The following is a 57,340-nucleotide window of genomic DNA, read 5'->3' as shown; positions in this document are numbered from 1 at the left end:
GGCATCAAGAACCTGTTCAACAGTGATATTTTCCTGGCCAGTGACGTGACCAGCGAAAAGTATGAAAACGTTGCGGAAATTTAGGGGCCGAGAGAATGGATATGACTTCTTTGATGTTGATTGCCATGGTGGGGCTGCTGTTGTTTGGCTTCCCCATGATGGTGCCCATGATGGTGGCGACGCTGATCGGCTTTTATGTGGAGTTTGGCGGTTTCGGTAACTCCCAGTTCATGATCCAGCAGATGTTTGCCGGAATCCGGCCAGCTTCGCTGATCGCCGTTCCCATGTTCATCCTGGCCGCGGATATCATGACCAAAGGACGCTCGGCCACCAAGCTCATCGATATGGTGATGGCCTATATCGGTCACTACAAGGGCGGGCTGGCAGTGAGTACCGCCGCGGCCTGCACCATGTTTGGCGCCGTCTCCGGCTCTACCCAGGCCACGGTGGTGGCGGTGGGCTCGCCACTGCACCCGAAGCTGCTTCAGAATGGCTACAAGGACTCGTTTTCCCTGTCGCTGATCATCAGTGCCAGTGGTATCGCCCTGCTGATCCCGCCCAGTATCGGCATGATCATCTATGGCGGCATCGCCCAGACATCCATTTCCGAGCTGTTTATTGCCGGCATCGTGCCCGGTTTGCTTATCCTGATGCTGTTTTCGCTATATTCGGTGTTTTTTGCCATTGATCAAAAGGTGCCGACCGTGCCCAGGGCCAGCCTGGCCGAACGGCTCAGGGTGACCCGTGACGCCGTCTGGCCCCTGGGGTTCCCCATCATAGTGGTGTTTGGTATCTACGGTGGCCTCTTCAGCCCAACCGAAGCCGCCTCCATGTGCGTGCTCTATGCCCTGCTGCTTGAGGTGGTCATTTTCCGGGAGCTGAAACCCCGGGATGTGCTGGACATTGCCAAGTCTACCGGGCTGATTACCGCCGTGGTGTTTATTCTGGTGGCGGCGGGCAGTGCTTTTTCCTGGGTGATCTCCTTCGCCCAGATACCTCAGGCGATCATGGCCGGACTGGGCTTGAATGAAACCAACGAGTTCGGTCTGCTGCTGGCCATCTCCATTGCCTTCTTCGTGGGATGCATGTTCGTGGACTCCATTGTCGTCATCCTGATCCTGGTGCCCATTTTTCTGCCCGAGATCGATCGCCTCGAGCTGGACAAGGTACTGGTGGGCATCATCATTACCCTGCAGGTGGCCATCGGCGCGGTGACCCCGCCGTTTGGCTGTAATATTTTTACCGCCGTGGCGGTATTTCGCCGGCGTTATGTGGATGTGGTGCGCGGCTCCCTGCCTTTCGTCTTGATCCTGGTGCTGGTAGCGGGTGGCCTTATCCTGTTCCCGCAGATGGCCCTCTTTCTGCGCGATCTGGCGTTCCCCAGGTAGCCACCGGCAGCCGTGGTTGCCGGCGGGGCCGCTGACAACGCGTCATCTCTGTCGTCACTTCCGGAGACAAAAAACGGGCCGTTCGGCCCGTTTTTGCATGTTAGGCAGCAATCCTGTTTATTTCACTGCCACCGGCTCGGCCAGGGCGGCCTCTTCCCGCTGCCATTGTTCTTTTTCCGCGGCCGAGGCTTTGGGGGAGAACCAGCCCAGGTGGGCGTAGGCCATGCCAATGAGCGGCGACAGCCAGCAGGCAAAGGCCAGGGGAATGTACAGCAGGTTTTCGGTATGGCCCTCGGCAATGCCCAGCCCCAGGGCGGTGATCACCACGGCGCCGCCGGCGTTCCAGGGAATGAGCGGCGAAATCAGGGTACCGCCCTCTTCACAGGCGCGGGACAGGTTCAGCGGCGAGTAGCCCCTGGCCTTGTAGGCGGGGGCATACATGCGTCCGGGCAGGGCAATGGACAGATAGGGGTCGCCGCCCACCACGTTGGTCATGGCCGAAGTGGCAATGGCGGAAGACTGCAGGGCGCCAAAGCTGTGGGTACGACCGAGAATTTTCTCCATGATGGCTTCCAGGCAGCCGGTGCGCTCCAGTACACCACCAAAGGCCAGCGCCACCAGCATCAGGGTAATTACCCAGGTCATGCTCTGAATGCCGCCGCGATTGAGCAAGGCGTCAATTTCGCGCACGCCCGTGTCTATCTGGTAGCCGCTGAACATGAATTCAAAGGCCTGTTGCAGGCCCACCCCCTGGGTCAGCATGGCGGTGGCCAGACCCAGCAGGGCGCCGGCAAACAGGGTGGGCAGGGCCGGCATTTTCTTCAGCGCCAGACCTATGGTCACCACCAGTGGCAGCAGCAGGGTCCAGGACAGGTCAAAGTGCTGATCCAGGCCGCTGATGATGTTCTCGATGCGGGCGAAGTCCACTGTCTGATCGCCGATAAAGCCAAATCCCGCCACCAGGTAAATGGCCAGGGAGATGAGCATGGCGGGTACTGTGGTGGGCAGCATGTTGCGAATGTGATCGAACAGATCCACCCCGGTCACGGCGGGGGCCAGGTTGGTGGTGTCCGACAGCGGTGACATCTTGTCGCCGAAGAAGGCGCCCGAAACCACGGCGCCGGCGGTCCAGTACATGGGAATGTCAAAGCCGTTGCCAATGCCCATCAGCGCCAGACCGACGGTGCCGGTGGTGCCCCAGGACGTGCCGAGCGACACCGACACCACGGCGCAGATCAGTACGCAGGCGGCCAGAAACAGTTCCGGAGAAATCAGGCTGAGGCCCAGCTTGATCAGGTAGGGCACGGTGCCGCTGGCAATCCAGATGCCGACGATCATGCCCACGATGATCAATATGCCCACCGACTGCAGGCCGAGACGCACCACGTGCATGATGCCCTCTTCCATGTCGTGCCAGCGGAAGCCGCGCAGCCAGCCGATCAGGGCGGTGATGGCCACGCCCATGGCGAGGGGAACATGGGGGGTGAAATTGCCGAAGTAAAACAGCTGCACGCCCAGCACCACAAAGGTGAGGGCGATGGGCAGGCAGGCCAGCCAGAAGCCGGGCTTTTGAGGGGCTTTTGTTGTCATGGTTCTCTCCTTGAGCCAGTGCCGGCCCGGCAACGGCCGGGCGGCATACAGATAACGGCTTCAGGCTAAGGGGAGAATGTATGACGTCGTTGTGCCAATTGTAAAAAGTTGTAAACGGTTTGTCTCAGTTATTGCCTTCCAGCCGCCGGCACAGCAGGGTCAGTTCCTCCCGGGCCTGCTCTGCCGCCCGCTCCACGCTGCTGAGCAGGGCAGGCACCAGAAATCCCTGGCCTTCGGCCGCCCGCTCCAGCTCGCCCAGCACTTCGGCCAGCCGGGGCTGATCCAGCATGCCGGCGGTGCCGCCCAGGCGGTGGGCCAGCCGGGCCAGCTCGTGGTGATCGTCGTCTGCCGCGGCGCGCTGCAGCTCCGCCACTTTGTCGGCCAGCTCGGTGGCAAAGCTTCTGGTCATGGCCAGAAGCCGGCCGCGCCCCAGCACCTGTAAATGCTCCTGCAGCAGAGGCTGATCCAGCGTCAGCGGCTGTTGCAGTTTAATGCCCAGCGCCTGAGCCAGGGCCTGGGTGAGCCGGGGCCACTGCACCGGCTTGGCCACCACCGCCTTCAGGCCGGCGTCCAGGTAGCGACGAATGTCTTCCGGGGTCACGCTGGCGGTGAGGGCAATAATGGGCGTGTCCTGATTCAGCCCGGTAAGCTGTTCGCGAATTAACCGGCTGGTTTCCAGGCCGTCCATGCCGGGCAGGTGCATGTCCATCAGTATCACGTCAAAGGCCTGCTGGCGCGCTATCTCCAGTGCCTGCTCGCCGCTTTCGGCCTGGCTCACCACATGGTGATGCTGCTCCAGCAGGGCGGTGAGAATGCCCCGGTTAATGGCCACGTCTTCCACCAGCAGCAGGCTGAGGCTGGGCAGGGCGGTGACCTCGGTCTGTCGCTCCTGCACCGGCGCCTGTACCGGGGTCAGCGGCAGGGTAAAGGTAAAACGGCTGCCCCGGCCGGGGGCGCTTTCCAGGGTGAGGGTGCCGCCCATGGCTTCGATCAGCCGGCGGGAGATGGCCAGCCCCAGACCGGTGCCGCCATAGCGGCGGCTGATGCTTTCGTCGGCCTGGGTGAAGCGGTCAAAAATGCGATCCTGCTGCTCGCTGGCAATGCCGATGCCGTTGTCTTCCACCACAAACTGCCAGCCGTTGCCTGCCGGCCGTACCGCCAGCCGTACCTGACCACCTTCGTCGGTAAACTTGATGGCGTTGGACAGCAGATTAATCAGCACCTGCCGCACCCGGCCGGCATGGCCCGAGAGCCAGGGCAGGGTTTCCGGCGTATTCAGCCGCAGCCGTATCTGCTTGGCGCCGGCATAGCCCTGCATCATGGCAATGGTGCTTTCCAGCAGTTCGTTCAGGGCAAAGGGCGCCGGCTCTTCCGGCAGCGGGCCCTGCTCCAGGGCGGCATAGTCGAGCACATCGTTGAGCAGCATCAGCAGATGATCCGCCGAGTGCTGCAGGGTGTCGATCAGGCCTTTTTCCGGGCGGTTCTCCATGGCGGGCTTGAGCAGGGTCAGGGTGCCGAGAATACCGTTCATGGGGGTGCGCAGCTCGTGGGTCATGTTGGCGATAAAGCGGGATTTGGCGCTGTCGGCGGCTTCCGCTTCTTCCTTGGCCTGGCGCAGATTCTGGGTACGTTTGTTCACCAGCGCCTCGAGTTTTTCCTTGTCGTGCTGCAGCTCGCTCTGGCGGCGTTCCACCGACTGGCGCATGGTGTTGATGGCGCCCACCAGGGTGTCGAGTTCATCGGGAATATCACTTGGTGTGCGGGCCAGGCCCAGCGGAGCGGCACCGGGCTGGCCTTCGCCAATCTGCGCCACGTAGCGGGCCATGCGCTCGAGATGGCGGGTTACCCGGCGCTGAAACAACAGCATCAGGCTGAAGGCGATCAGCAGCACGGTGAGCGACTGACCCAGCAGAATGCTGCGGGCCCGGTTCATCAGCTGCTGGCGAATGCTTTTCCGGCTGAAGGCCACTTCCAGCCGCCCTACCTGCTGTGGCCCCAGGGCGCGGCTGGGGTAGACGAGCTCAAAGCTGTGCCGGTTTACGCCATCGCGTTCCGGTCCCTTGCTCAGGGTAAGCGGCTCCGCCAGGCCGTCGCCGGTGACGGTCAGGCTGGCCATATGGGGCATGTCGAGCATGCTTTTCAGCTGCAGCCTGGCCTGGGGAAGATTCAGATCCCACAGGCTCTGGGAAAGACCATCCAGATAACTGTGTTCAATCAGCATCAGGCGTTCGTCCATTTCCCGGTTGATTTTGCGATGATCCAGCCACAGCTGCAGGGCGGTGGACGCCAGGGTAAAGATCAGGCTGACGCCGATGATCAGCAGAAACAGACGAAAACTCAACGGGTGCTGCCGGCGATAACGGGGCAGCAGGGTCAGCAGGGCATTCATTCAGGGGGCGTCCAGGTAATGGCGTTCAAAAGAGGGAGTGATCTGTTCAATGTAGTGCTCGTCGACCAGAGTCTGCAGCCGGGCCGACAGCGCCGGCAGCAGCGGCTCCAGCACCGAGCCCTTGGGAATGGCCAGATGATAGTGCTCCAGGGTCAGCAGCTCGGGCAGGGGCAGTAACTGCCCGGTGAGCCCGAGTTTTTGCGCCTGCAGCTTGCCGGTGGCAAGTCCTATGGGCATATAGTCGATACGCCCCAGGGCCAGCTTGCGGAAGTTCTGCCGGCCGGTGGCCACCCGCTCCACATGAGGGTGGCCGGCGACGAGGTGGTCGAACTCATCGCCAAAGCTGTCACCAAGCAGCAGCCCCAGGGTTTTGTCGGTCAGGTTCCAGGGGGTACGACTGCCATTGCCGAAATGGGTAAACAGCACGACCGGATCGGCCACAATGGGGGTGGTGCTGAAGACAAAGTGCCGATCCCGTTCTTTTGTTTTGTAGGCGGCCACCACCAGATCCACCTTGCCCTGGCGGGCTGCCATCTGGCAGCGCTCCCAGTTGCCGAATACCCGCATATCCACCCGGTAGCCGTGTTCGGCCAGCAGCTTGCGCGCCAGATGGGGGGTGATGCCGGTGAGCTCGCCGTTCTGCTCCCAGGACAGGGGTGGGGACACCGGATGGCCGCAGGCGGTGACGGTACGGGGCACGGCAAGGGCCGACGGAGACAACAGCGTCAGCAGCAGTAACGTTATCCGCAACATGGCACCGCCCTGGGAGTAAATACATAACCGGCGCCATGCACCGTAAGAATAATGCGGGGGCTGGCCGGATCGTCCTTCAGCTTGCGCCGCAGCCGGCCCACCAGCACATCCACGGTGCGGTCGTTGGGCGCCCATTCCCGGTTCTTGATACGATCCAGCAGCTGGTCCCGGGACAGGGTCTGGCCGGCATGATGGATAAAGGCGCACAGCAGCTGGTATTCGCCGTGAGTGAGGGGGGTGGCTTCGTCCTGCTCGCTGAGCAGCAGACGGCGGTCGAGATCGACCCGCCACTGATCAAAGCGGCGCAGGTTGGCGGTGGTGGCTGGCTGGCGGGGAGCGGCGGCGCGCACCCGGCGGGCCAGGTTCTTGGTCCGGGCCAGCAGCTCGCGGGGGTTAAAGGGCTTGGACACATATTCATCGGCGCCGCATTCAAGACCGATGATGCGCTCAATTTCGTCCTGGCGGCTGGTCACCAGAATAATGCCGGTGTCTGCCTGAGCGCGGATTTCCCGGGTCAGGGTGAGGCCGTCCTTGCCCGGCAGGCGTATGTCGAGCAGGACCAGATCCACGGGCTCGGCCTGCAGCCGTTGCTCGGCTTCTTCGGCGCTGGCGGCGCAGTGCACTTTATATTGCTCCTGGCGAAAGTAGTCGGCCAGGCAGTCCCGGGTGATGTCGTCGTCTTCCACTATCAGAATGCTGATATCCATATCATGCTCGTGTTGTCGATAATTTCTGTTCGATGGTCAAAAGTCAGCGGGCGGCGGTGCCGGTACGCCGCAACTGCCGCGCCTGGCTGGGAGATACTCCGAAAAAGTCCTTGAAGCAATGGCTGAAATGGGTGGAGCTGGCAAAGCCGCAGGCCACCGCAATGTTGGCAATGCTGGCGTCGCTCTGCAACAGCAGACGGCGGGCCTGGGTAATGCGCAATTCCAGGTAATAACGGGACGGGGTGGTCTGCAGGTGGGTCTGAAACAGCCGCTCCACCCGACGCCGCGACAGGTTGACATAACCGGCCAGCTCTTCAATGCCCAGGGGCTCTTCAATGTTGCTGTTCATCAGCCGCAGCAGATCCCGCAGCGCCCCGGGCAGGGTGGGATCGTTTTCCGCCAGGGCGAGCCGGGTTTCGCTGCTGTCGGCAAGCCGGTCGCTGCTCAGAATTTCGCGAATGGCGCGCACCGTGTCGGGGCCGTGCAGCCGCTCTATCATCATCAGCATCATTTCCAGGGCGCTGCTGGGGCCGGCGCAGGTCAGGGTGCGGGCATCCACCACCATGGCCTGACTGGACACTTCCACCGCGGGAAAGCGCTCCCGGGCATAGCTGTGGTTGTCCGGATGAATGGCACAGCACAGCCCGTCCAGGGCGCCGGCGTGGGCCAGGGCCACGGCGCCGTTCCACAGTCCGGCCAGCACCTTTTCCTTGCGGTTGGCCAGTCTCAGTTTGCGGGTCAGCAGCAGCTGCTCGGACAGATCGCAGCGAAAGCCGCCGCACACCACCACCACATCGAGGGCTTCGTCCCCTTCCAGCGGCAGCACATCCAGGGTGTGATTGGCGGAGATGTCGATGGCCAGATCGCTGCGCACCGTAGTGCTGTTCAGGCCGTAACTGGTGATGGTGAACAGGGGCGTGGACTGCACCAGATTGGCGGTGACCAGGGCGTCGACGGCGGCGGTAAAGGCCATCATGGAAAAGTGGGGCAGCAGTACAAAGCCCACCCTTACCGGCGCATTGCCGGCGGTGCGGGCGGGCAGAAAGGCGCTGTTGGCATCACGCAGCCGGTGGCTGAAGTGACGTTTTTCACTGACTTGAGACATGTTTGTGCGTAATGAAGGCGCCGTGGTGGGCGGCGTTGGTTTATGTAACGGCATGTTAACCGGAGTTTACCCCGCCGGCACGGGGTTTGCACCTTTTGCTCTGTGTACAACCTTGCTGACAAGAACGGATCCAGATCACGAATGTTGCTGAAATGTGATTTTTTGTCGCAAATACGCAGCATTGGGCCGCAACCAGTCATCTGCGTGCACTTCCCCGGCAGTAGTATGCCGTCAAAGCACAACCGGCAGGCCCAGAGCGGCGCCGAATGGATGAACAGACACCGGGCAGCGACCGGTGCGAGCAAGGAGGTTACGGAATGTTCAGCAAGCACACCCGCATTCAGGATATCGATCCGGCCCTGTGGTCGGCGATGGAAGAAGAGGCCAGCCGTCAGGAGCAGCACATTGAACTGATTGCCTCGGAAAACTACACCAGCCCGGCGGTAATGGAAGCGCAGGGCTCGGTACTCACCAACAAATATGCGGAAGGCTACCCGGGCAAGCGCTATTACGGCGGCTGCGAAGCGGTAGACAAGGTGGAGCAGCTGGCCATTGATCGTGCCAAGGAGCTGTTCGGCGCCGATTACGCCAACGTGCAGCCCCACTCCGGCTCCCAGGCCAACGCCGCCGTCTACATGGCCCTGTGCGCCCCCGGCGACACCGTGCTGGGCATGAGCCTGGCCCACGGCGGTCACCTGACCCACGGCGCCAAGGTGAGCTTCTCCGGCAAGATCTATAACGCCGTGCAGTACGGCCTGAACGACACCACCGGCGAGGTGGACTACGACCAGGTCGAGCAGCTGGCGCTGGAGCACAAGCCGAAAATGATCGTGGCCGGTTTCTCCGCCTACTCCCAGATCATGGACTGGGCCCGGTTCCGCGCCATCGCCGACAAGGTGGGAGCGTATCTGTTCGTGGACATGGCCCACGTGGCCGGCCTGGTGGCTGCCGGTGTTTATCCCAACCCGGTGCCCTTTGCCGACGTGGTCACCACCACCACCCACAAGACCCTGCGTGGCCCCCGTGGCGGCCTGATCCTGGCGAAAGCCAATCCGGAGCTGGAAAAGAAACTCAACGCCGCCGTGTTCCCCGGTGGCCAGGGTGGCCCACTGATGCACGCCATTGCCGCCAAGGCCGTGGCCTTTGCCGAGGCGCTCAAGCCCGAGTTCCGCGACTATCAGAAAGCCGTGGTGGAAAACGCCCAGGCCATGGTGGAAGTGTTTCAGAGCCGCGGTTTTGATGTGGTTTCAAACGGTACCGAGAACCATCTGTTCCTGCTGGATCTCTCTGCCCGGGGCATTACCGGCAAGGACGCAGACAGAGTTCTGGGCGAGGCCAACATTACCGTCAACAAGAATGCGGTGCCCAATGACCCGCAGCCGCCTTTTGTGACTTCGGGCCTGCGCATCGGTACCCCGGCGGTAACCAGCCGTGGCTTCAGGGCCGAGCACTGCCGCCAGCTGGCGGGCTGGATCTGCGACATTCTGGAGCACATGGACGACCCCGAGGTGATCATCTCGGTCAAGGACCAGGTAGCCAGCCTTTGCAGCTATTTCCCGGTGTATCGCTAAGCCGCCAAAGGAAGACGCCGACGCCGGGGTGCGCCCCGGCTCGCAGCAATCAACGGACACGGATTTCAATCAACAGGTGACCACAATGCAGAAATATTCAGGATTCGGGCTGCTCAAGCATGCCCTGACCCACCACGAGAACTGGCAGAAAGTGTGGCGCAACCCCACGCCCAAGCACGAAGGCTATGACGTGATCATCGTGGGCGGCGGCGGCCACGGCCTGGCCACGGCCTACTACCTGGCCAAGGAGCACGGCATCACCAACGTGGCGGTGATCGAAAAGGGCTACCTGGGTGGCGGCAACACCGCCCGTAACACCACCATCGTACGTTCCAACTACCTGTGGGACGAAGCCGCTCACCTCTATGAGCACTCCATGAAGCTGTGGGAAGGTCTGGCCCAGGATCTGAACTACAACCTGATGTTCAGCCAGCGCGGTGTACTCAACCTGGGTCACACCCTGCAGGACATGCGCGATATCGAGCGCCGGGTCAACGCCAACCGCCTGAACGGCATCGACAGTGAAGTGCTCTACACCAAGGACGTGCAGGATCTGGTGCCCATTCTGGACTGCTCCAAGAATGCCCGTTATCCGGTGCTGGGTGCGTCCTGGCAGCCCCGCGGCGGCACCGCCCGTCACGACGCCGTGGCCTGGGGCTTTGCCCGCGCCGCCGACGCCATGGGTGTGCACCTCATTCAGCAGACCGAAGTGACCGGCATTCGCCGTGAAAACGGCGCCGTCACCGGCGTAGAGACTACCCGCGGCTTTATCAAGGCGCCCAAGGTGGCCTGCGTCACCGCCGGCAACTCCGGCGTGATGGCCAACATGGTGGGCATGAAGCTGCCGCTGGAATCCCACCCGCTGCAGGCCATGGTATCCGAGCCGGTGAAGCCGATTCTCGACACTGTGGTCATGTCCAACCACGTACACGGCTATGTATCCCAGTCCGACAAGGGTGACCTGGTGATCGGCGCCGGTATCGACAGCTACCTGGGCTACGGCCAGCGCGGCTCCTTCCCGGTGGTGGAGCACACCATGGCGGCGATTGTGGAAATGTTCCCCATCTTCAGCCGGGTGCGCCTGAACCGGACCTGGGGCGGTATTGTGGACACCTGTCCGGATGCCTGTCCGATTATTTCCAAGACCCACATCAAGGGCCTGTATTTCAACTGCGGCTGGGGCACTGGCGGCTTCAAGGCCACCCCGGGCTCGGGCAACGTGTTCGCCCACACCATTGCCAAGGACGATCCGCATCCCCTGGCCAAACCGTTTAACGTGGACCGCTTTACCACCGGTCACCTGATCGACGAGCACGGCGCAGCCGGCGTTGCCCACTAAAGGAGAGAGACAATGTTTTACATTTATTGTCCGCACTGCGGCGAACACCGGGAAGAAGAAGAGTTCAACTACGGCGGCGAGGCGCACATTGCCCGTCCCGCCGATCCCAATGCGCTGAGCGACCAGGAATGGGCCGAGTACCTGTTCCTGCGCAAGAATCCCCGTGGCCTGCATCACGAGATGTGGTACCACGCCGCCGGTTGCCGCAAGTTCTTCAACGCGACCCGGCACACAGTGACTTATGAATTCAAGGAAACCTACAAGGTGGGCGAACAGCCGAAGCAAGGAGGCCAGTCATGAGCCAGCAGAACCGCATTCAGGGCAAGGGCCGGGTAGACGCCGGCAAGCCGCTCAACTTTATTTTCAACGGCAAGCGCTATGAAGGCCTGGCCGGTGACACCATTGCCTCGGCCCTGCTGGCCAACGGTGTGGACGTGGTAGGCCGTTCGTTCAAGTATTCCCGTCCCCGCGGCATCATGGCCGCCGGCGCCGACGAGCCGAACTGCATTCTGCAGGTGGGCTCTTCTGAAGCCACCATGATTCCGAACATTCGCGGTACCCAGGCCGAGCTGTACGACGGCCTGACCGCTGCCAGCACCAACGGCTGGCCGAATGTCGACAAGGACATCATGGGTGTGATGGGCAAGCTCGGCGGCAGCATGATGCCCCCCGGCTTCTACTACAAAACCTTTATGTACCCGCAGTCCATGTGGCCCAAGTACGAGCACCTGATCCGCAAGGCCGCCGGCCTGGGTCGCGTGCCCAGAGAGCGGGATCCGGATACCTATGACAAGCTCAACCATCACTGCGATGTGCTGGTGGTGGGTGGCGGTGCCGCCGGTCTGACCGCGGCCCTGGCGGCCGGTCGCCGTGGCGCCCGCGTTATTCTGGTGGACGAGCAGAACGAGTTCGGTGGTCACCTGCTGCACAGCACGCAGCCCATCAACGGTCAGGCCCCGGCTGCCTGGGTGGAAGCGGCGGTAAAAGAGCTGGAAAACCTGCCCGACGTGACCCTGCTGCCGCGCAGCACGGCGACCGGTTACTACGATCAGAACTTTGTGTCCGTGATGGAGCGTCGCACCGATCATCTGGGCGAGCGCATCACCGGCAAGACCCGTCAGCGTATTCACCGCATTCGTGCCGGTCGCGTGGTGCTGGCCACCGGCGCCCAGGAGCGTCCGCTGGTGTTCGCCAACAACGATCTGCCCGGCTGCTTTGTGGCCAGCGCCCTGTCCACCTATGTGAACCGCTACGGCGTGGCTCCGGGCAACAGCCTGGTGCTGATGACCTGCAACGATTACGGCTATCAGGCTGCCATCGACTGGCTGGAAGCCGGCCGCGATGTGGTGGCGGTAGTCGACAGCCGTTCCAACCCCAGCGGCGAACGCTACCAGCAACTCAAGGCCCGTGGCGTGAAGATCTACACCGGTCATGGCCTGATCGAAGCCACCGGCAAGAAGCGGGTGAACGGCGCCAAAGTGGCTCCCATCACCAGCGACGGCAGCCGTGTGACCGGCGACGCCGTGTCCCTGAACTGTGACACCATCGCCACTTCCGGTGGCTGGAGCCCGGTGGTTCACCTGACCGCCCACACCGGCTCCCGTCCGGTGTGGAACGCCGATGTCATTGGCTTTGTGCCCGGCGAAACCGTGCAGAAGCAGCTGCTGGCCGGCGGCGTGCAGGGTACCTATGGTCTGTCTGCCGTGCTCAACGAAGGCCTGAAGGCCGGCCGGGAAGCCGCCGAGGCCACCGGTTACGGTGAGCTTTCTGCCAATGTGGTGGATGCCGACGTCAAGACCACGGATCCGCGCGAAGATCAGGCTCAGGCCCTGTTCCTGGTGCCTCACAGCCGTGCCACCAGCCGTGCGCCCAAGCAGTTCGTCGACTACCAGAACGACGTCACCGCCGCCGGCATCGAGCTGGCCGTGCGTGAAGGCTTTGAGTCCATCGAGCACATCAAGCGTTACACCGCCATGGGCTTTGGTACCGATCAGGGCAAGCTGGGCAACATCAACGGCATGGCCATTGCCGCCAATGCCATGGGCAAGAGCATTCCGGAAACCGGCACCACCATTTTCCGTCCGAACTACACCCCGATCACCATGGGCGCCTTTGCCGGTCGTGACGCGGGTCACCTGTTCGACCCGGCCCGCTTCAGCGCCATGCATGCCTGGCACGTGAAAAACGGCGCCGAATTTGAAGACGTGGGCCAGTGGAAGCGTCCCTGGTACTTCCCCAAGGCGGGCGAAGACATGCATCAGGCGGTGAACCGCGAGTGTGTGGCCACCCGTACCAGCGTGGGTATTCTCGATGCTTCCACCCTGGGCAAGATCGACATTCAGGGCAAGGATGCGCGGGAGTTCCTGCAGCGTATTTACACCAACGCCTGGGCCAAGCTGAACCCCGGTTTCTGCCGCTACGGCCTGATGTGTAAAGAAGACGGCATGGTGTTTGACGATGGTGTGACTTCCTGCATCACCGACGAGCACTTTGTGATGACCACCACCACCGGCGGCGCCGCGGGCGTACTGCAGTGGCTGGAGCTGTGGCACCAGACCGAATGGCCGGAGCTGGAAGTGTATTTCACCTCCGTCACCGATCACTGGGCCACCATGACCGTCTCCGGTCCCAACAGCCGCAAGGTGCTGGAAAAGGTCTGTGAAGACGTGGATCTGAGCCGTGAGGCCTTTCCCTTCATGACCTGGAAGGACGCCACCATTGCTGGCGTGAAGGGCCGCATCTTCCGCATCTCCTTCACCGGTGAGCTGAGCTTTGAGGTGAACGTGCAGGCCAACTACGGCATGCATGTGTGGGAAGCGCTGATGGAAGCGGGTGCCGAGTTCAACATCACCCCTTACGGTACCGAGACCATGCACGTGCTGCGGGCCGAAAAGGGCTTCATCATTGTGGGTCAGGACACCGATGGCTCTGTGACGCCGCAGGATCTGAACATGGACTGGTGTGTGGGCAAGAACAAGCCGTTCCCCTTCATCGGCCAGCGCTCCTGGCGCCGTGAAGACACGGCTCGTACCGACCGCAAGCAGCTGGTGGGCCTGAAGTGCAAGGAAGCCAAGACCGTGATTCCGGAAGGCGCCCAGATTGTGCTGGACCCCAACCATCCGCTGCCGATGCCGATGGTCGGCCATGTGTCGTCCAGCTACTACAGTGCCAACCTGGGCCACAACATCGCCATGGGCGTGGTCAAGGATGGTCTGAACCGAATGGGCGAAACCGTGTATTGCCCGCTGGCGGACGGCCGGGTGCTGGAAGCCGAAATTACCAGCCCGATTTTCTATGATCCCAAAGGAGAGCGTCAGCATGTCTAACAACACCGCCAAACTGACTGAAGTAGAACGCCAGGTGCGGGTGGAATCCCCGCTGTATCACGCCAACCTGGAAGCGCTGGCCAGACAGGATCAGCAGGGTGAAGTGGTGCTGCGCGAAAAGGCCTTTATGGGTCACCTGGTGCTGCGCGGCAACGCCGGTAACGAGCTGTTCGCCAAAACCGTGGAAAAGGTACTGGGCGTGGCGTTGCCCACCCAGGCCTGCAGCTCGGTGGAAAGCGACAAGGCGCTGGTGCAATGGCTGTCGCCCGACGAGTGGCTGATCATCACCGAAGGGGGTCAGGAAGGCCCGCTGCAGCAGGCGCTGCGCGAGCAACTGACCGGCCACTACGCCATCACCGATGTGAGCGGCGGCCAGACCATCATTGAACTGTCCGGTCCCAAGGCGGAAATGGTCATTCGCAAGTCGTGCCCCTATGACGTGCACCTGTCCAACTTCCCCACCGGCAAGTGTGTGGGCACGGTATTCGCCAAGAGTTCGGCGCTGCTGCGCCGCACCGGTGCCGAGAGCTTTGAGCTGGTGATCCGTCGCAGCTTTGCCGACTACCTGTGGCTGTGGCTGCAGGATGCCAGTCAGGAATACGGCCTGGTCATCGGCAAGTAAACAGGCCCTGGATTCCCGCCTGCGCGGGAATGACGGCGAGAGGGCAGGCCCCTGTCAGGCCAAGTCACCCCCGCGAAGGCGGGGGTCCATATTGGAAGGCCCGGTTCACGCCGGGCCTGATTGCAAGGAACACGCATCGCCATGGGAGGCAGAGCATGAACCAGCACGATACCCTTATCCTCACCGCCAGCTGTGAAAGCCGGCTGGGCACCGTGGATGCGGTGACCGGCTACCTGTATGAACAGGGCTGTTATGTGGCGGACATGCAGACCTTTGATGACGCCCGCGCCGGCCGTTTTTTTATTCGGGTGGAGTTCCGCAAGCCTGAGCAGGGCGAGTTTGATGAAGCGGCGTTTCGCGATGGTTTTGCCTCCCGTGCCGGAAAATTCGGCATGGAGTGGGAGCTGACCGAACGCAGTCACAGACCCAATGTGGTGATCCTGGTCTCCAAGTTTGACCACTGCCTCAACGATCTGCTGTATCGCTACCGCACCGGTCAGCTGGCCATCGAAATTCCGGCGATTATTTCCAACCACCCGGATCTGCAGCGGCTGGCCGACTGGCACCATATTCCCTACTACCACCTGCCGGTGACGCCCGATACCAAGGCGGAGCAGGAGGCGCAGTTGTGGAAGATTGTGCAGGAGTCGGACGCCGAGCTGGTGGTGCTGGCGCGCTACATGCAGGTGCTGAGCCCGGATCTGTGCGACAAGCTGTCCGGCCGCGCCATCAATATTCACCACTCGTTGCTGCCCGGTTTCAAGGGCGCCCAGCCTTATCACCAGGCCTACGCCAAGGGCGTGAAACTGGTGGGAGCCACGGCCCACTACATCAACAACGAGCTGGATGAAGGCCCCATTATCACTCAGGGAGTGCAGGCGGTGGATCACAGCCACTACCCGGAAGATCTGGTGGCCAAGGGCCGCGATATCGAGTGCGTGACCCTGGCCAGGGCCATTCAGTATCACATTGAAAAGCGGGTGTTTATGTACCAGGGCAAGACGGTGGTACTGGGCAGCTGAACACTCATTAAACCATCGAATGCAGACGCATTCGGCATGAACAAGGAGACATCATGTCTAGCAAGATCAAGGCGTTACGCGATGCACAGCCAGAAGTATTACTGGATGCCACCAAGTGGGAAAAACTGTCTGGCGACCCGCATACCGTGAACCTGAACGCTTACAAGTCAGAAGACGGCAGCAAGCTGATGGGTACCTGGATCTGCACCCCGGGAAAATGGGCGGTGAACTACGACAAGTGGGAATATTGCGATTTCCGCGAAGGTTACTGCATTCTCACTCCCGAAGGCGGCGAGCCCATTCACCTGAAAGCGGGCGACATCTTTGTGGTGGAGCCCGGCTTCAAGGGTACCTGGGAAGTGGTGGAAACCGTACGTAAATACTTTGTGTTTGCCTGATTGGGGTTAACACGGTCCTGTTTTTCGGCCTGCCTGGTGCAGGCCTTTTTTAGCTTGATCTCTTCAGCGGTTGGCCACACCTTCTTGAGGCAACCGCAGGTGGGCTGCCATCAGTGTCTTCATTGCTCGAACCACAAAGCGCGGCATCCAGTCGCACCGCGACTCAATATCAAACCGTTCGTTATTGGCATTGCCTTCAGGCGTCACCAGGCGATTGCGGATCAGCTCATCATAGAGCCACTCATCCAGTTGCAGACTGATACCGTAGTCATCAAGCAGCTTGCGGCGCAGCTGATGGGCAATTTTCAGGCCCGCCACATCCAGGTCGCCAAAATAGAGCAGTTGCGCTACCTGTTCGGCCTTAAGCAGCTGTGACACGCACTCTGCCTGACCTGACACCTTGTTACCCGCGCCGTAAATTACCAGAGACCAGCGGGGTTGGTCGCGATTAAGTTGGCACAGGCGGTAATACACATCGGAGTTTTCAACGATAATGGCCGGAAGGTCACGGCGACCTGATGATGTATACGGTAAGGGCGGCGCCCGTCGAGTGGCACCCATGTCAGCCAGCGTCAGCGAGACATGCTTCCAGCCGTTGGGCGGCATGGAATCCAGTGCCTTTTCATCACCAAAGAGCAGCAGCGACCGCTCACGGTGTCCGAGCGTGCCCGGAAACAGCGGCTTGCCGAGCTCGGTTTGACGAAACAGGTATTTATTTAGCTGCAGCAAGCGCTCCTTGACCTGCGGCGTGATCGGCCCCGTAACGCGCTCCGCCAACCAGGGGTGCCAGGCAATGTCTGGCGTCGTCTTCACAGGGGCGACGGCACCTTCATACACAAAGGCGCTAGGCAGACGCAGGCCGCGCCAGTAGGTCTGCCAGCTGGCTTCGCGCTTGGGCTGAGCCCGCCAGTCCCCCTCGAGCAGTTGCGCAATCGCCTGACTTAGCAGACTGGGAGCGTCATGACTCAAAGCTTCTTGGCGATGTGTGCGCAACACCTCGTCCAGTACCGCCCTGGCGTTCACAGTGCGGGCACCCTTGCCGGCCGTAAGACGGTGTTTGTTAGTGGTCGATTCCAGTCGGGATAGCCACGTCATGACGCCACTCATGCCAACCCACCTTACCTGTCCGTCACGGGCTGTGATTTGGCGACCAGGGAGGCCGCCCACAACGCGTGGCGGCCGTTATCAATGGTCACCAGGTCACGCCGCTTCAGCTTCTGAACCTTATTCAGGAAGAGATGGTTATCAAACATCGACTGGGCATTCTCGTCCGAAATACCAGTCAAGTAGATGAGCTGGATATTGTAGGCCTTGGCCATCTGGGTCTGAATTCGCATTAGATCATCGGCATTTGATTTGCCCAGCGGGTTGTCGGCCAGCAAGAATCCCGCGCTCGAAATGCCCGTGTCGTACTCGCGTACCTTGCCGACCGTCACAAACAACAGGAAGGCGGAGGTGAGTCGCTGTCCCCCAGACCCCTCCAGCCGGGTGATAGGGGTCCATTGCGGGCGACTGGCGTTGGTCTTTAACAGGCGCACTTCCAGCGAGCCTTCGTCGAACACCGACTGTACCAGATCGGCCGTCAAAGCGTCCCGGTTGGGGGTGCGGGGCACCTGGCCCTTGGCGATCCAGTATTGCAATCGAGTGCTGGCAAAGCCCTTGAGATCGGTGGTGAGATCATTCAGCCGGTCTGTCATTTTCACAATGGGACGGCCGGGTAGTACGGGGCAGTCGTTCGGGATCCTGACCGACTTGGCACGTTTGAGCAGCTTCATCGCGCCTTCCAGATGAGCGGCCAAGTGGGTCACGGTCAGATCAATCGAGCGCTGGAACTGCTCCAGGCTGTCCTGCACCGCCTCAAACACCTGGGTGATCCCTGTGCCGATACGATCCAGATCGCCCAACACCTCCTGATAGGTCGAGATCGAATCCAGTTGCCGCAAGTATTCCTGGCTGGCGCGAGTGTCGGGATCCTTGGCCGATTCTTCGTTGATCCGTTCGCGGAAGCGTCCCCAGACCGTGGCGACACGCATTACTTGCTGCTTTAAGGTCTCTTGTAACTGGGCGTACCTTTGGCATTGCGTCGCCAGCGTCTCGGCATATTCGGCTATATTCAGGATCTTGGCGGGCAGACCCGCCGCCGAGGTCGGCGTGATTGACTGAATCATGGACTGCGCCCGTTGCGCACTCTGTAGCCGCTCTTTCACGGCCTCAATCTTTTTCGACTGGAGCCTCTGCTGCTCCTGCAGGAGCCTGAGCTGGTGCCTGGTTTCATGAAGCGTGTTGTCGATCTCGATCAGCAACGCCCGGAGCTCCTCGATTCCGGTGGGTTTCTTCTCCCACACAAAGCCTTCGTCCAGTGCTTCTCGCGCCTTCTTGCATTTTTCGGCCAGATTTTGCAGGATGGCCTGCGCCTTAATTTGACGTTGCTGGCATTGCTCCTGCGCCTCCTCTAGGCGCACGATACTGTCGTTAATCAGCGCCAGGTCATTGATGGACGCCGCTTTGACCGCGTCAGGGTACGTCTGGTACGCGAGATGTGCAGACAGGCGGCTCCATGCCGCACGCTGCTCTTTTGCAGCGGTGTCCCGTTGTTGCTTAAGTGCCGTGACCTTCTCCCCCTGGGCGGCCTCAAGCAATTGCTTGTGCGCCTGAGCGGCCGCCTCATGAGCCTCTTTCGGGCTTTGTCCGGCGATACTTTCGGTCGCCGCAATCCCCGAATAGAACGGTTCGTTGCGCAGTCCATCCCACTGGCCGATCTGTATGCTAATGCGGGTTTTCTCGCCGTATTTGTTCTTCGCCGCCTCGTTCAGACGTGCCAGCTCCTCGGTCTGTTGTGCAAGGGCTTCCTCGCTCCGCTGAATCTGCCCGGCCAGTTGATCCAGCCTTATCATCGCGGCGTCGCGTGCCGCCCATTCCGTGGCAACAAAACGGGTCAAGGCATCATGCGCTCTTTCGGCTTGATTGTGCTGCTGTTGGGCGTCTTCAAGCTGCGCTTGGGCCTGGGCTTTTTCGCCGCGCAGTGCCTGCTCGTGCTGCTGCGCCTGCTCCAGTGCAGCATTGGCATTGACCAGTGCCGAGCGGGCCTGAGCGCGCTGTTCAATCAGGCTCTGCCAGTGCCTGCCGTGCTGTTCGTGGTGCAGGTGCCAATCGTTCTTGAAGGACTCCAGGGTATGGAGAGCGCTTTGCGCCACCTCTACGCAGGCCGCTTGTGAGGCCACGGTGTTCTCCAGCTCCTGTAACCGGGCCTCGTAGGCGGCCTGGCTATAGCCGTGCTTGTCTGGGTTTGACAGCACGACCTGTACTGAGTCGGGCGCTATCCCCCGGAGATCACGCGCTTCCTCCAGGCGATAAATGGCAACGGGCACCCCTTTCCAGGATAGCGTCTCGCTGATGGCGCCGACCTGTTCGAACGTTGTGTCATCCAGCGCGACCAGGCTCAGGTAGCGGCCCGGGTTTTGATCGATCACTGCCGCGATACGCGGCGCATCGTCGTGGAAGGCGGAGGCCAGGTAGTGGGGGAAGGCCCAGAGCTTGTCCCGGGCAATGCCTGCGGCGTAGCACGCTTCAAGCGCCTGGTTGATCTGTTTGGTGACCAATTCATGCCCCGTGAGTGTTAATTCTTTCAGCTCGTACTGGGTTTCCAGCAGGCGTTGCTTTATCCCAGACAGCGTTTGGGTGTCTGCCGCCAGCACCTCATCGATCCCCGCTCCGCACTGTGCGCTGTGCCAGTTGGCGTCCTCAAGACCCAGAGCGAGCCGGGTCGATGCGGGAAGCGCCTGATAGCTAGCATTCAGCGCCAGTGCGCTAGCCGCCGCCGTTTGGTGCTTTTGCTCTGCCTGAGTCAGTGCCTGCTGGGCCTGGCTTTGCGCCACCGAGGCTTTCCGCACCACCGGCTGATGCGCTTCCAGCGTTTGCTCGGCTTTACCTGCATTGATCTTGGCTTGCGCCGCAATCTGCGCTGAATTCTGCCAGGCGGATTCCAGTCGGTGCTGGGCCGCCACAGGGGATTCCCCTGTCTGGATCAACCCTTCTCCGCACAGGGCGTCCAGTCGTGATTCGCCGTTGCGTTTGTCTTGCCGGCACTGGTTGCTCTCCGCCTCCAGGCGGCCTAGTTTCTGCTGCAGCTTGCCACAGGAATGCTCCAGGTCGTTGACTTTCTGGCCGATCTGCCCCAGCTCTTCCGTAACCTGAGCCGCCTGCTGGCGATGGTTCCTGATAGCCCGCTCAAGCACGTCCAGTGCCTCGCCAGCGGTGCGCTCGAAGATCACCTGCAGCGGCTTTTCCGTCTCGCTTTGGAACACCTTCAAGTCTTCGTCCGTCTGACGGTAGGTATTCTGGGCCTTCGTATAGGCCTTGTATTCAATGGCGGTGCGTGTGATCTGGATCTGACGCTGATTCGTGTCGGCCTCTTCCTTGAGTGCGGCAGCCTTGGCCTGTTGTTCATTGAGCTGATGCAGGGCGAGATCGTGCTCAAGCAGGGCCTTACGCTTGCCCTGCAGGTCGCGTTGAGACGTTGCCTGGTCAATGGCTTTCTGAAGACTTTCCGCTTGGTCATCGAGCTGCGCCAGCTCTGCCTGCTCTTCCTTAACAAAGGCTGTGAGATCACGCATCGCTTCGCAGAAACCGTCATCCATCTGCCGTTGCTGCGTCTGGGTGCCTTCCAGCTGCCGGGCCGGCTCAAGAAACGCCTGCCAGTTCGCCAGCACTTCTCCCAGGAAGGATTCGTTGCGGCGAATGGCCTCCAGCTCACCCTGGCGTTCGACTTCGTGTGCCACCAGTTCACGCAGCTGCTCCGTGGTGTCCTTGGACATGGTGCAGGCGAAGAAGGCACCGAGGAAATCCTGCTCGGTTTTGTAGTCGATAAACTTGGTCAGTCCGCCTTCTTCGGCGTTGAAGGTGACCATCGTTTTGATGAGGTCAATATTGATCCGCTGCTCCAGCAAAAACGTGCGCCATTCTTTGTTGACCCGGGTTTTGCGCCAGTGCACACCGCTGTCGCCACCCGCTTTAAGGTTGAGCCAGCTGTCAAAGCTGTGCAGGGTGTTGGCGTAGGGACGCAGCGCGGGATTACGCTCGGCGCGCGAGTAGGAAGGCACCTCGTCAAAGGGGGCGTCCAGCAGGGAGTCGGGCGCGTCACAGATAAACAGAACACGGTCTACATCGTCCCCACGGCGCTGGTGGGCATGTCCCAGCAGCAGGGTTTGGCCGGTTTCATTGATCATCTCCACCAGGATGACAGACAGCTCCTGATGGAAGTAATTGCGGTAGTGGTATTCACGCTGGCGACGATTGGCCAGGTACTGAGTAAAGTCGTTGACGGACGGCTCAAAGATCGACAACAGCAGCGCGATGTAGGTGGATTTGCCGCCCCCGTTCACCAGCTGCTGATAGGTGTTGACCACCGTTTGCGCGTTCTTGGCGGGAAGACGGTGTGCTGAGTCAGCAGGCGGTTCGGCTGCTTGAGCGAGGCCGATGTAGTCCAGTGTGAGGTCCTTGTAGAAGGCCTCTGCGTGGCCTGCACCATCCATATAGACCCGTTTAATCAGCCACATTACTAGATCTCCAGCGAGTGTTGAGTTTCAGCGGTTTTGGCCGGGTTGGGTTGCCCTCTGTCCGTTGCGGGATCGATATCCATGACAAAGCGAACTGTTTCTTCGATGCCGGTATAGCGCAGATAGTGTTTGAGCTTCTGGGTTGGATACCAGTCGGATTCTCCCGACAGGCTGCTGTCCTCGGCCAAGAAGCCCTCTGTCTGCAGCAGTTGTATCCAACGCATCGCCATTTCCGTTTGCGAGCGGATACTGGAGACACGACTCACCTTTTCATCATGGATGCGGGGAATGCGTTCCTCCTGCACAAACCGGGCGGCCAGAAGCAGGCCGTCTACCGCATCGTCGCCCTCGACTTTGCGTTGTGCGATCACCTGGTCGGCAACATTGTTGAGCCTGGCCACCACCGAAGCTGCATTGATACCGCTGGTTTGACCGGACTCGACCCGAACCGCATCGGGGTTGGGAAACATGTCAGCCAGTAAGGCGATCAGGGTTAATCCCGCGAACAGACGCTGCTCCTTGCGCTCGTTGCTCATCTGTTCGGCGGTGGTTTCAGGTAGCAGGCGTTTATTTAGCCAGCCCAGGGTAGGGGCATAGGGGCCGCGACCATCGGCAGTCAGCAATACCCCGTACGTCTCGTGGATACCGAGGTAACGCAACTTCATGCCGGCTGCGACGCCGCGGATAATGTCAGCAAACAGGACGTCTCCCTGGAGTTCCAGCGCCTGTTGAATCGGTTCATCCCCCATCTTGTATCCCAGTGAACTCATGATCGCCTGCGTGGCGATCTCGGCGTAGCGCTTAGCCTGTTGATGCGTGTCGTGCATAACTACTCCTCAAAGTCCTCAAAGGGCGGTGTGGGGGCGGTCGTCAGTAGGGTGATATTGTCAGCCCGCCAGAGCGCCGTTTCGATAGGGGCGTCGTCCACATCCACCGCGATGCAGGGATCGCTGTTGGCCGCCAAGCTGCCGATGTGGAGCAAGCAGACCTGTTGCTCCAGTTCGGACAACTCACCATTCGCGTAGGCATCAAACACCTCAGCAAAACTGACGCGGCCTCGAGCTTTCAGGCAGTCGCTAACCCAGTTGCTGCAGTGCCTGAGCACCGACTCGGAAATGCCGCGCAGGGTGGTTTCAATAGCAACGGGCTGTTCGGTTGGATCCTGGATTTCGCGCGGCAACACCTGGTCAAACTGATCGAGGTACAGGTTCAGCACCGCCTCCAGATCGAGCAGGGTGTGCTGGTCGCCCTCTTGGCTTCGGGGAGCCAGCAGGCGTGTAACCAGTTCATCCATGCCCTGTTCGGCGGTCGCTGGGGCAAGGGCCAGCAAGGGCTGGAGTGCCCCTTTTTCCAGCGTTTCCCGAAACAGGGTGTTGTCTCTGGGAAGAATTAGCTTCAGGCGAGCCCGTTCAAAATCCTTGTTCACGTCGTGCAAGCGATCCTGGTAGCCCAGTGTGAAGGCGCTGACCTCGGCAAAAGTCTCCTGCGCTTGGCGCAGCTTGTGCAGTTTGTCGGGGTGCAATGCTGAGCGCCCATCCGCTAGCATTTCGGTAATGGTCGACAGGGTATTCTGAATATGCTCCAGCACTTCCTGAGTCTTATCAAAGGAGTCACTCAATACCGGCCGGATATCGTGCGCATAGGATGCGCTCAAATCACCCGACTGGGCGGCGCGTACTTTCATCCGCATCCCGATCAAGTATTGCTCCAGCTGCCGCTGGGTTGACTGGATCTGGTGCACCGCCTTGTCGATTTCGCCGCGACGAATGGTTTTGAGCGTTCGCCAGGCCAGAATGGCGGCACGCTCTATTGGCGTTTCGTCCAAGCGAAGGGTATAGAACAGCATTCCTTCATCGGTCATCGACCAGAGAATGTCATCGGAGCCGGATACCTGGTCGTGCCGTATCAGGCGAACCACTTGTTCATCGGAATGCGCTCGTGCGGTGAAGTCGTAGTACCGGAGACGGAAAGGATCCTTGATCGCCGTGAAAACCTTGCCCGCGACCTGAGCGTAGTGGGCAGTATCTTGTCCCGGATACGCCTCCTTCAGGTGCTCCACCAGACACCACTCCGCTTCTTTGCGGGTCATGCCCGGTTGGCGCTCGCGGTCGGCGTAGTAAAGCATGGCGTCGAAGAGGGACATGATGGCGGCGAGGGCATCAAAGTCGACGCCGTCAAATGGTTTGCGCTGCAGGGCGCTATAGATCGAGTCCAGCGTTCGCACGACCAGCAAGGCGTGAGACTGAATGGTCAGCTCACGACGTGCCATGGGTTCATTGCGAGCCTGCTCCAGAAACTCTAGCGACATAACGTCCTCCAGCTGACAGACCATCAATGTAGCACTGAGGTTTATTTAAGGAAATTATACTTGCTTATTTTTTAATCTTTGCAATGTTATTTGCTTTGCCGGGAGCGGGTATATACTTGAGCGGGCTATCAGATGAACTCGGATAGCCTGTCTTCCACCAACACAGAACAAAAGTGGGTATGCATTACTCAGCCTTTCTTCAACAGCACCACACGTCTCTCAGTCACGCGCAGTGGTTACGTTTGCGCTACGTGGAGCGTCAATTGCTGTGGGAGCGAAAAATCACTTCGCGCATGATAGCGGAGGAGTTTGGGGTCTCGCCGCAGCAGGCCCGTACCGATGTTCGAGCCTACCAGGAGCTAGCGCCGGGTAACGTGCTCGATCAAGACGGTGGTCGCAAGGGCTATTTTCCCAGTGATACTTTTATACCTGTACTGCTGGGAGATAATGACCTGGTATGGCGTGCGACGGCAGAGTTTCAACCGCCGCACGCGGCTCACGCGCAGGAAATTCCGATCATCCATCGCGCGGTACCGAGCCGCACGCTAGCGGTTTTTTTGTCTGCGATCGAGCGGCAGGGCCAGGTGCAAGCTCGCTATGCGTCAATGGAGCATCCGGAAGGTAAGTCGCGCACACTGACCCCCACGGTCATTATCACCGTCAATGGGCGTCAGCATGTGCGCGCTTATGACTGGGGCAGCTCGGCGTTTAAAGATTTTGTTTTGGCGCGATTCCTGGGCTTGCCGGAACTGATTGCTCCATCGGCAGCCCCACCGCATGAAGATACGGCGTGGGAGATTACGCTCCCTGTGCGTTTTATTGTCAATCCGGCACTCAGCAAGGCGCAACAGGGGGTGATTGAGCGGGACTACCTGCTCGAGCCACGGGAGTTCAGCATTCGCGCGCCGATGATTTTTTATTTGTGCCCTGAGAACAACCTGCCTAAAACCGATGATGAGTATGCACAGGCCATTAATCCCAGCGGTCAAGGCCCCTTTGTCTACCCTGTTCTCGCTGTGCATGCCCAAACAGGCGAGCCCATTCACAAGTACCGCTATGCAGGCGACCCGAAACAGAGTTAACCTTTTGTTCTGTATATGGTTTAAAACCCCGTGTGTTTTCAAGAAAGGCTTGACGTTGGCCATTTCATTGAGAGCCTTATTTCCTGTGCTTGCCGATACCGTGCTCCCTGAGCTTGTTGGCCACGGCGGTATGGGAGATACCCAGCCGTTTGGCCAGCAGCCGGCTGGACGGGTATTCCGGGTACAGCCGGGCCAGCAGCAGGCGCTCAAAGCCTTTTACCGCCTCCTCCAGGGAGCCGTCACAGAGGGCGTCGAGCTCGGGCAGGGCGCTTTGCTCGGGCAGGGACAGGTCGCCCACATCCAGCTCGTCGCCTTCCAGCAGGCTGATGGCCCGGTACAGGCAGTTGCCCAGCTGGCGCACGTTGCCGGGCCAGGGGTAGTGTTGCAGGTACTCCGCCAGCTTTGCCGACAGCCGGGGCTGGGGCCGCTCCAGCTCGGCGGCGTAACGGGTGCACAGCTGCCGGGCCAGGGGCAGAATGTCCTTTTGCCGCTCCCGCAGTGAAGGCACCCGCAGGTTGAGCACATTGAGCCGGTAGAACAGATCCTGGCGAAACTGGCCCTGCTGTACCAGCGCAGCCAGATCCTGCTGGCTGGTGCAGATCACCCGAATATCCACCTTCACTTCCTGCTCGTCCCCCAGCCGTCGGAACACCCCGTCCTGCAGGACGCGCAGCAGTTTGCGCTGCAGCAGCGGCGACATTTCGCCGATTTCGTCCAGCACCAGGGTGCCGCCATTGGCCTGCTCCAGCACACCGCGCTTGCCCTTTTCATTATTGCCAAAGGCGCCGGGCGCATAGCCGAACAGCTCGTTTTCGGCGGCATCGTCGGGAATGGCGGCGCAGTTGAGCAGCATAAAGGGGCCTTCGCCGCGCAGGCTGGCTTTGTGACAGGCGCGGGCCAGCTGCTCCTTGCCGGTGCCGGTTTCCCCCTGAATCAGCAGGGGCGCATCCAGCACCGCCAGCCGGCGGGCTTCCCGCAGCAGTTCGATCATGACCGGGCTATGGGTGGTAAAGTCGTCAAAATGCTTGGACTCCCGGTGGCGCATGGCCTTGAAGTGCTGGCCGATGCGCCAGGCCGACTTGAACACCACCACGGCGCCGGCCAGGCTTCGCTCGCCGGATTCTTCGGTGACCCAGATGGGTAAAAAGTCCGCCAGCCAGGGCTGGCCTTCGATGGTGACCTTTTCGCTGAGGGGGCGGGGCTGGTCCTGCTCCAGCCAGCGGCTGACATGCACGCCCTTGAGGCGGGGGCCCAGAGGCTGTTGCAGCAGCTGCGACTGGGGCTGGTCGAGCAGGGCACAGGCGGCATCGTTGGCCAGGGTGATGCGTCCCTTGATATCCACCGCCACCACGGCGTCGGGCAGTACCCTGAGCAGGGCGGTAATGGCGTTGTGCTCCTGCTCCGAAGGCATGCAGGCGATGGTCTGTACATCGTGCACCCCGGACAGGCGGCGAATGGCCGGCATCAGGTGCTGCAGCTCGGCAAAGTCGAGGGCGGGAAAGTTAAGATAGATAATGCCGCTGGTGTCGATTTCGATGCCACGCAGATCGATACGGTGTTCCACCAGAATGTTCAGCAGCTCCCGGGTCAGGCCCAGGCGGTCTTCACAGTTTACTTTCAGACGCATGATTTACATTGGCAAAAATGCATTGGGTGTAAATAATACCTTACACTCGGGCCGGCAGGCGAATGAAGTTGATATAAAAACGTGACAAATCCGGTTTTTATCCGCGTTGATCGTTTACCTCCGGGCCGGCCTCGTCCATGCTTGGCGCCCTGTGCCGGCAGCCCGGCAACCATGTTAATAAAGTACAGTATTTCAGGTGAAGTAATGAGCGAAGCGGTTTTCAGTACGGTCAAGGCGTCCCAGGTGATCCTCAAGGAGCTGATGGTTCCTTCTTATGCCAATTTCGGCGGCAAGGTACACGGCGGCATTATTTTGTCGCTGATGGACAAGATCGCCTACACCTGTGCCGCCAGTCATGCCAAGGGCTACTGTGTGACCGCCTCGGTGGATTCGGTGGACTTTCTCAACCCGGTGGAAGTGGGCGAGCTGCTCACCCTGTATGCCTCGGTAAACTATGTGGGCAAGAGCTCGATGGAAGTGGGTATCAAGGTGGTATCGGAGGACTTTAAGCAGGGCATCGTCAAGCATACCAACACCTCCTATTTCACCATGGTGGCGCTGGACGAACAGACCCGCAAGCCCACATCCGTCCCCGGTCTGGTGCTGGAAGACGAACAGGAAATTCGCCGCTTTGTCATGGGCAAGCTGCGCAAAAAGCTGCGCCGGGCCCACCAGCAGGAAATTGCCGATCTGCGCCAGGCCCTGAGTCTGGATCAGGAAATGGCCGAGCTGGAAGGAGAAAACTGCCGGCTGGCGCTGTAATGTGACCAGCAAGTACCGCCGGCTGGCGCGCCAGCTGCAGGAGCAGATAGAAGCCGGTGCCTGGCAGCCCGGAGACAGGCTGCCTTCATTGCGGGAAACGGCGCGATGCTCCGGCTTCAGTCTGATGACGGTGCTGAGCGCCTATCAGCTGCTGGAAAGCGAGGGCTGGATACTGGCCCGGCCCCAGTCCGGCTACCGGGTGGCCCCGCGCCAGCACAGCCCGGCCAATCCTGCCCGGCCGGCCCTCCATGCGGCCGAGTCGGTGGATATTAACGCCTTTATCTTCAATGTGCTGCAGACCGGGCAACGGCCCGGCTGCGTGGCTTTTGGCTCGGCCTTTCCCCATGCATCTCTGTTTCCGCAGGAGCAGCTGGCGCGCGCGCTGGGCCGGGTGGCCCGGCGGCTGGATCCGGCCCACCAGCAGGTGTTGCCGCCCGGTTGTGCCGAGCTGCGCCGTGCCCTGGCCCGTCGCTATGCGACCCGGGGCATGGCGGTGTCGCCGGATGAGCTCGTGATCACTTCCGGGGCGCTGGAGGCCCTCAACCTGAGTCTGCAGGCGCTGACCCGGCCGGGGGACTGGGTGGTGGTGGAGGCGCCGGCGTTTTACGGGGCCCTGCAGGCGATTGAACGCCTGCAGCTGAAGGCGCTGGCGGTGCCGGTGGATCCGGAGCGAGGACTGGATCTGGATGCCCTGGCCGAAGCCCTGGGCCGCTATCCGGTCAAGGCCTGCTGGCTGATGAGTCACTGTCAGAATCCGCTCGGGGTCAGTCTCGGCGCTGAGGCGCGCAGCCGGCTGCTGGCGCTGCTCAATGAGCACGGTGTGCCCCTGATCGAGGACGATGTCTACGCTGAGCTCTATCAGGGTGAGCTGGCGCCGGTGCCCCTCAGGGCACAGGATGACGGCGTATTGCACTGCTCGTCCTTTTCCAAGACCCTGGCCACCGGCCTGCGCATTGGCTGGGTGGCGGCGGGCGCCCGGGCTCCGGCGATCCAGCGGTTGCAGCTGATGAGCACCCTGTCTACCAGCGCGCCCATGCAGCTGGCACTGGCCGATTACCTGACCGGCCATCATTACGACCGCCACCTGCATACCCTCAGGTGCGAGCTGGCCCGGCGCAAGCAGCGCTTTTACCAGGCCCTGTGCCAGTATATGCCGGCCGGGGTGCAGGTACATGCCAGCCAGGGAGGTTATTTTCTGTGGCTGAGCCTGCCGGCGGGGCTGGACACCACCGAACTTTACCGCCGTGCCCTGGCCGAAGACATCACTATCGCCCCGGGGCGCATGTTCGCCGCCGGCGATCAGTTCCGTCACTGTTTCCGGCTTAATGTGTCGCTGCCCTGGAACGCCCGCAGCGAGGCGGCGGTGGTGCGCCTTGCGACCCTGGTGCAGGGGTTGCTTGACCCATTCTGAACGGTCACTGTTATGGTTTTCTGAGGATGCCCGACATAACTGTTATGGTTTTTTGGCCCCGACTGTTTATGTAGCCGGGGCTTCCGCCGTGCTCTACTGCGTGCCCAGCCGGCCCGTTGCCGGAATGAACCACAACGCAAGTGAGCCTTATGAACGACACTTCCTCCCGAATCGACGTCAAGGTATGTACCGACGTGTCCCGGCCCCGCGATCAGGGGCACATTTATGTGCGGGCCCAGCAGGGGCGCTGGCAGCGGTTGCGCCGCCGGCTGGGCTGGGGCCTGATGCTGCTGTTTCTGGCCGGCCCCTGGCTGCGTTGGAACGGCACCCAGGCAATATTGCTGGACTGGGAAGCCCAGCGTTTTCACCTGTTTGGCATGACCATCTGGCCCCAGGATCTGACCCTGCTGGCGCTGTTGCTGATGGTGGCCGCCTTTGCCCTGTTCTTTATTACCGCCTGGCTGGGCCGGGTCTGGTGTGGCTATCTGTGCCCGCAAACGGTATGGACCTTCTGGTTTATCTGGGTGGAAGAAAAGCTGGAAGGCAGCGCCAACCGCCGGCGCCGGCGGGATCAGGAGGCCTGGAGTGCCGACCGGCTGTTGCGCAAGGGCGGCAAGCACCTGATCTGGTGGCTGATCAGTCTGTTGAGCGGTTTTACCTTTATTGCCTATTTCACTCCCGCCGCCGAACTGGCCCTGGGGCTGCTGACCCTGTCGGCGGGGGGCTGGCCTGCCTTCTGGGTGGGGCTGTTCGCCCTGTGCACCTATCTGAATGCGGGCTGGATGCGCACCCTGATGTGTACGCACATGTGCCCTTATTCCCGTTTTCAGTCGGCCATGTTCGACGCCGGTACCCTGAGCGCCGCCTATGATGCCGGCCGGGGAGAAAGCCGCGGACCTCGTCCGCGCAAGGCCGACCACCGCGCCCAGGGCCTGGGGGACTGCATCGACTGCAACCTCTGTGTGCAGGTGTGTCCGGCGGGTATCGATATTCGCGACGGTCTGCAGTATGAGTGCATCAACTGCGGCGCCTGCATTGATGCCTGCGATCAGACCATGAGTCACATGGGCTACCCGCAGGGGTTGATCCGTTATGCCAGCGAAAACGAGCTGGCCGGCCGGACGACAGATCGCTCCCGGTGGCGGCTCATGGGCTATGGGGGGATCACGGCGGGGCTGCTGGCGCTGCTGGTGCTGACGGCCGTAACCCGTACGCCCCTGGCACTGGAAGTGGTGCGGGATCGCCACCAGCTGTACCGGGAAGCGCTGGACGGCAGCGTGGAGAATACCTTTACCCTCAAGCTGGCCAACAAGGCCCAGCAGCCGCAACGGGTGACGCTGGCGGTGGAGGGACTGGCCAGTCCGGCGTGGCATGGCCCGCGACAGGTCACGCTGGCGCCGGGGGGAGTGACGGAAGTGCCGATCAGCCTGTCACTGAGCAATCCGGCCCCGGGGGAGAAGGTGCGCCCTGTGGTGTTTGTGGCCACCGGTGAGCGGGGAGAGGTGCGCACCGACAGCCGTTTTCTGGCTCCCTAGACGGTTTTCAGGCGGGGCCGCATGTCGGTGAGGTTGCGGGGAGGGGCCGGTGTCAGGGCCTCTTCCAGCTCGGCGGTCAGTTGCCGGTGCAGTTCGCACAGATCATTCAGGCCCTGAATTGTCTGCTGAGTCTGGCCCGATCGCCGCCATTGGTACAGCCGGGTGGCCAGATCATGCAGCTGCTGATGCAGCCGTGCCAGCGGCGCCAGCCGCTCCTGCTCTTCGGCGGAGCACTGGCGGTACCAGCCACCAAAACGGCACAGCTCGGCACTGAGTTCGGGCCAGGGCTGGTCCGGTTGATACAGGGCGGTACGTATGGCCTCGAGCCAGGCAGCGTGCTCCATGCCCGCATACAGCAGGGGCAGCATGCTTCTGTCCAGTCTGGGCAGGCTGGCCCAGTGGGCGGCCGGTTTCCAGTCTGCGGCCCAGGTGGAAAAATCAGCAGCCGGCATGGGACGGGCAATGCCATACCCCTGCGCCAGCTCGCAGCCAATGCGCAGCAGCATATCGCCATGGGCGATGGTTTCCACCCCTTCGGCAATGACCTTGCGGCCAAAGGCCCGGGCCAGGCTGAGCACACCGTCGAGTATGGTGAGGTCCTCGGGATCCTCGAGTATGTCGCGAACAAAGCTCTGATCCACCTTGACGGTGCCTGCGGGCAGTTGCTTGAGGTAGGTCAGGGAAGAATAGCCGGTGCCGAAGTCATCGAGGGATACACCCAGCCCCAGCGCCCGGCACTGGCGAAGGCGCTCGGAGATTTGCGCCAGATCCCCCAGGGTACTGGTTTCCAGTACCTCCAGCTCCAGCCAGGCCGGATCAACATCCGGGTAATGGCCCAGCAGTTGTTGCAGCTGCTCCACAAAATCGCTCTGACGCAGCTGGCGTGCGCCCAGGTTGACACTGACCGTCAGCCTCAGCCCCTGACTGCGCCACTCGCGTATTTGCTGCAGGGCGGTGTCAATGACCCAGTTGCCCAGTTCAATACTGAGGGCATGCTCTTCGATGGCCGGTAAAAAGTACGAGGGTGGTAACAGGCCCTTGTCGGGGTGTTGCCAGCGGATCAGGGCTTCGGCGCCCACCACCTGACCGGTACGCATGTTCACCTTGGGCTGGTAATAGAGCACAAGCTCACCATTTTGCAGGGCCTGGCGAATATGCTCCAGGCTTTCATGATGGGTGCGCATGTCCCGATCCTGTTCGGCGTCAAACAGATGATAGCGGTTCTTGCCGGCCAGTTTGGCCTGATACATGGCCTGATCGGCCTGGCGCAGCAGCTGATCCGGGTCCAGGTCTTCAGCCTGGGGGTAGAAGGTCACACCCAGGCTGGCGGTGACCTGCAGCCGCAGCCCATCTATGTCTACCGGGCGGGCGGCGGCCTGCAGCAAGCGGTTAAGCAGGGGTTTGCAATGATGCGGGTCCTGCAGATCAAGCAGTATGGCCACAAATTCGTCCCCTCCCATGCGGGCCAGGGTATCCCCTTCCCGAATCACCTCTTTCATGCGGGCTGCAACGGCTATCAGCAGCCGGTCGCCGGCGGCATGACCATGGGTGTCGTTAATGGCCTTGAAGCCGTCGAGATCCAGGTAGGCGACGGCCAGCGATTGCTGGTGCCGGCGGGCCTGGGTCATGGCCTGGTGAATGCGCTCAGACAACAATACCCGGTTGTGCAGTTTGGTCAGCGGATCGAAGTGAGCCAGCTGGCGCAGTTGCTGCTCACTGTTTTTCAGCAGGGTAATATCGGTGCGAATGCCGATAAGACCAATAATTTCCCGCTGCTCGGCATCGTCAAAAATGGGGGTTTTGACATCCATATAAACCGTGCGCCGGCCGTCTTTGCTGATGATCTCCACTTCCTCGGAGCTGGGCTCGCCCGCGAGCACCCGGTTATCGGACTCGCGCAGGCTCTGCGTCGTTTCCTGCGAGAAAAACTGTTCATCCATGCTGCCCATGAGGGTGGCGCTGTTGCAGCCAAACTGTTCCAGGGCAGCCCGGTTGGCGTAAATGTAGCGAAAACGGGTGTCTTTCATGTAAATGAACGACGACACATGATCCAGGGCTTCGCGGAAATGGCGGGCCTGGTTGTTGGCGGCCTTCAGGGCCAGCTCGGCCTGCTTGCGGTAAGAGATATTGGTGGTGACGCCGCACCAGCAGACGGCCCCGCCTGGTTCCCGGAAAGGCTGGGCATCTCCCAGCAGCCAGTGGGTCTGACCATCGATAAAGACGCGAAATTCGTGGCGCCAGGGGCTGAGCGTCTGGGCCGAGTGGTGCATGGAGTTGGCCAGCTCTTCCACGTCATCCGGGTGAATGACATCAAAAATGGGAGCGGCGTTGTTGCGGGCCTGCTCGGGAGTGATGCCGTAAATATGGCGAATGTTGTCGCTGGCATAGGGAAAGCTGGTCTGGCCATTTACCTCGAGACGCATCTCGAAAATCATGCCGGGAATCCGGCTGGCAATGGTTTTGAAGCGGTTTTCCAGCTGGCTGAAGCGGGCTTCACGTTCGCGCATATCTTCGGTGAGCTGGTCGGCCAGTTTTGTGGCCCGGACACGGGTGGTCAGGGCAGAGTACAGCAGTAACACCAGCAACAGGGTCAGTGTCAGGCCGGTGCCCAGGGTTATCAGACTGGGAAGGTAATTGATGCTGGCCGCAGGGCTTTGATGATCAAAAACAAGCAGCCACTGGCGGCCGTTGATATCGATAACCCGTTTCTGTACCAAAGCGGAATCAGCAGCAGGGGTGTCACCATGCTGGTAAAGTCCGGCGGACGCAGAAGGCGTGTTGCCGTCATAAACCTGCAGCGTCAGCCACTGGCCATTGTAATGCTGCCAGTCTGCCATGATTTCATTGAGCAGCTGGTTGACCGGTATGGTGGCAAACACCCAGCCCATTAATTCCGGTTTTCCCCTGGCGGCCTGCCGGTATACGGCATCAAACATCATGGTCGTGGCCGGGTTATCCCGGCCAAATACGGTTTTTCCCGACAGCGTGGTCTTGCCCGTGTTTTGGGCCCGCTCCATGGCGCTGCGCCGGGCCGGATCGGTCAGCAGATCCAGGCCAGGCGAGCTCTGGCCGGTGTTCCCCAGGGATTCCTGATAGAGAATGTATCCGTAGGCATCGCGTTTGCCGGGGGGAATAATAGTGGGGTCGGGGATACCGTTTCTTTTCAGTCTGGCTGTGTGAGCGTGACGCTCCTGCTCGCGGATATAACGGGCAAAGCCCAGTGTTTCCATGCCCTCAGGGCCATCGTCGGCCTTGATGCGGGCAACAAAACGTTGCCAGTCGGTGGGAGTGACCAGACTGGAGGCATCAAACAGGGCGGCACTGCTGCGCATGATGACGGCGTAGCTGTCCAGACGCTCCCGTACCTTGAGCGTCAGTTCATCCGCTGTAGCGGCAAATTCCTGAACAACACGGGCTTCCTCATGCTGTTTCAGTGTCAGGGAGACTGCCGAGGTAAAAGCCAGTCCACCGGCCAGCACAAGCCAGGAAAACAAATGCAGAGTGGTCGTGCTGAATTGTGACATGGCCCTTGCTCTTTAATTTGTTGATTCTTTGCAGAAGATTAGCAAGTTGGAGCGCAAAAAGGGTGGACTCAGGAGAATATTCTTGCCGAAAGAAAAAAGGCCGCTCATAAAACGACCTTTCAGTTTAAAAAATGAACGTATTGTTATGGCGCCGGATTGGGATATTGACGGTGAATATCGGTGATGCCCAGTCTGATTTCCTCACTGAGTTCGATATGAACGCTGTCGAGATTTTCCTTCAGCTGGGTCAGGCTGGTGGCGCCAATCAGGTTGCTGGTGACAAAGGGCCGGGTGTTGACAAAGGCCTGGGCCAGCTGGGTGGGGGTAAGACCGTGCTCCCGGGCCAGGGCCACGTAGGCGCTGGTGGCGGCCCGTGAAGCGGCGCCGTTATAACGCTGAAACCGGTTGTAAATGGTGAGCCGGGCCCCTTCGGGCTGAGCACCGTTTTCATATTTGCCGGTGAGCATGCCAAAGGCCAGGGGCGAGTAGGCCAGCAGGCCAACCTGCTCGCGCAGGGAGAATTCGGACAGGCCGATTTCATGGGTGCGGTTAAGCAGGTTATAGGGATTCTGAATGCCCTGAACGCGGGGGTAGTTGTGGCGCTCGGCTTCCAGCAGAAATTTGTGCACCCCCCAGGGGGTTTCATTGGAAAGACCAATGTGGCGGATTTTACCCGCCTTCACCAGCTCGTCGAGCACCGCCAGGGTCTCGGCAATGGGCACGGTATCGGCATCCTTGTCGTCCAGCTGTTCAAGGCCGAGCTGGCCAAACATGTTGGTGCGGCGGTCGGGCCAGTGCAGCTGGTAGAAGTCGATGTAGTCGGTCTGCAGCCGGCGCAGGCTGTCATCCAGCGCCCTGACGATATTGGCCCGATCCAGCATGGGGTTGCCATCACGAAAATAGGACGGCCGCTTGGGATCGTGGGCCCGGCCCACCACCTTGGTGGCCAGTACCACTCGGTCGCGGCAGCCCCGGGCCGACAGCCAGTTGCCGATCATGGTTTCGGTGGCGCCCTGAGTGTGCTCCCGGGGCGGAATGGGATAGAGCTCGGCGGTGTCGATCAGGTTGACGCCATGATCCAGGGCCATGTCGAGCTGAGCGTGGGCTTCGGCTTCATCATTCTGCTCGCCCCAGGTCATGGTGCCCAGGCCAATCAGGCTGACGTCGATGTCGGTGTTGCCCAGTTTTCGGTATTGCATAGCGCTCCCCGCAGGTTGGTTCTGTTTTTTAAAACAGGATACCAGCAAAGCGTGCGCAAGATCACGGCGACCCCTTCGGGGACCAGGGATTAGGGATTAGGGAATAGTCGAGCGCTGGCCTGCCAGTCCCCAGTCCCCAGTCCCCAGCCCCTGCTTTTAAGCGCCGATAATGCCGCCGTCTTCCCGGGTGATCATCATCACGCTGGAGCGGGGCTTGCTGTTGCCGCCCATGGGGAAGTGGGAGCCGGCCATGTCTTCGCCCGGGTGCTGCACGCCCACAAACAGGGTTTTCTGATCCGGGCTGAAGGCCAGACCGGTGATTTCACAGGCCACGGGGCCGGTAAGAAAACGCCGGATTTCGCCGGTACCGGGGTCGGCACACAGCATCTGGTTGTTGCCCTGGCCGGCAAAGTCGCCCTGATTGGAGTAGTTGCCGTCGGTCTGGATCCACAACCGGCCGCCCTGATCAAAGCCGATACCATCGGGGCTGTTGAACATATTGTCGGCGTGAATATTGGCGGAGCCGGCGTAGAGGTTGTCGGTGTGCACCGTCGGATTACCCGCCAGCACAAACAGGTCCCAGTCAAATTCGCTGGCGGTGTGCTGGCCGCCGGCCGGGCGCCAGCGCAAAATCTGGCCATAGTGGTTTTCGGCGCGGGGGTTGGGGCCGCCCACCGGCTGACCGTCTTTCACGCCGCGGTGCTTGTTGTTGGTGAGAGTGCAGAACACCACAGGCTCGTGAGGGTGAGCGGCCACCCACTCGGGCCTGTCCATGGTGGTGGCACCCACCTGAGTGGCGGCGAGACGGGCGTGGATGAGGATTTCGGCCTGGCTGGCAAAACCGTTTTCGGCGGTGAGGCCGTGCTTGCCGTGGGTCAGCTCAATCCATTCGCCCTTGCCGCTGAGTTCGCCGTCTTTACCTTCATGGAATCTGGCCACATACAGGGTGCCCTCGTCCAGCAGGTGGCGATTGGCGGCCGGGTCAGTCGGGTTGTATTTTCCTTTGCTGACAAAGCGGTACAGGTGCTCGCCGCGCTCGTCGTCACCCAGATACACTACGGCGTGGCCGCTGTTGTCCACTACCAGCTCGGCGTTTTCGTGCTTGAAGCGGCCCAGCGCGGTGCGTTTTACCGGGACTGAGTTCGGATCTTTGGGATCGATTTCCACCACCCAGCCAAAGCGGTTGGGCTCGTTGGGATTTTTGGCCAGATCAAAACGTGAGTCGTGTTGATGCCACTGCCAGCCCGCGTCTTCCCTGCCAATGCCATAACGGGCCTGGGCCGGGGTAATGTCGGCGTTATCCCGGCTGCCGAAATAGCCGTTGAAGTTTTCCTCGCAGGTGAGGTAGGGTAGGTGCCCCAGGGGGTCATGCCGTTGGCACAGTTGTTAAAGGTACCCAGCACTCGCTCGCCCTTGGGGTCGGCGGCGGTTTTCAGCAGGTCGTGCCCCTTGGCCGGACCGCTGATGGCCATGGGGGTACTGGCGTGAATGCGGCGGTTGTATTGGCCGTCTTTTACCAGTTGCCAGCGACCGTTTTGCTTCTCAAGGGTGAGAATGGACACACCGTGGGCGGCCTGGGCACACTTCACATTCTCTGCGCTCATGTGCTTGCCCTGGTGCGGGAACATGTGCTCGTAATTACAGTATTCGTTGTTAATCGCCAGAATGGCGGTGCGGTCGTCGATGGCAAAAAAGCTCATGCCGTCGTTGTTGTCGCCAAACTGGCCGGCCTGAGCGGCGGCGCTGTTGCCCGTTTCGCTGAACTCGGGCACGGTGCCAAACAGGGGATCGCCCCAGGATACCAGCCGCTCCGCCTTGTAGCCGGCGGGGACGGTAAAGGTATCCCTGGTGCTGGCCGGCACGGGCGTAAAGCCCAGCAGCGGGCCGGCCTTGGTGGCGGCGGCCACGGCCCGGGACAGGGGAGAAACGGTAAAAAAGGCGGCGGCGCCCAGGGCGGCGGCACCCCCCAGAAAGCGGCGGCGGCTCAGGCCTTTCTCCACCAGCCGAGTGAATTCGGGAACCTGGTGACGGGGGTTGTTCAGCTCGTCCTGACGTTCAAAGCGACTCATTTTTAATTATCCTTTGCTCACTGCGGTTTGAATTTTGCTGTCTGAATTCTGCTGCGTCATCATGGCAGTTTGATAACAACCATATGACAGGAACAAGACATGAAAACCCATATTGCCGATACCCTGGCGAAAACCATTATTTCCATACAGGCCGTGTTGATCCCGGTGTTGCTGCTGGCCGGCGCCTGGCTGACCCAGCAGGGCGCGGCTGAACAGGGTGAAACCCTGGGGGGACCCTGGTTGTGGCCGGTGCTGGTGCTGATGTGTGTTGCCTGGCTCTGGTTGTGTCACCGGGCCTGGCTGGGGTATTTATCTGCTGAAGGCATGGGCCGGCAGTGGCCGTTCTGGGTGCTGGTGGCGGTGCAGCTGCCGTCTTTTCCTCTGGGCACCCTGATGGGGGCCGGACTTATCTATCTGAAACTGCGCCATCATCCGCGCCACTGATACAAAAAAGGCAGCCGATGGCTGCCTGTTTGCGTCAGAGGAGGTTAATCATCCCAGTCGTCGTCATCCCAGTCACGACGGTGCTTGTGCTTGTAATAATGCTTTCTCTTGCCGTGATAGTGGTGATGCACTTCCCGGTGGCCATCACCGGAGCGGGCGCCCATGGCCGAGCCGGCCGCGCCGCCCACCCCGGCGCCGATCAGCTGACCGCTGTCGCCACCCAGGTTTTTGCCCAGGGCCGCGCCACCCAGGGCGCCCACGGCGCCACCCAGGGCGGCTTCGTTCTTGTTGCCGCGGTTGGCGGTGGCGGCACCACCGGCGGCGCCACCCAGGGCGGCTCCCACCAGGGCGCCGGTGTCGCCACCCATTTGTTTACCGATAAGGGCGCCGGCCGCACCGCCGGCGCCGCCACCGATAATGGTGTTGAGGGTTTCACCGGCCATGGCCGACTGCATACCGAACAGCATCGGCAGCATCAGGATTGTAAGGATCTTTTTAAACATGGCTGTCTCACTCAGCGGTTTGTACTTGCCGGGAAATATACGACCTTTTCAGGAATTGGGAAGAGGGACTCATGAATAAAAAAACAGCACCATTTGAATTTGAAGTTATGGTAACATTCTGTTTTATAACGAATATTTTATTATTTCTGAAAGTCTGGCGACCAAAGCTGACCGACAACTCCTGACCCATGGTCAAGGTTTGGCCACCCATACCAGGGTGCGCAGCGCATTCTGGCCGTAGCGGGCCAGTCGATCAAAGCGCGCCCGTGCAATGGGCAGGTACTGTTTGTCTACCGCGCTTTCTCCTGTCGCTTCGTCGATGTCGGGGTCGTGAATATAAACAAACTCCCGGTCCATGGCGCACACCAGCACCCAGTGAGGGGCCTTGCGGCCGTCCAGATGATAGGTACTGATCAACACCAGCGGCAGCCGGCCTTCGTTCAGCCCCTGCTCCAGCTGCGCCAGGGTAAAGTGCTCATAACGAGGCACTATGTCTGCCCGGGCCAGATTGGCCAGAAACTGCCGGTGTACCCGCTCCAGTACCTGCTTTTTTTCCGGGCTGCGTACGCTGCTGATAAACAGCGGACCGTCCTGATTCAGCACCAGCTCCACCGCAAAGCCGCGCCGGTGGGCCGCCAGCGCCAGGCCGTGAGGGCCGCAGCCACCGTGCCCCTGGGTCATAAAGATGGTGGTGGCCTCACGCCACAGCTGCAGCTCTTCGTCGGGCTCGGTGCGATGCCTGGCATCCAGCGCGGACAGCGCCATCATCAGTGAGGCCGGGCCACAGGTAAACTCGGTGGTCTGGCGGTAATAGGGCACGGCGCGGCTGCCCGCCAGGGGATGGTAATGATGAATGCGTTTCTGGTAACGCAGGGCGCTTTCATGATCTTCATAGTAATCGTGATAGACCCCGAACTGACGGTAGCCCAGGCGCTGGTAAAGGTTCTGGGCGGCAATGTTGTCGGTGCGTACCTCAAGGCGCATAAACACGGCGCCTCGCTCCTGCGCCGCCATTTCGGCGCGCTCAAGCAGGATACGACCCAGCCCCAGACCACGGGCATCGGGTGACACCGCAATGGAATAAATGCGCGCCAGCTGAGTGTTGCGCCGGAACAGCACCAGTATATAGCCGAGTAAAACGTCATTTACTTCGGCAGTCAGTAATACATCCTGAGGGTGTTCAATAAAACGAAGAAAGCTGCGCCGGCTGATCCTGTCCTGATCGAAGCAGCGGGCTTCAAGCTGTAACAAGGCGGTGATATCGGAACGCAGGGCGGAGCGAACAACAGGCGCGGACATCAAGGCACCCGAAAGCAGGAAGAGAGTGCTTCAACATACGATAATTTTGGGTACTCGGCGAGAAAATTTCAGTGTCTCGGGCGGGCTTTATGCGTAATGTGATGCTCAAGGCTCGCTTTTTATTAAACGGATCTCTGCATGACCCAACTCGTTCTGGTAGTGGATGAACTCAGCGCCTGGGCGCCTTATTTTCCCAGTGACAATCTGGTGGACTTTGAGACCTACCTCAAGCAGCCGCCGGTCAAAAACGCGCCCCGCACCCGGGTGATCAATCTGTGCCGCACCGGCAAGTATCTGTCCAACGGCTATTACTGCTCGCTGCTGGCGGAAGCCCGGGGCCAGCATGTCATTCCGTCCGTCTCCACCCTCAACAACCTGCGCAACAAGGGACTGTTTGCCTTTGGCTTTGACGGTGTGTCCGAGGCGCTGGATGCTCACTACGGCGACCTTGAGGCGGGGGCCAAAGTGAAAGTAAAAAGCTGCTTCGGCCAGAGTGCCGTGCCCGGGCTTGAAAGCCTGTGCCGGGAGCTGTTTGAGCGGCTGCCGTGTCCGATCCTTGAGCTGACTTTCAGGCGCCGCAGTCGCTGGGAGCTGACCGGCCTAGCAACGCTGTCGCCCCGGGAGCTGGCAGAGCAGGAAGAAGATCAGTTTGCCGATGCGCTCGACCGTTATTCCCGCATCATCTGGCGCAAGCCCCGCTCTGCCAGGCGTTATCGCTACGATCTGGCTGTGCTGGTGAATCCGGACGAAGCCCTGCCGCCTTCCGATGCGGGTGCGCTCAAGCGCTTTGTACGCGCCGGCGAGCGGGCCGGGGTGAACGTGGAAATGATCACCCGCAAGGATTATCAGCGGCTGGCGGAATACGACGGCCTGTTTATTCGGGAAACCACCGCCATTGACCATCACACCTTTCGGTTTGCCCAGAAGGCAGAACATGAAGGCCTGGTGGTGATCGACTCGCCCACCTCCATTCTGCGCTGTGCCAACAAGATTTTTCTGGCAGAAAGCTTTGCCAAGCATGGCGTGCCGGCACCCAAAACCCTGATGGTGAATCCGAAGCAGAAAGACGCCGCCCACTGGCTTGAAAACGAGCTGGGTTACCCATTGGTGCTGAAAATACCCGACGGTGCCTTTTCCCGGGGCGTATACCGGGTCGCCGACCGGGAGCAGCTGACGGAAACACTGGGCAAATTGCGCAATGCCTCGGCACTGGTACTGGCGCAGGAATACTTTTTTACCGAGTTTGACTGGCGCATCGGTGTGCTCAATCATCAGCCGATTTTCGCCTGCAAGTATTTTATGGTGAAAGGTCACTGGCAGATCTACCGCCATAACGACGGCAAGGAAGCGGATTCCGGCGGCTTTGTGACCCTGCCCACCCACGAGGCCCCCCCCATGGTGATTAACGCCGCACTCAAGGCGGTGAAGCCCATCGGTGACGGTCTTTACGGGGTGGATATCAAGGAAGGCAAGGGCCGGGTGGCGGTGATTGAGGTGAACGACAATCCCAATATTGATCACGGGGTGGAAGACGTGTTTCTCAAGGACCGGCTGTACGACATGGTGATCGAAGATTTTGTGCGCCGGTTTGAAAAGGACAGGGAGGCCGTCGTCGCCAGAAAAGGGCGGCGCGACGGCCGTTAAGACTTACAAAAAGCCGGTTTCGCCCCGCCTGAGCGGATCCGGCTTGGTAGCACCGTCGGCACAGAACTGCATGGAGGCCGAATTCAGGCAATAGCGAAGCCCGGTGGGAGGCGGGCCATCGGGAAACACATGACCCAGATGACCGTCACAGCGGGCGCAGCGGATCTCCACCCGGCGCATGCCGTGGCTCATGTCGGCCAGCTCACGAATGTGGTCCGGATGGTAGGGCGCGTAAAAACTCGGCCAGCCGGAGCCCGACTCGAACTTGCAGGCGGAGGAAAACAGCGGCAGGGCACACAGCCGGCAGACGTAACAACCGTCTTCATGGTTGTCGAGCAGGCCACCGCAAAAGGGGGGCTCCGTGCCTTGGTTGAGTAACACGCGGCGCTCTTCCGGGCCGAGCTCATTGGCCAGGGCCTGAAGCTGGGCCTCGTCCGGCGCAGAAAGATCGTAAGGGCTGGGAGTCTGGGCCATGATCAGATGTCCTTTTTCAACCTGTGTTTGTAATAGTGGTGCACCTTGGCCACCTTGGGCTGGGCCACGGCGGCGATATAGGGTTGATCCGGATTCCGGGCGGCGTAATCCTGATGATAGTCCTCGGCCGGATAGAATATATCCAGTGGCTCCAGGCTGGTCACTATGGGTTGCTTAAAGGCGCCGGCCTGCTCCAGCCGGGCAATGTAGTCTTCCGCCAGCTCGCGCTCCTGCTCATCCTGCCAGAAAATCGCCGAGCGGTACTGGGTTCCGGTATCGTTGCCCTGGCGGTTAAGCTGGGTGGGATCGTGGGCAATACCGAAAAACACCTTCAGCAGGGTGCCCGGACCGATAAGACTGCTGTCATAGATGATCTGAATGGCTTCGGCATGGCGGGTGGTGCCGGTGCACACCGCCTTGTAGTTGGCATCCTGGGCATCGCCACCGGCATAGCCGGAAATCACCTCAATGACGCCATCAAGCTGACGGTAAACGGCCTCGGTGCACCAGAAGCAGCCACCGGCCAGCACCAGGGTCCGCTCGCCGGTATTGCGAAAGGCGCTGTCGTCGATATCGGGAAAATCGCTGGGCAGCAGGCCCAGAACCTCGTTGCTCATGGGGTTCTCCTTATTGATGTGTCGTCTACGTTACCATAGCCAAAAGTCGGGGCAAGGCTCGCTGTTGCCTGACGCCGCATCCTGTTAATCTTGGCACCTTTCTTGTTTTGAGTCCTGAAATACGATGGAACTGGATTTACTGACCCTGGGTCTGCTGGCGCTGGCGGCTCTGCTGGCCGGGTTTATTGATGCGATTGCCGGCGGTGGCGGGCTGATTACCGTGCCGGCCCTGCTGGCCACCGGCATGCCCCCCACCATGGCGCTGGCCACCAACAAGCTGCAGAGCTGTTTCGGCTCTTTCTCGGCCTCGCTTTATTATCTGCGGCGGGGACTGATTGACTGGCGCATCATGAAATGGGCGGTGGCCTGCACCTTTGTGGGGAGCATGCTGGGCACCCTGCTGGTGCAGCGCATTGACGCCTCGGTGCTGGAAAAGGTGCTGCCGTTCCTGCTGGCGGCCTTTGCTCTGTATTTTCTGCTTTCACCCAAAGTTGGCGATGAAGATCGCAGCCGGCGGCTGGGGATCATTCCTTTTGCCCTGGTGGTGGGCACCGGCGTGGGTTTTTATGACGGTTTTTTCGGCCCCGGCACCGGCTCCTTTTTTGCCCTTGGGTTTATCGCCCTGGCCGGCTACAGCATGGGCAAGGCCACGGCTCACACCAAGCTGCTGAATTTCACCTCCAATTTCGCTTCGCTGTTGTTTTTTATTCTGGGTGGTCAGGTGGTGTGGATTGCCGGCCTGGCCATGGCCGCCGGTCAGTTTCTGGGCGCACGGCTCGGCTCCAGGATGGTAGTGACCCGTGGCACACGCATTATTCGTCCCATGCTGGTCACGGTGTCGCTGGTGATGTCGGCGCGCTTGTTGTGGCAGCAATACCCGCAACTGTTCAGCTGGATAAGCTGAGATGAGGGGGGGAGCCACATCACTGAGTCATTTGTTCGGTGCCCAGCAACGGCGCTATCGCCGCTGGCTGCTGGGGCTGGGCCTGATGCTGAGTGCCGCCGTGCTGCTCAGCCTGCAGTCGGGGGCCGTGGGGGTGGGGCTGGAGGTGTTGTGGCAGCCGGTGTCGGCGCTGGAGCAGCAGGTGTTCTGGCAGCTGCGGCTGCCGCGTACCCTGCTGGCGGTGCTGGTGGGAGCCAGTCTGGCCCTGTGCGGCGCCGTGCTGCAGGTGCTGCTGCACAATCCGCTGGCGGAGCCGGGGCTGATTGGCATTTCCAGCGGCGCCAGCCTGGCGGCGGTGCTGACCCTGTCGCTGGCGGGCTGGCTGGGCTGGTCGCTGCCCCACTGGGGGGTGTCGCTGGCGGCCTTTGCCGGGGCTCTGGTGGTGACTGTGCTGCTGATGCTGCTGGCCCGGCGTCGGCTGGGGCAGGGGGCGTTGCTGCTGTTCGGGGTGGCGGTGGGGATTTTTGCCAACGCCATTCTGACCTGGCTGCTGTATCTGGCCGACGATGCCTCGCTGCGCACCTTTCTGTTCTGGATGATGGGCAGCCTGGGCTATGGTCAGCGGCTGTCCTGGGGCTGGTGGCTGCCGGCCATACTGGCGTTACTGTGGCTGGTACGTCAGGGCGGCCGGCTGGACTTGCTGGCGCTGGGTGAGCAACAGGCCCGGCTGCTGGGGCTGAACGCCCACCGGCTGCGACCCAGGCTGGTGCTGGCAGTGTGTCTGCTCACCGCCTTCAGCGTGGCCATGGCCGGGGTGATCGGCTTTGTCGGCCTGGTGGTGCCGCACCTGCTGCGGCTGCTGGCCGGCGGCCGTCAGCGCTTTCTGCTGCCGGCCTCGGCCCTGGCCGGCGCCGCCCTGCTGGTGCTGGCGGACGTGGTGGCGCGGCAGACTCTGGTGACCGGCGAGCTGCCCATCGGCGCGGTGACGTCCACCCTGGGGGCGCCGGTATTTGTCTGGTTACTGGTGAAACGCCATGCTGACGCTTGATGAATTAACCGTAGAGCACAGAGTGGGGCCGGTGAGTGGCCGGCTGGCGGCCGGCCGCCTGACCCTGCTGGTGGGCCCCAACGGCAGTGGCAAGTCCAGCCTGTTGCTGGCGGCGGCCGGGCTGCTGAACGCCGGTGGTCATGTGCGGCTGAATGGCGAACGGCTGGACTTGCTGGATCTGGCGGAGCTGGCGCACTTGCGCGCCATGCTGGTGCAGCACTCTGTGCTGCCGGCCGGGTTAAAAGGCTATGAGCTGCTGGCCCTTGGCGTCAACGGTGAGGTGAGCGAGACCGCCTGCGAGGAGATGGCGCGGTTAAGCGGTTATCTCAAGCTGGACACCCTCTATGCCCGGCCGCTGTCGGCGCTCTCGGGGGGTGAGCAGCAGCGGCTGCTGATCGCCAAAACCCTGTTGCAGGTGTCCCCTGTGCTTAATCCGGAGGCCCGCGTATTGCTGCTGGATGAACCCCTGGCCGGGCTGGACTGGCAGCATCAGCTCGCCACCTTGCGGCTGCTGCGTCACTATGCCGGGCAGGGGCTGACGGTGGTGGCCTCCATTCACGACATTAACCTGGCCGCCCAGTTCGGTGACGATATCTGGTGCCTGCACCAGGGCCGGCTGGTGGCCAGCGGCGGCCCCGATGTACTCACCCCTGAACTGGTAGCCGACGTGTTTGAGGTCAAGGTCAAACTGCTGCAGCAGGACGGCCAGCGGCTGCTGCTGCCGGTATAAATGTTTGAAAGTGAGGGGTAAGGGGTGAGGATATCACTCCTCACTCCTCACTCCTCACTCCTCACTCCTCACTCCTCACAGCCCGGTACAGCCGTTCCAGCACCCGCTCGCTGTCTTTCCAGCTCAGGCAGGCGTCGGTGATGCTTTGTCCGAACACCAGCGGTATGCCGGGCTCCACCTCCTGCCGGCCTGCTTCGATAAAGCTTTCTATCATCACACCGGCAATATGGCGGCTGCCGCTTTCAAGCTGGCGGGCGATGTCCTCGGCTACCTCCAGCTGGCGCTGATGCTGCTTCTGGCTGTTGCCATGGCTTAAATCCACCACCAGCCGGGTGGGCAGGCCGGCGGCCTCAAGCCCGGCAGCGGCGTCAGCAATGCTGTGCTCGTCGTAATTGGGTGCTTTTCCGCCCCGCAAAATCACATGGCCATAAGGGTTGCCATCGGTCTGGTAGATGCTCATTTTGCCGTGTTTGTCCGGCGAGCAGAAAATATGGCCGTGGGCGGCGGCCCGTACCGCGTCCAGGGCAATCTGAATATTGCCGTCGGTGCCGTTTTTAAAGCCCACCGGGCACGACAGCGCCGAGGCCATTTCCCGGTGCACCTGAGACTCTGTGGTGCGCGCGCCTATGGCCCCCCAGCTGATCAGATCGGCCATATACTGGCCGGTCACCATATCTAGAAACTCGGTGGCGGTGGGCAGACCCAGGGCGTTGATATCACTCAGCAGCTTGCGCGCCAGCGCCAGGCCGGTGTTGACGTCATAACTGCCGTCCAGGTGCGGATCGTTAATCAGCCCTTTCCAGCCCACTATGGTGCGGGGCTTTTCAAAATAGGTGCGCATCACAATGCACAGCTTGTCGGCATAGTGGGCTTTAAGCTCGGCCAGCCGTTCGGCATAGGCCAGGGCGGCAGCGGGATCGTGAATGGAGCAGGGGCCGATGATCACCAGCAGCTTGTGACTCTGGCCGGTGAGAATGGCTTCAATTTCGGCGCGGGCGCTGGTGACCGTCTCGGCCATGGTCTCGGTGAGGGGGTAGCGCTCGGCCAGCTGATGGGGAGTGCTCAGGGCCGCCAGTGGTCGGCTTCTCAGTTCGTCTGTGGATGAGGGCATGGTAGGGCCTGCTTTAAAGAATGGCGTGCAGCAGCACAATACCCCTAACATAACCAAAAGCCGTGGCAGGGAAAACCACGGCTTTTGAATTTTATGACTGAATTTAATTTCTGCGTTTAGCTGAAACGCTGGCCGGAGATGGCCGGATGATAGATGGGCTGGATCACATTGCCGGCGGGATCGGTAATATGAAAGCTGCGGGCGCCGTCTCTGTGGTCGTGAGGCTGATCCAGCAGGGTCACGCCCTTGGCCTTGAAGTATTCAAACCACTGGTCCAGCTCTTCCTTGCTATCCACGATAAAGCCGAAGTGGTCCATGCTCTGCACGCCGCTGGCGGGCAGATCGGCGCGGCCCAGAGACAGGTTGTCGTTGCCGCAGGTGAGATACACCAGGTTGTCGCTGGCGCGGTTGAGGATCTCCATGCCCATGATCTCGGTATAGAACTGGACGCACTCCTCCAGGTTGGGCATGGTAAAGGCGATGTGGCGCATGCCGTTAAAACGACCGGGTCTGTCCATTCTGGGCTCCTTGGAAGTTACCTGAATATTTGTGTACTATTTGTTGAAATTACATAAACAATTGGAGTTTACAATGTATTCAATTATTGTCAAAACCAAGCTCAAGCCCGGTACCACTGAAACCTTCCTGGACGCCATGCTGCCCAATGCCGAAGCCTCTGTGCGCGACGAACCCGGTTGCCATACCTTTGATGTGCTGCAGGACCGCGCCGATCCCGAGCTGTTCTGGCTTTATGAAATCTATCAGGACGAAGCCGCCCTGGCTGCTCACAAGGAAACCCCGCACTACAAGGCCAGCCGCGCCGTGGTCAACGAGCTGATCGCCGAGCAGTCGGTGATCCGCGCCGATGTGCTGGCGGTGAACCCGGCCCGTTAATTATATGGACATCATGGCCCGGCTGGCGGAATGGCACATTCGGCCGCCGTTGATTGAACATCCGCCGCTGCGCACCTGTGACGATGCCGACCGCCTGCTGGTGAACCGGCCCGGCACCCGGCTGAAAAACCTGTTTCTGCGGGACAACTACGGCCGCAAACATGCGCTGCTGCTGACTCACCCGAACAAGCAGGTGGATCTCAAGGCGCTGTCGCGCCAGCAGGGCTGGTCGCGGCTGGGCTTTGCCTCGGCCGAGCGGCTGGAACGTTATCTGGGGGTGGCCCCGGGCCATGTATCCGTGCTGGCGCTGGTGAACGACCGGCAGCTGCAGGTGGAATTGTGGCTGGATGAGGAGCTGAAAGACGGCGACGACTTTCACTGCCATCCGCTGCGCAACACCGCCACCGTGCTGATGAGCCGGGCCGATCTGCTCAGGTTTACCGAACAGACCGGCCATGCGCCGCGCTGGCTGCCGGTGCCTTCCCGGTAGTAAACACCGCCGGCCAGGGCGGATCAGGGATGTGGTCCCGGCGTTTCCAGGTACAGAACGGTGGCGGCGGTGCGAGAGCTGACCTGCAGTTTCTTGAGCAGGCTTTTCATATGCACCTTGACGGTGGCTTCCGAGATATTCAGGGTGTCGGCAATCTGGCGGTTGCTGTGACCCCTGGCGACCTCGGCCAGGATCTGCCGTTCCCGCTCCGTCAGCGTTTCCAGCAGGGCCGTTTTCCCGGCATTGTCTGCCAGAAAGGCCTTCACCTGAGCACTGTATGCCTTGCCGCCCTTCATCGCCTGCTTTAGCTGAGCGACCAGCTGTTCCGGCTCGGTATCCTTGAGCAGGTAGCCGTCGGCGCCGGCATTGAGCAGGGCGCGCATATCGCTCCGGCTGTCGGACACGGTCAGTATCACTATGCTGGCGGTGATATGCTCGGCACGCAGGGCGTGCAGGGTATCGAGTCCCGACATGGCTTTCATGTTGAGATCCAGCAGGATCAGATCCGGCTGGTGCTTGCGGGCCAGCGGCAGCGCATCAAAGCCGCTGCTGGCTTCGGCGACGATCTGCAGCTCCGGCTCCAGGCCAAGCAGTTGACCCAGCCCTCGCCGGATCAGGGGATGATCATCCACGATCATGACGTTCCAGGGGGCCATGGCATCTCTCCTTGAGGCTCAAGTGAAAAGTGCAGGGCCACCTCCGAGCCTGCGCCCTGCCGTGTGTGGATGGCGAGCTCACCCTTCAGGTGATGTGCCCGCTCGGCCATAATGGCCAGTCCGTAGTGGTTTGGCTTTTCATCGTCCGGATCAAAGCCCCGGCCATTATCGCTGATCCGTATCTTTACCCGATCGTCATCCTGATGGCAGTGTACCGTGATTTCACTGGCATCGGCATGTTTGATGGCGTTCAGCACCGCTTCACGGATCACTTGCAGCAGGTGCACCTGATCCCGGGCCTCCAGGCCCAGGGAGGGCAGGCGGTTGTCGATGGTCAGGGTAGCATGGGTTTGTGCCATCAGCGGCTGCAGCATTTCGTTCAGGGCGTCACCAAAGCCGGCCTGTCCTATGGTCAGGCGGAATGTTCCGAGCAGCTCCCTGAGCTGGGTATAGGCGCCGGCCAGCCCATGCTCAATGTCGCTGACGACGGTCATGGCCTCTTCGTGGCGGTGGTCACCGAGCGTGCGTTTCAGCAGGGTAATCTGGATCCTGAGGTACGACAGTGACTGTGCCAGTGAGTCGTGCAGCTCGCGGGCGATGGTCGCCCGCTCTTCCATCAGCATCCCTTGCTCCATTTTTTTCCGGGCCTGGTTGTCGTAGATGGCGCGTGCCAGCAGATGAATAACACTCTCGATGCAGCCCGGATCCGGACAGGGCTGCGCCCCTTGCCACCAGAACCGGCCGAGCTCCCGGCCATCCATTACCAGCTGCCGGTGCTGCCAGCCGTGCTTGCCCGGCGTACCGGCAACCAGCTCGGTATCGGGCCCGTTGGGTTCATCAATCACCAGCCTGGCGGCCACCATCCCCTCAATCTCGAGCAGGGTGTTCATCACGGTTGATAACTGCTGCGGTGACAACTGGCCGGCCGAAAGTTGCTGAGCGCAATGATAGAGCACCTTGAGTGAGGCATTGGCCTGGCGCAGGCGGCGTGTTTTCTCATCGATCCTGTGTTCCAGATCCCCATAGAGTTTGTTCAGCTCGGCAGTCATGTTGCCGAAGGTGCCGGCCAGCAGCCCCAGCTCGTTGTTATCTCCGGTATCCGGTCTGATGCCGAAGTGGCCCTGCTGTACCTGCCTGCAGGCGATGACCAGCCGGTTCAGCGGGGCCACTATGCTGCGTCTGGTAAAGCGGATGGTGAGCAGGCCAAGCAGCAGGATAAGGCCGAGCCCGATCCCGCTGGAGATGGCCAGCAGGCGGAGCTTGCTTTCGGTATGCTCCTGCAGTTTGAGCACAAAGTGATCGATATCGTCGACAAAGCCGGAGATATCGTCGAGGAAACCCTGCTGTTCTCCCCGCTGAAGCCGGAGCCGGAGTAACTCCCAGTGCTGCACCAGGCGCTGATAGTGGCGACCGAGCTCCGGCGGGACCGCCCAGTGGCTCAGTGTGGTCATGGGGCCCGAATGCAGCGACTGTTCAAACCGCGCCAGGTGAACAGGCAGCTGTGGCGAACGGGTCTGGATTGCATAAGCCAGCCGGTAGCTTTGCATCCTCAGTGAACCGGAGACATTGATGGTTTCCGCGTCGTCAAGGCTGGAGGCCAGGGTCAGCAGGGCAAAGCTGCTGGTGGTTACCGAGAGCAGCAACATCACCAGCATGGCACGGGCTACCGTGGCGGTAACGGACTTGAACGGCTTGTTTTTCACAGGGTTTTCCTTGTCACCAGCGCTGTTCGTCATGTTCCTGGTGCCGGCCATCGCCCGCAGAGGCGCCGGGGACAATCAGCGTATGCAAATAATGTGAGCATTGTCAGCGTGCTTTTTTGATCCAGAACAATAACCCCCCTTAATTACCCCTTTGTGGGTATTCCAGCAAAAAGAACGGGGCCTACACTGGCCGCATAAACAACACGACGGGGCATGCCGGTGATGCCGATGGTGACCCCGGGCCGGTGAGGCCGTCAGCGGAGTATGCGCCATGTTTGATCCTTCCCGTCGCCGATTACTGACCCGTCACCGGGCCGATGCCCGGCCCCGGTTGCCCTGGGCGGTGGAAGGCAACGCCTTTACGGATGCCTGCAGCCGGTGCAACCGCTGTCTGGAGGCGTGTGAAACCCGGATTATCGTCAGGGGAGACGGCGGCTTTCCCCAGGTCGATTTCCGTCACGGGGAGTGCACCTTCTGTTACCGCTGTGCCGAGGCCTGTCCTGAACCCTTGTTCCGGGACAGAAGCGAGCCGGCCTGGTCGCTGACCGCCCATATTGGCGAAGGCTGCCTGGCCTACCGGAATATCGAGTGCCGGAGCTGTGGTGATGTCTGTGAGCCCCAGGCGCTGCGCTTCCGGCTGCAACCGGGAGGGGTGGCTTTGCCCGAACTGGCCAGGGATCTTTGCAGCGGGTGCGGCGCCTGCGTGTCGCTTTGCCCGGTATCGGCCATCACCATGATCAGCACACAGGAATAGCATACAGGAACAACAAGAGACCTCACCATGGCATTACAGGAAGTACATATTTCAAGCCTGGTTGTTCACGTCAGGCCGGCGCATTTGCCGGCGGTGAAAGACGCCATCGCCCGGTTGCCGAATACGGAGATTTACGGCGAGAGCGAAGCGGGAAAACTCATCGTGGTGCTGGAAACGGAAAACCAGGGCTACGTGACGGACACCATCGACAAAATCAACAACCTGGAGCAGGTGTTAACCACCTTTCTGGTGTATCACCAGATCGAACACCTTGATTCCTAACCCGAGGATGAGCCATGAATATGACCAGACGGGCGTTTGTAAAAGCAAACGCTGCGGCGTCGGCCGCCGCCGTGGCGGGCATTACCCTGCCTGTCACCGCAACCAACCTGATTGTCAGCTCCGATAAAACCGCCATTAAGTGGGACAAGGCGCCATGCCGTTTTTGTGGCACCGGCTGCTCGGTGCTGGTAGGCACGCAGAATGGCCGGGTGGTGGCGACCCAGGGGGATCCGGAAGCCCCGGTGAACAAGGGCCTTAACTGCATCAAGGGCTATTTTCTGTCGAAAATCATGTACGGCAAGGATCGCCTGCAAACACCGCTGCTGCGCATGAAAAACGGCCAATTCGATAAAGACGGGGATTTTCAGCCCATTTCCTGGGATCAGGCCTTTGATATCATGGCCGACAAGTGGAAAGCGGCGCTGAAAAAGCACGGCCCCTCCGGCATCGGCATGTTTGGCTCCGGCCAGTGGACGGTCATGGAAGGTTACGCCGCGGCCAAGATGATGAAGGCCGGATTTCGCTCCAACAACATAGATCCGAATGCCCGTCATTGCATGGCGTCTGCGGTGGGCGGATTTATGCGCACCTTCGGCATTGATGAGCCCATGGGCTGCTACGACGACTTCGAGCAGGCGGATGCCTTTGTGCTGTGGGGCTCCAACATGGCCGAAATGCACCCTGTGCTGTGGACCCGGCTCACCGACCGCCGCCTGAGCCACCCTCATGTCAGGGTCAATGTACTGTCGACCTATTACCACCGCTCCTTTGAGCTGGCGGATAATGGCATGATCTTTGAGCCGCAAACCGATCTGGCCATCGCCAACTTTATCGCCAATTACATTATTCAGAATGATGCGGTGAACTGGGAGTTTGTCAACAAGCATACCCACTTCAAGCGGGCGACCACCGACATCGGCTACGGGCTGCGCGATGAGCACCCGCTGCAGCAAAAAGCGGCCAACGCCAATTCGGGCCAGATGCACCCCATGACATTTGAGGAATACCAGGCCTCGGTGGCGGAATATACCCTGGAAAAAGTGGCGGCCATGTCGGGGGTAGAGGAAGCCAGGTTGCTGGAGATGGCCCGGCTCTACGCCGATCCGGCGGTCAGGGTGATGTCGTTGTGGACCATGGGCATGAACCAGCATACCCGCGGGGTATGGATGAACAGTCTGGTGTACAACATCCACCTGCTGACCGGCAAAATCTCCCAGCCGGGCTGTGGTCCCTTCTCGCTGACCGGCCAGCCTTCAGCCTGCGGCACGGCGCGTGAAGTCGGCACCTTTTCCCACCGCCTGCCCGCCGACATGGTGGTGAACAACCCCAGGCACAGGGCCATTGCCGAAAAAATCTGGCAACTGCCGGAGGGCACCATCCCCTCCGAGCCGGGTTACCACGCGGTGTTGCAGGATCGGATGCTCAAGGACGGCAAGATGAATGCCTACTGGGTGATGTGCAACAACAATATGCAGGCCGGGCCCAATATCAATACCGAACGGCTGCCGGGTTACCGCAATCCGGACAACTTTATTGTCTGCTCGGACCCTTACCCGACGGTCACGGCCCAGGCCGCCGACCTGATCCTGCCTACCGCCATGTGGGTGGAAAAAGAGGGCGCTTACGGCAACGCCGAGCGCCGCACCCAGGTGTGGTATCAGCAGGTGACCGCCCAGGGGGAAGCGAAGTCCGATCTGTGGCAGCTGATGGAATTCAGCAAGCGCTTTCGGGTGGAAGAAGTGTGGGGCGAGGATTTGCTGGCCAGGGCGCCGCAATACCGGGGCAAAACCCTCTATGAGGTGCTGTTTCGCAATGGTCAGGTAGACCGCTACCCCCTGTCTGAAGCCCAGGAGCTGAACGATGATGCCCGGGCCCAGGGCTTCTACGTGCAGAAAGGCCTGTTCGAGGAATATGCCGCCTTTGGCCGTGGCCATGGCCATGATCTCGCTCCCTATGATGTCTACCACCAGGAGCGGGGCTTGCGCTGGCCGGTGGTGAATGGCAAGGAGACCCGCTGGCGTTTTGTGGAAGGCTCCGACCCCTATGTGCCTGCCGGTGCCGGGTACCGCTTCTACGGCCAGCCGGATGGCAAAGCCAATATCATTTTTGCCCCGTTCGAGCCGGCGCCCGAAACCCCGGACAGCGAGTATGATCTGTGGCTGTGCACCGGCCGGGTGCTGGAACACTGGCATAGCGGCACCATGACCCGCCGTGTGCCCGAGCTCTACAAGGCGGTGCCGGATGCTCTCTGTTATATCCATCCAGATGATGCCAGCTCTCGCGGTCTGCGCCGTGGCGACGAGGTGCTGCTGACCTCGCGGCGCGGGGAGGTGCGTTGCCGGGTGGAAACGCGGGGGCGCAACCGGCCGCCTGTGGGGCTGGTGTTCGTGCCTTTCTTTGATGCCCGGATCCTGGTCAACAAGCTGATCCTGGATGCCACGGATCCGCTGTCAAAGCAGACCGATTTCAAGAAGTGCCCGATCAAAATCACCAAGGTGTAAGTCAAGGAGTCAGGAGCGCGCTGGCCGCCAGCGGTCGGCGCGGCTACCGGATGTTACTTAGCAGGCGGAGAAGATTAATGAAACGATTGTTTTTAACGGTCATGGCAATGGGAATGCTGCTCGCCGGCGTCGTGCACAGTGCAGAAGAGCTTCACAATCCGGGCGGTATCGGCGGCGTGGAATCGTTGCGTGGCATCACCGAGCTGGAGACCACACGGGCGGCCGACGGGATGAAGCGTTATCCCCGGGACAGGGGCACGATCGACAGTGATTATGTCTATCAGCCGCCTCTGGTGCCTCATACCATCCGTAACTATGAAGTCTCCCTGAATGCCAACAAGTGTCTGTCTTGCCACGGCTGGAAGAATGCCAACGAAATGGGAGCGACCAAGATCAGTGTGACCCATTACCAGTCGCGGCAGGGGCAGGTACTGTCCGATGTGTCACCGCGCCGCTACTTCTGCCTGCAGTGTCATGTCCCCCAGGCCGATGCCAGCCCCCTGGTTGACAACACCTTCCAGCCGGTTGACGGACTGAGAAAATAACCGCCACGGACAAAGAGAGGCGATAAATGAAGCTGTTAAAAAGATTTTGGCGACGCATGAAGTCGCCAAGCAAGGCGGCGGCCGGCCTGTTGCTCTTTATGGGGTTTATTGGGGGGTTGCTGTTCTGGGGGGGATTCAATACCGGCATGGAGGCCACCAACAGTGAAGCTTTCTGCTCCGGGTGCCATGCGCCTATCGTCAAGGAGATCCGTGAGACCATTCACTATTCCAACCGCTCCGGCGTGCGGGCGATATGCTCGGACTGCCATGTACCCCATAACTGGACCGACAAGATAGTGCGCAAGGTGCAGGCGTCGAAAGAGCTGGTAGCCTTTGCCATGGGCACCATTGATACCGAGGAAAAGTTCAGGGAGCGGCGGGGTTACCTGGCCAACCGGGAATGGCATCGCCTGAAAAACAATGACTCCCAGGAGTGCCGCAACTGTCACAACTTTGAGTACATGGACTTTTCCGAACAGGGGCCGCGCAGTGTCAGGCAGCATTCCACCGCCCTGGCCTCCGGTGAGAAAACCTGTGTGGACTGCCACAAGGGCATAGCGCACCGGTTGCCCGACATGAAGGGCGTCGAGGGCTGGTAATTGCCGGCGGGTCCGAACCAAAGGAGGAAAGAACAATGAGTCAACTTGAGTCGATTATCTGGCATATTCTGGGGTATGCGGCCATGCCCGTGATTATTCTGGCGGGCTTTGTGGCGGTGGCCGCCGTGTCCATTATGCTGTTGTCGCTGGGCAAGGACAGAAACATGGAATAATGTGAAGGGGGCCGGTGCATGTGTGCAGGTCGCTGATCATGGGATCAGGACAACATGTCTGTGATGGCCAGGTGGTTAATTATCCAAACGAAACTTTTTTGCCGGTGTGCGGGGCTGCTGTACGCCGGCTGCCTGCTGTTATTACCGGCACTGGCCCAGGCGGCAGAATACCGCGTCGGCTTTCTGGCCTACCGGGGTGAAGCGCAGGGGCGGGCGGAATGGCAGCCGGTGCTCGATGGTCTGAACCGTGCGCTGCCGGCACATCATTTTGAGGGAAGGTTTCTGACCCAGCAGGAGCTGGATACGGCGCTGGCCGAGGAGCGGCTGGACTTTATGGTCACTCATCCGGCCCATTATGTGCTGAGCCGCCACCAGGGGCTGAACTGGCTCGCTTCCTGGCTGGACCCGCGTTTTGGCTCGGCCCGGGAAAGCGTGGCCGCCACCCTGCTGGTGCGCGCCGGCAGCGGCATTACCAACAGTAATCAGTTGCCCGGACGGCGGGTGGGTGCCGTGCACGAGCAGGCTTTTGGCGGCTACCTGCTGGTGGCGGAGCAGCTGCGCCGCCAGGGAGTGGCGCTCACCAGCCTGGACTTGCAGTTTCGTGGCTATCCGGTGGATGCTCTGGTGTATCTGCTGCGCGATGGCGCGCTGGATGCGGCCATGGTGCCTGCCTGTACTCTGGAGCAAATGGCGCAGGAAGGGCTGGTCAACCCGGCCGACTACCAGGCACTGATGATACAGGCCGAGGCACCCTGCGTGCGCTCCACGCCGCTTTATCCGGGCTGGAGCTTTGCCGCCGTCGACAGCCGGGACGAGAGTTTGCTGCGGGAAATAACCCAGGCCCTGCTGGCCATGAAGCAGAATGGCCGGCCGCTGTGGGGAGCCCCCATTCGGCTGGACGAGGTGGAGCAGCTGCTCAGAGGCTGGCAGCTGAACCGGGAAGAGGTACCCACCTGGCAGACCCTGCGCAGTGTGCTGCTGGGGTACTGGCAGTGGCTGGCGGGGCTGATGCTGGTACTGCTGACCATTGCCCTGCACCATGTGCGGGTAACCCGGCTGTTGCTGAAGCGTACCGACGAACGGGACCGGCTGCATCACCTTATTCAGAGCCGGGAGCAGGAGCTGGCCCGGGCGCGCCAGGCCACCCTGCTGGGAGAAATGGCCACCGGCCTGGCCCATGAGCTCAATCAGCCGCTGTCGGCCATTCAGGCCTATGCCCAGGCCGGCGAGCTGATAACGGCTGAGCAAAACAGCCGTGACGTGTTTAATCATATTGTCAGTGAAACCGAGCGAGGCGCCGACATTATTCGCCGTTTTCGTCAGTGGGCCAGTCAGCCACTGCCGGGGCCCGAAGCCTTTGCACCTGAGGCGCTGTGCCGGGATCTGGCCGGGCGGCTGATCCCCAGAGCCCATGCCGCCGGGGTACGGCTCGAGGTACAGACCGAGCCGGGTACCCTGCTCAGCGTGCAGCCGGCGGTGGAGCAGATATTGTCCAACCTGCTGGGCAACAGCCTGGATGCCTTTGAGCGCCGTGGGCAGGGTGGCCGGTTACAACTGTCTGCCAGACGCGAGGCAGACGGCTGGCGTGTCAGCGTACAGGATAATGCCGGCGGGGTATCAACCGTGGTGATTGAAGCCCTGGGCCACACCCTGCCCGCCAGTCGTATTCACGGCATGGGCATTGGCCTGATGGTCAGCTACCGGCTGGCCCGGCGGCTGGGAGGAAGCCTGACCCTGACCAATGTGAAAAATGGCACCCTGGCTGAACTGTTTTTGCCCGAGGAGCAATAATGCATATTTACCTGCTGGATGATGATCCCAAGGTACTGGCCGCCAACGGTTTTTTATTAAAAGCCATGGGCCATGAAAGCACCGGCTGGTCCGAGCCGGGGCACTTTCTGGATGAACTCGACGATAACACCGAAGCGGTATTGTTGCTGGATCTGGCCATGCCGGGAAAGGACGGGCTGGAGGTGCTGGCGGAGCTTAACCGCCGCCGGTGCCCGGTGGCGGTGATCCTGCTTACCGGCCACGGTGATGTGCCCCAGGCGGTGGAGGCCATGAAACGGGGCGCGGTGGATTTTCTGGAAAAGCCGGTGGATGCCCGCCGCCTGGCGGAGGTGCTGGAACAGGCCCGGCAACATGCGCAGCTGCTGGGGCAGCAGGCCAGTGCCCGCTGCCGCGTGGCCCGGTTGTCGGCGCGGGAGCACGAGGTGGTGACGCTGGTGGCCCAGGGGCTGACCAACAAGGCCATTGCCGAAAGCCTGTGCGTGGCGGTGCGTACCGTGGAAGTGCACAGGGCTTCGGCCATGAACAAGATGGAAGCGGCCAATATGGCCGAGCTGCTGCACTGCTGGCAGCTGGCAATGACCAGGGAGCAGGGATCAGGGAATGGGGAATAGGGATCAGGGAATGGTAGGCCGCGTTTTATACGCGGCAAATAAATCGTCTTGCAACTGGGTTGCCGGGCATAAAGCCCGGCCTACAAGCGCAAATCTGCAGGCGCCTGTGTGTTTAAGCACTGTTATACAGGCCCTGCCGGCTAAAGCGGCAGCTACTTACAGCTGAAAGCTTATGGCTTAGAACCTGTTTACGATCTCCGTAATAGCAAAACCAAAAATGCCAAGTGGATGAACTGCAAGCTCGTATTGAGCTTGCGCTCGCAGTTCTTCCACAGCCTCCGACACTTCTCCAGCCAAGCAAATGAG

Annotated in this window: 49 protein-coding genes and 2 pseudogenes (1 of these 51 cut by a window edge); 28 read left to right on the top strand and 23 right to left on the bottom strand. The window is 60.8% G+C overall.

What is annotated here, in order from left to right; all coding sequences use genetic code 11:
- On the top strand, positions 1-84 hold the 3' portion of the coding sequence (locus DA373_RS00250; protein ID WP_107850363.1) for a TRAP transporter small permease. Its footprint begins 477 nt before the window's first position; the window shows 84 of its 561 coding nt (coding positions 478-561); its start codon lies off the left edge, out of view; the stop codon is at positions 82-84.
- Between the two features lie 17 nt (positions 85-101).
- Entirely contained in the window at positions 102-1,388 is a 1,287-nt protein-coding gene (locus tag DA373_RS00245; RefSeq protein ID WP_107850602.1) for a TRAP transporter large permease, read from the top strand.
- Positions 1,389-1,505: 117 nt separating this feature from the next.
- On the opposite strand, the gene nhaC is transcribed toward DA373_RS00245, so the two are convergent.
- From nhaC to DA373_RS00220, 5 genes are all read right to left on the bottom strand, one after another.
- A complete protein-coding gene (nhaC, locus tag DA373_RS00240; protein WP_107850362.1) occupies positions 1,506-2,978 on the bottom strand; it encodes a Na+/H+ antiporter NhaC in 1,473 nt (490 codons plus the stop codon).
- Between the two features lie 124 nt (positions 2,979-3,102).
- Complete coding sequence (locus tag DA373_RS00235) at positions 3,103-5,367, bottom strand: ATP-binding protein (RefSeq protein ID WP_107850361.1); 2,265 nt, start codon at positions 5,365-5,367, stop codon at positions 3,103-3,105.
- Positions 5,368-6,120: a substrate-binding periplasmic protein gene (locus DA373_RS00230; RefSeq protein WP_232821148.1), complete on the bottom strand. Its 753-nt coding sequence runs from the start codon at positions 6,118-6,120 to the stop codon at positions 5,368-5,370.
- Positions 6,108-6,827 (bottom strand): response regulator, encoded by a 720-nt coding sequence (locus DA373_RS00225; RefSeq protein ID WP_107850360.1) that lies wholly within the window; start codon positions 6,825-6,827, stop codon positions 6,108-6,110. Before DA373_RS00225 ends, DA373_RS00230 begins: the two co-directional genes overlap by 13 nt.
- A gap of 43 nt (positions 6,828-6,870) precedes the next feature.
- Positions 6,871-7,932, bottom strand: coding sequence for a GlxA family transcriptional regulator (locus tag DA373_RS00220; protein WP_107850359.1), 1,062 nt, complete (start codon positions 7,930-7,932; stop codon positions 6,871-6,873).
- 317 nt (positions 7,933-8,249) lie between these two features.
- Between DA373_RS00220 and glyA the strand changes: the two genes are divergently transcribed.
- From glyA to DA373_RS00185, 7 genes are all read left to right on the top strand, one after another.
- The gene (glyA, locus tag DA373_RS00215; RefSeq protein ID WP_107850358.1) at positions 8,250-9,503 is read left to right on the top strand and encodes a serine hydroxymethyltransferase; all 1,254 of its coding nucleotides are present in this window, start codon (positions 8,250-8,252) and stop codon (positions 9,501-9,503) included.
- An 85-nt stretch (positions 9,504-9,588) separates the two neighbouring features.
- On the top strand, positions 9,589-10,842 hold the full coding sequence (locus tag DA373_RS00210) for a sarcosine oxidase subunit beta family protein (protein ID WP_107850357.1): 1,254 nt from the start codon (positions 9,589-9,591) through the stop codon (positions 10,840-10,842).
- 12 nt (positions 10,843-10,854) lie between these two features.
- Positions 10,855-11,142 (top strand): sarcosine oxidase subunit delta, encoded by a 288-nt coding sequence (locus DA373_RS00205; RefSeq protein WP_107850356.1) that lies wholly within the window; start codon positions 10,855-10,857, stop codon positions 11,140-11,142.
- Complete coding sequence (locus DA373_RS00200; protein WP_107850355.1) at positions 11,139-14,168, top strand: sarcosine oxidase subunit alpha; 3,030 nt, start codon at positions 11,139-11,141, stop codon at positions 14,166-14,168. The genes DA373_RS00205 and DA373_RS00200 overlap by 4 nt, the downstream gene beginning before the upstream one ends.
- Positions 14,161-14,790 (top strand): sarcosine oxidase subunit gamma, encoded by a 630-nt coding sequence (locus DA373_RS00195; RefSeq protein ID WP_107850354.1) that lies wholly within the window; start codon positions 14,161-14,163, stop codon positions 14,788-14,790. The genes DA373_RS00200 and DA373_RS00195 overlap by 8 nt, the downstream gene beginning before the upstream one ends.
- 155 nt (positions 14,791-14,945) lie before the next feature.
- Positions 14,946-15,812, top strand: a complete 867-nt coding sequence (gene purU, locus DA373_RS00190) for a formyltetrahydrofolate deformylase (protein WP_107850353.1) — start codon at positions 14,946-14,948, stop codon at positions 15,810-15,812.
- Positions 15,813-15,865: 53 nt separating this feature from the next.
- On the top strand, positions 15,866-16,210 hold the full coding sequence (locus DA373_RS00185) for a cupin domain-containing protein (RefSeq protein ID WP_107850352.1): 345 nt from the start codon (positions 15,866-15,868) through the stop codon (positions 16,208-16,210).
- 63 nt (positions 16,211-16,273) lie between these two features.
- Here DA373_RS00185 and DA373_RS00180 read toward each other — a convergent pair whose 3' ends face one another.
- The 4 genes from DA373_RS00180 to DA373_RS00165 are packed head-to-tail and all read right to left on the bottom strand — an operon-like array spanning position 16,274 to position 24,073.
- Positions 16,274-17,317 carry a Wadjet anti-phage system protein JetD domain-containing protein gene (locus tag DA373_RS00180; protein WP_198650185.1) on the bottom strand — a complete coding sequence of 348 codons (1,044 nt, stop codon included), beginning with the start codon at positions 17,315-17,317 and terminating at the stop codon, positions 16,274-16,276.
- 11 nt (positions 17,318-17,328) lie between these two features.
- A complete protein-coding gene (locus DA373_RS00175; protein ID WP_107850350.1) occupies positions 17,329-21,765 on the bottom strand; it encodes a coiled-coil domain-containing protein in 4,437 nt (1,478 codons plus the stop codon).
- A 2-nt stretch (positions 21,766-21,767) separates the two neighbouring features.
- On the bottom strand, positions 21,768-22,592 hold the full coding sequence (locus tag DA373_RS00170; RefSeq protein ID WP_107850349.1) for a hypothetical protein: 825 nt from the start codon (positions 22,590-22,592) through the stop codon (positions 21,768-21,770).
- A gap of 2 nt (positions 22,593-22,594) precedes the next feature.
- Entirely contained in the window at positions 22,595-24,073 is a 1,479-nt protein-coding gene (locus DA373_RS00165; protein ID WP_107850348.1) for a hypothetical protein, read from the bottom strand.
- Positions 24,074-24,252: 179 nt separating this feature from the next.
- Here DA373_RS00165 and DA373_RS00160 point away from each other — a divergent pair, with 179 nt between their 5' ends.
- Entirely contained in the window at positions 24,253-25,155 is a 903-nt protein-coding gene (locus DA373_RS00160; protein ID WP_107850347.1) for a WYL domain-containing protein, read from the top strand.
- Positions 25,156-25,231: 76 nt separating this feature from the next.
- On the opposite strand, the gene tyrR is transcribed toward DA373_RS00160, so the two are convergent.
- Positions 25,232-26,782 (bottom strand): transcriptional regulator TyrR, encoded by a 1,551-nt coding sequence (gene tyrR / locus DA373_RS00155; RefSeq protein WP_107850346.1) that lies wholly within the window; start codon positions 26,780-26,782, stop codon positions 25,232-25,234.
- A 204-nt stretch (positions 26,783-26,986) separates the two neighbouring features.
- On the opposite strand from tyrR, the gene DA373_RS00150 reads away from it, so the two are divergent.
- From DA373_RS00150 to ccoG, 3 genes are all read left to right on the top strand, one after another.
- Positions 26,987-27,544, top strand: coding sequence for an acyl-CoA thioesterase (locus DA373_RS00150; protein ID WP_107850345.1), 558 nt, complete (start codon positions 26,987-26,989; stop codon positions 27,542-27,544).
- A 1-nt stretch (position 27,545) separates the two neighbouring features.
- Positions 27,546-28,955 (top strand): aminotransferase-like domain-containing protein, encoded by a 1,410-nt coding sequence (locus tag DA373_RS00145; RefSeq protein WP_107850344.1) that lies wholly within the window; start codon positions 27,546-27,548, stop codon positions 28,953-28,955.
- A gap of 149 nt (positions 28,956-29,104) precedes the next feature.
- Positions 29,105-30,490, top strand: a complete 1,386-nt coding sequence (gene ccoG / locus DA373_RS00140) for a cytochrome c oxidase accessory protein CcoG (protein WP_107850343.1) — start codon at positions 29,105-29,107, stop codon at positions 30,488-30,490.
- Here the strand turns inward: ccoG and DA373_RS00135 are convergent.
- The 4 genes and pseudogenes from DA373_RS00135 to DA373_RS16555 form a co-directional block, all read right to left on the bottom strand.
- Positions 30,487-34,014: an EAL domain-containing protein gene (locus DA373_RS00135; RefSeq protein WP_107850342.1), complete on the bottom strand. Its 3,528-nt coding sequence runs from the start codon at positions 34,012-34,014 to the stop codon at positions 30,487-30,489. The two genes, ccoG and DA373_RS00135, sit on opposite strands and share 4 nt — an antisense overlap.
- A gap of 143 nt (positions 34,015-34,157) precedes the next feature.
- A complete protein-coding gene (locus DA373_RS00130) occupies positions 34,158-35,213 on the bottom strand; it encodes an NADP(H)-dependent aldo-keto reductase (protein WP_107850341.1) in 1,056 nt (351 codons plus the stop codon).
- A 156-nt stretch (positions 35,214-35,369) separates the two neighbouring features.
- Entirely contained in the window at positions 35,370-36,503 is a 1,134-nt protein-coding gene (locus tag DA373_RS16560; protein ID WP_269801400.1) for a PhoX family protein, read from the bottom strand.
- Positions 36,504-36,625: 122 nt separating this feature from the next.
- Positions 36,626-37,282, bottom strand: a pseudogene (locus tag DA373_RS16555) (PhoX family protein); the annotation flags it as partial.
- A 99-nt stretch (positions 37,283-37,381) separates the two neighbouring features.
- On the opposite strand from DA373_RS16555, the gene DA373_RS00120 reads away from it, so the two are divergent.
- On the top strand, positions 37,382-37,726 hold the full coding sequence (locus DA373_RS00120) for a hypothetical protein (protein ID WP_107850340.1): 345 nt from the start codon (positions 37,382-37,384) through the stop codon (positions 37,724-37,726).
- A gap of 44 nt (positions 37,727-37,770) precedes the next feature.
- On the opposite strand, the gene DA373_RS00115 is transcribed toward DA373_RS00120, so the two are convergent.
- Together DA373_RS00115 and DA373_RS00110 are read right to left on the bottom strand one after the other, a co-directional pair.
- A complete protein-coding gene (locus DA373_RS00115) occupies positions 37,771-38,229 on the bottom strand; it encodes a hypothetical protein (RefSeq protein ID WP_107850339.1) in 459 nt (152 codons plus the stop codon).
- A 192-nt stretch (positions 38,230-38,421) separates the two neighbouring features.
- Positions 38,422-39,528 carry a GNAT family N-acetyltransferase/peptidase C39 family protein gene (locus DA373_RS00110; RefSeq protein WP_107850338.1) on the bottom strand — a complete coding sequence of 369 codons (1,107 nt, stop codon included), beginning with the start codon at positions 39,526-39,528 and terminating at the stop codon, positions 38,422-38,424.
- A gap of 138 nt (positions 39,529-39,666) precedes the next feature.
- Here DA373_RS00110 and DA373_RS00105 point away from each other — a divergent pair, with 138 nt between their 5' ends.
- Positions 39,667-41,172, top strand: coding sequence for a RimK family protein (locus DA373_RS00105; protein ID WP_107850337.1), 1,506 nt, complete (start codon positions 39,667-39,669; stop codon positions 41,170-41,172).
- 3 nt (positions 41,173-41,175) lie between these two features.
- Here DA373_RS00105 and msrB read toward each other — a convergent pair whose 3' ends face one another.
- Both msrB and msrA read right to left on the bottom strand, forming a co-directional pair.
- Complete coding sequence (msrB, locus tag DA373_RS00100) at positions 41,176-41,646, bottom strand: peptide-methionine (R)-S-oxide reductase MsrB (RefSeq protein ID WP_107850336.1); 471 nt, start codon at positions 41,644-41,646, stop codon at positions 41,176-41,178.
- Between the two features lie 2 nt (positions 41,647-41,648).
- Entirely contained in the window at positions 41,649-42,263 is a 615-nt protein-coding gene (gene msrA, locus DA373_RS00095) for a peptide-methionine (S)-S-oxide reductase MsrA (protein ID WP_107850335.1), read from the bottom strand.
- Positions 42,264-42,387: 124 nt separating this feature from the next.
- Between msrA and DA373_RS00090 the strand changes: the two genes are divergently transcribed.
- The 3 genes from DA373_RS00090 to DA373_RS00080 are packed head-to-tail and all read left to right on the top strand — an operon-like array spanning position 42,388 to position 44,924.
- Positions 42,388-43,167, top strand: a complete 780-nt coding sequence (locus tag DA373_RS00090; protein ID WP_107850334.1) for a TSUP family transporter — start codon at positions 42,388-42,390, stop codon at positions 43,165-43,167.
- Position 43,168: 1 nt separating this feature from the next.
- Positions 43,169-44,194, top strand: a complete 1,026-nt coding sequence (gene btuC / locus DA373_RS00085; protein WP_107850333.1) for a vitamin B12 ABC transporter permease BtuC — start codon at positions 43,169-43,171, stop codon at positions 44,192-44,194.
- Complete coding sequence (locus DA373_RS00080) at positions 44,181-44,924, top strand: ATP-binding cassette domain-containing protein (RefSeq protein WP_107850332.1); 744 nt, start codon at positions 44,181-44,183, stop codon at positions 44,922-44,924. Before btuC ends, DA373_RS00080 begins: the two co-directional genes overlap by 14 nt.
- 61 nt (positions 44,925-44,985) lie before the next feature.
- On the opposite strand, the gene DA373_RS00075 is transcribed toward DA373_RS00080, so the two are convergent.
- Positions 44,986-46,035, bottom strand: coding sequence for a 3-deoxy-7-phosphoheptulonate synthase (locus DA373_RS00075; RefSeq protein WP_107850331.1), 1,050 nt, complete (start codon positions 46,033-46,035; stop codon positions 44,986-44,988).
- A 116-nt stretch (positions 46,036-46,151) separates the two neighbouring features.
- Entirely contained in the window at positions 46,152-46,553 is a 402-nt protein-coding gene (locus DA373_RS00070; RefSeq protein ID WP_107850330.1) for a VOC family protein, read from the bottom strand.
- 73 nt (positions 46,554-46,626) lie between these two features.
- Here DA373_RS00070 and DA373_RS00065 point away from each other — a divergent pair, with 73 nt between their 5' ends.
- Positions 46,627-46,929 carry a putative quinol monooxygenase gene (locus tag DA373_RS00065; RefSeq protein WP_107850329.1) on the top strand — a complete coding sequence of 101 codons (303 nt, stop codon included), beginning with the start codon at positions 46,627-46,629 and terminating at the stop codon, positions 46,927-46,929.
- Between the two features lie 4 nt (positions 46,930-46,933).
- Positions 46,934-47,419: a prolyl-tRNA synthetase associated domain-containing protein gene (locus DA373_RS00060; protein WP_107850328.1), complete on the top strand. Its 486-nt coding sequence runs from the start codon at positions 46,934-46,936 to the stop codon at positions 47,417-47,419.
- A gap of 23 nt (positions 47,420-47,442) precedes the next feature.
- Here the strand turns inward: DA373_RS00060 and DA373_RS00055 are convergent, their stop codons facing one another.
- The gene (locus DA373_RS00055) at positions 47,443-48,075 is read right to left on the bottom strand and encodes a response regulator (protein WP_107850327.1); all 633 of its coding nucleotides are present in this window, start codon (positions 48,073-48,075) and stop codon (positions 47,443-47,445) included.
- Complete coding sequence (narQ, locus tag DA373_RS00050; protein ID WP_107850326.1) at positions 48,054-49,778, bottom strand: nitrate/nitrite two-component system sensor histidine kinase NarQ; 1,725 nt, start codon at positions 49,776-49,778, stop codon at positions 48,054-48,056. Before narQ ends, DA373_RS00055 begins: the two co-directional genes overlap by 22 nt.
- Before the next feature lie 271 nt (positions 49,779-50,049).
- Here narQ and napF point away from each other — a divergent pair, with 271 nt between their 5' ends.
- The 8 genes from napF to DA373_RS00010 all read left to right on the top strand — a co-directional run bounded on the left by napF (position 50,050) and on the right by DA373_RS00010 (position 57,034).
- Positions 50,050-50,532 carry a ferredoxin-type protein NapF gene (napF, locus tag DA373_RS00045; RefSeq protein ID WP_107850325.1) on the top strand — a complete coding sequence of 161 codons (483 nt, stop codon included), beginning with the start codon at positions 50,050-50,052 and terminating at the stop codon, positions 50,530-50,532.
- A 27-nt stretch (positions 50,533-50,559) separates the two neighbouring features.
- A complete protein-coding gene (locus DA373_RS00040) occupies positions 50,560-50,814 on the top strand; it encodes a chaperone NapD (protein ID WP_107850324.1) in 255 nt (84 codons plus the stop codon).
- Positions 50,815-50,828: 14 nt separating this feature from the next.
- Complete coding sequence (gene napA, locus DA373_RS00035; RefSeq protein ID WP_107850323.1) at positions 50,829-53,315, top strand: periplasmic nitrate reductase subunit alpha; 2,487 nt, start codon at positions 50,829-50,831, stop codon at positions 53,313-53,315.
- Positions 53,316-53,392: 77 nt separating this feature from the next.
- Positions 53,393-53,860: a nitrate reductase cytochrome c-type subunit gene (locus DA373_RS00030; protein WP_107850322.1), complete on the top strand. Its 468-nt coding sequence runs from the start codon at positions 53,393-53,395 to the stop codon at positions 53,858-53,860.
- A gap of 26 nt (positions 53,861-53,886) precedes the next feature.
- Positions 53,887-54,459, top strand: coding sequence for a NapC/NirT family cytochrome c (locus tag DA373_RS00025; RefSeq protein ID WP_107850321.1), 573 nt, complete (start codon positions 53,887-53,889; stop codon positions 54,457-54,459).
- 35 nt (positions 54,460-54,494) lie between these two features.
- Positions 54,495-54,632 carry a TIGR02808 family protein gene (locus DA373_RS00020; RefSeq protein WP_107850320.1) on the top strand — a complete coding sequence of 46 codons (138 nt, stop codon included), beginning with the start codon at positions 54,495-54,497 and terminating at the stop codon, positions 54,630-54,632.
- A gap of 63 nt (positions 54,633-54,695) precedes the next feature.
- Entirely contained in the window at positions 54,696-56,423 is a 1,728-nt protein-coding gene (locus DA373_RS00015) for a PhnD/SsuA/transferrin family substrate-binding protein (protein ID WP_232821146.1), read from the top strand.
- A complete protein-coding gene (locus tag DA373_RS00010) occupies positions 56,423-57,034 on the top strand; it encodes a response regulator transcription factor (protein WP_107850318.1) in 612 nt (203 codons plus the stop codon). Before DA373_RS00015 ends, DA373_RS00010 begins: the two co-directional genes overlap by 1 nt.
- 188 nt (positions 57,035-57,222) lie before the next feature.
- On the opposite strand, the pseudogene DA373_RS00005 reads toward DA373_RS00010, so the two are convergent.
- A pseudogene (locus tag DA373_RS00005) lies at positions 57,223-57,340 on the bottom strand (IS5/IS1182 family transposase); the annotation flags it as partial.

Origin of the sequence: Oceanimonas marisflavi (assembly GCF_003049725.1) — a bacterium.
Lineage (GTDB): Bacteria > Pseudomonadota > Gammaproteobacteria > Enterobacterales > Aeromonadaceae > Oceanimonas > Oceanimonas marisflavi.
Note: the sequence above shows the minus strand (reverse complement) of the source record. Positions and strands in the feature narration are given on the sequence as shown.

Excerpts from the sequence above, each read along its gene's own strand:
- DA373_RS00245 (WP_107850602.1), top strand. The coding sequence starts at position 102 with ATGACTTCTTTGATGTTGATTGCCATGGTGGGGCTGCTGTTGTTTGGC.
- nhaC (WP_107850362.1), bottom strand. The coding sequence starts at position 2,978 with ATGACAACAAAAGCCCCTCAAAAGCCCGGCTTCTGGCTGGCCTGCCTG.
- DA373_RS00235 (WP_107850361.1), bottom strand. The coding sequence starts at position 5,367 with ATGAATGCCCTGCTGACCCTGCTGCCCCGTTATCGCCGGCAGCACCCG.
- DA373_RS00230 (WP_232821148.1), bottom strand. The coding sequence starts at position 6,120 with ATGTTGCGGATAACGTTACTGCTGCTGACGCTGTTGTCTCCGTCGGCC.
- DA373_RS00225 (WP_107850360.1), bottom strand. The coding sequence starts at position 6,827 with ATGGATATCAGCATTCTGATAGTGGAAGACGACGACATCACCCGGGAC.
- DA373_RS00220 (WP_107850359.1), bottom strand. The coding sequence starts at position 7,932 with ATGTCTCAAGTCAGTGAAAAACGTCACTTCAGCCACCGGCTGCGTGAT.
- glyA (WP_107850358.1), top strand. The coding sequence starts at position 8,250 with ATGTTCAGCAAGCACACCCGCATTCAGGATATCGATCCGGCCCTGTGG.
- DA373_RS00210 (WP_107850357.1), top strand. The coding sequence starts at position 9,589 with ATGCAGAAATATTCAGGATTCGGGCTGCTCAAGCATGCCCTGACCCAC.
- DA373_RS00205 (WP_107850356.1), top strand. The coding sequence starts at position 10,855 with ATGTTTTACATTTATTGTCCGCACTGCGGCGAACACCGGGAAGAAGAA.
- DA373_RS00200 (WP_107850355.1), top strand. The coding sequence starts at position 11,139 with ATGAGCCAGCAGAACCGCATTCAGGGCAAGGGCCGGGTAGACGCCGGC.
- DA373_RS00195 (WP_107850354.1), top strand. The coding sequence starts at position 14,161 with ATGTCTAACAACACCGCCAAACTGACTGAAGTAGAACGCCAGGTGCGG.
- purU (WP_107850353.1), top strand. The coding sequence starts at position 14,946 with ATGAACCAGCACGATACCCTTATCCTCACCGCCAGCTGTGAAAGCCGG.
- DA373_RS00185 (WP_107850352.1), top strand. The coding sequence starts at position 15,866 with ATGTCTAGCAAGATCAAGGCGTTACGCGATGCACAGCCAGAAGTATTA.
- DA373_RS00180 (WP_198650185.1), bottom strand. The coding sequence starts at position 17,317 with ATGAGTGGCGTCATGACGTGGCTATCCCGACTGGAATCGACCACTAAC.
- DA373_RS00175 (WP_107850350.1), bottom strand. The coding sequence starts at position 21,765 with ATGTGGCTGATTAAACGGGTCTATATGGATGGTGCAGGCCACGCAGAG.
- DA373_RS00170 (WP_107850349.1), bottom strand. The coding sequence starts at position 22,592 with ATGCACGACACGCATCAACAGGCTAAGCGCTACGCCGAGATCGCCACG.
- DA373_RS00165 (WP_107850348.1), bottom strand. The coding sequence starts at position 24,073 with ATGTCGCTAGAGTTTCTGGAGCAGGCTCGCAATGAACCCATGGCACGT.
- DA373_RS00160 (WP_107850347.1), top strand. The coding sequence starts at position 24,253 with ATGCATTACTCAGCCTTTCTTCAACAGCACCACACGTCTCTCAGTCAC.
- tyrR (WP_107850346.1), bottom strand. The coding sequence starts at position 26,782 with ATGCGTCTGAAAGTAAACTGTGAAGACCGCCTGGGCCTGACCCGGGAG.
- DA373_RS00150 (WP_107850345.1), top strand. The coding sequence starts at position 26,987 with ATGAGCGAAGCGGTTTTCAGTACGGTCAAGGCGTCCCAGGTGATCCTC.
- ccoG (WP_107850343.1), top strand. The coding sequence starts at position 29,105 with ATGAACGACACTTCCTCCCGAATCGACGTCAAGGTATGTACCGACGTG.
- DA373_RS00135 (WP_107850342.1), bottom strand. The coding sequence starts at position 34,014 with ATGTCACAATTCAGCACGACCACTCTGCATTTGTTTTCCTGGCTTGTG.
- DA373_RS00130 (WP_107850341.1), bottom strand. The coding sequence starts at position 35,213 with ATGCAATACCGAAAACTGGGCAACACCGACATCGACGTCAGCCTGATT.
- DA373_RS00120 (WP_107850340.1), top strand. The coding sequence starts at position 37,382 with ATGAAAACCCATATTGCCGATACCCTGGCGAAAACCATTATTTCCATA.
- DA373_RS00115 (WP_107850339.1), bottom strand. The coding sequence starts at position 38,229 with ATGTTTAAAAAGATCCTTACAATCCTGATGCTGCCGATGCTGTTCGGT.
- DA373_RS00110 (WP_107850338.1), bottom strand. The coding sequence starts at position 39,528 with ATGTCCGCGCCTGTTGTTCGCTCCGCCCTGCGTTCCGATATCACCGCC.
- DA373_RS00105 (WP_107850337.1), top strand. The coding sequence starts at position 39,667 with ATGACCCAACTCGTTCTGGTAGTGGATGAACTCAGCGCCTGGGCGCCT.
- msrB (WP_107850336.1), bottom strand. The coding sequence starts at position 41,646 with ATGGCCCAGACTCCCAGCCCTTACGATCTTTCTGCGCCGGACGAGGCC.
- msrA (WP_107850335.1), bottom strand. The coding sequence starts at position 42,263 with ATGAGCAACGAGGTTCTGGGCCTGCTGCCCAGCGATTTTCCCGATATC.
- DA373_RS00090 (WP_107850334.1), top strand. The coding sequence starts at position 42,388 with ATGGAACTGGATTTACTGACCCTGGGTCTGCTGGCGCTGGCGGCTCTG.
- btuC (WP_107850333.1), top strand. The coding sequence starts at position 43,169 with ATGAGGGGGGGAGCCACATCACTGAGTCATTTGTTCGGTGCCCAGCAA.
- DA373_RS00080 (WP_107850332.1), top strand. The coding sequence starts at position 44,181 with ATGCTGACGCTTGATGAATTAACCGTAGAGCACAGAGTGGGGCCGGTG.
- DA373_RS00075 (WP_107850331.1), bottom strand. The coding sequence starts at position 46,035 with ATGCCCTCATCCACAGACGAACTGAGAAGCCGACCACTGGCGGCCCTG.
- DA373_RS00070 (WP_107850330.1), bottom strand. The coding sequence starts at position 46,553 with ATGGACAGACCCGGTCGTTTTAACGGCATGCGCCACATCGCCTTTACC.
- DA373_RS00065 (WP_107850329.1), top strand. The coding sequence starts at position 46,627 with ATGTATTCAATTATTGTCAAAACCAAGCTCAAGCCCGGTACCACTGAA.
- DA373_RS00060 (WP_107850328.1), top strand. The coding sequence starts at position 46,934 with ATGGACATCATGGCCCGGCTGGCGGAATGGCACATTCGGCCGCCGTTG.
- DA373_RS00055 (WP_107850327.1), bottom strand. The coding sequence starts at position 48,075 with ATGGCCCCCTGGAACGTCATGATCGTGGATGATCATCCCCTGATCCGG.
- napF (WP_107850325.1), top strand. The coding sequence starts at position 50,050 with ATGTTTGATCCTTCCCGTCGCCGATTACTGACCCGTCACCGGGCCGAT.
- DA373_RS00040 (WP_107850324.1), top strand. The coding sequence starts at position 50,560 with ATGGCATTACAGGAAGTACATATTTCAAGCCTGGTTGTTCACGTCAGG.
- napA (WP_107850323.1), top strand. The coding sequence starts at position 50,829 with ATGAATATGACCAGACGGGCGTTTGTAAAAGCAAACGCTGCGGCGTCG.
- DA373_RS00030 (WP_107850322.1), top strand. The coding sequence starts at position 53,393 with ATGAAACGATTGTTTTTAACGGTCATGGCAATGGGAATGCTGCTCGCC.
- DA373_RS00025 (WP_107850321.1), top strand. The coding sequence starts at position 53,887 with ATGAAGCTGTTAAAAAGATTTTGGCGACGCATGAAGTCGCCAAGCAAG.
- DA373_RS00020 (WP_107850320.1), top strand. The coding sequence starts at position 54,495 with ATGAGTCAACTTGAGTCGATTATCTGGCATATTCTGGGGTATGCGGCC.
- DA373_RS00015 (WP_232821146.1), top strand. The coding sequence starts at position 54,696 with ATGGCCAGGTGGTTAATTATCCAAACGAAACTTTTTTGCCGGTGTGCG.
- DA373_RS00010 (WP_107850318.1), top strand. The coding sequence starts at position 56,423 with ATGCATATTTACCTGCTGGATGATGATCCCAAGGTACTGGCCGCCAAC.